Annotated in this window: 48 protein-coding genes and 3 rRNA genes; 30 read left to right on the top strand and 21 right to left on the bottom strand. The window is 69.9% G+C overall.

Annotation, left to right across the window (positions count from 1 at the left end):
• Nucleotides 1-101: 101 nt before the first annotated feature.
• A complete protein-coding gene (locus ACUYMY_RS17945; protein WP_481704871.1) occupies nt 102-1,538 on the top strand; it encodes an amino acid permease in 1,437 nt (478 codons plus the stop codon).
• 82 nt (nt 1,539-1,620) lie between these two features.
• Here ACUYMY_RS17945 and ACUYMY_RS17940 read toward each other — a convergent pair whose 3' ends face one another.
• The 3 genes from ACUYMY_RS17940 to hisC form a co-directional block, all read right to left on the bottom strand.
• Nucleotides 1,621-2,931 (bottom strand): HNH endonuclease signature motif containing protein, encoded by a 1,311-nt coding sequence (locus tag ACUYMY_RS17940; RefSeq protein WP_481704870.1) that lies wholly within the window; start codon nt 2,929-2,931, stop codon nt 1,621-1,623.
• 427 nt (nt 2,932-3,358) lie between these two features.
• Entirely contained in the window at nt 3,359-5,035 is a 1,677-nt protein-coding gene (locus ACUYMY_RS17935) for a thiamine pyrophosphate-binding protein (protein ID WP_481704869.1), read from the bottom strand.
• 17 nt (nt 5,036-5,052) lie between these two features.
• Nucleotides 5,053-6,138, bottom strand: coding sequence for a histidinol-phosphate transaminase (gene hisC / locus ACUYMY_RS17930; RefSeq protein ID WP_481704868.1), 1,086 nt, complete (start codon nt 6,136-6,138; stop codon nt 5,053-5,055).
• Nucleotides 6,139-6,400: 262 nt separating this feature from the next.
• Between hisC and ACUYMY_RS17925 the strand changes: the two genes are divergently transcribed.
• Nucleotides 6,401-6,757: a cupin domain-containing protein gene (locus ACUYMY_RS17925; protein ID WP_481704867.1), complete on the top strand. Its 357-nt coding sequence runs from the start codon at nt 6,401-6,403 to the stop codon at nt 6,755-6,757.
• A gap of 85 nt (nt 6,758-6,842) precedes the next feature.
• Here the strand turns inward: ACUYMY_RS17925 and ACUYMY_RS17920 are convergent, their stop codons facing one another.
• The 6 genes from ACUYMY_RS17920 to ACUYMY_RS17895 all read right to left on the bottom strand — a co-directional run bounded on the left by ACUYMY_RS17920 (nt 6,843) and on the right by ACUYMY_RS17895 (nt 13,454).
• Nucleotides 6,843-8,297, bottom strand: a complete 1,455-nt coding sequence (locus ACUYMY_RS17920) for an NAD-dependent succinate-semialdehyde dehydrogenase (protein WP_481704866.1) — start codon at nt 8,295-8,297, stop codon at nt 6,843-6,845.
• Nucleotides 8,298-8,346: 49 nt separating this feature from the next.
• Complete coding sequence (locus tag ACUYMY_RS17915) at nt 8,347-9,600, bottom strand: aspartate aminotransferase family protein (RefSeq protein WP_481704865.1); 1,254 nt, start codon at nt 9,598-9,600, stop codon at nt 8,347-8,349.
• A gap of 73 nt (nt 9,601-9,673) precedes the next feature.
• Nucleotides 9,674-10,804, bottom strand: coding sequence for an N-methyl-L-tryptophan oxidase (solA, locus tag ACUYMY_RS17910; RefSeq protein ID WP_481704864.1), 1,131 nt, complete (start codon nt 10,802-10,804; stop codon nt 9,674-9,676).
• Entirely contained in the window at nt 10,805-11,590 is a 786-nt protein-coding gene (locus ACUYMY_RS17905) for an amino acid ABC transporter ATP-binding protein (protein WP_481704863.1), read from the bottom strand. It lies immediately after the preceding gene.
• Nucleotides 11,587-12,519: an amino acid ABC transporter permease gene (locus ACUYMY_RS17900; protein ID WP_481704862.1), complete on the bottom strand. Its 933-nt coding sequence runs from the start codon at nt 12,517-12,519 to the stop codon at nt 11,587-11,589. The genes ACUYMY_RS17905 and ACUYMY_RS17900 overlap by 4 nt, the downstream gene beginning before the upstream one ends.
• A 14-nt stretch (nt 12,520-12,533) precedes the next feature.
• Nucleotides 12,534-13,454 carry an ABC transporter substrate-binding protein gene (locus tag ACUYMY_RS17895; RefSeq protein WP_481704861.1) on the bottom strand — a complete coding sequence of 307 codons (921 nt, stop codon included), beginning with the start codon at nt 13,452-13,454 and terminating at the stop codon, nt 12,534-12,536.
• A gap of 438 nt (nt 13,455-13,892) precedes the next feature.
• On the opposite strand from ACUYMY_RS17895, the gene ACUYMY_RS17890 reads away from it, so the two are divergent.
• The 6 genes from ACUYMY_RS17890 (at nt 13,893) to ACUYMY_RS17865 (ending at nt 19,995) form a co-directional block, all read left to right on the top strand.
• Nucleotides 13,893-14,561, top strand: coding sequence for an HAD-IA family hydrolase (locus tag ACUYMY_RS17890; protein WP_481704860.1), 669 nt, complete (start codon nt 13,893-13,895; stop codon nt 14,559-14,561).
• A gap of 29 nt (nt 14,562-14,590) precedes the next feature.
• On the top strand, nt 14,591-15,868 hold the full coding sequence (locus ACUYMY_RS17885; RefSeq protein WP_481704859.1) for an NAD(P)/FAD-dependent oxidoreductase: 1,278 nt from the start codon (nt 14,591-14,593) through the stop codon (nt 15,866-15,868).
• Between the two features lie 17 nt (nt 15,869-15,885).
• Nucleotides 15,886-17,388 carry an aldehyde dehydrogenase family protein gene (locus tag ACUYMY_RS17880; protein WP_481704858.1) on the top strand — a complete coding sequence of 501 codons (1,503 nt, stop codon included), beginning with the start codon at nt 15,886-15,888 and terminating at the stop codon, nt 17,386-17,388.
• Nucleotides 17,385-18,482 (top strand): tartrate dehydrogenase, encoded by a 1,098-nt coding sequence (locus tag ACUYMY_RS17875; RefSeq protein WP_481704857.1) that lies wholly within the window; start codon nt 17,385-17,387, stop codon nt 18,480-18,482. The genes ACUYMY_RS17880 and ACUYMY_RS17875 overlap by 4 nt, the downstream gene beginning before the upstream one ends.
• Nucleotides 18,479-19,498 carry a D-2-hydroxyacid dehydrogenase gene (locus ACUYMY_RS17870; RefSeq protein WP_481704856.1) on the top strand — a complete coding sequence of 340 codons (1,020 nt, stop codon included), beginning with the start codon at nt 18,479-18,481 and terminating at the stop codon, nt 19,496-19,498. Before ACUYMY_RS17875 ends, ACUYMY_RS17870 begins: the two co-directional genes overlap by 4 nt.
• 101 nt (nt 19,499-19,599) lie before the next feature.
• Nucleotides 19,600-19,995: a hypothetical protein gene (locus ACUYMY_RS17865; protein WP_481704855.1), complete on the top strand. Its 396-nt coding sequence runs from the start codon at nt 19,600-19,602 to the stop codon at nt 19,993-19,995.
• Nucleotides 19,996-20,099: 104 nt separating this feature from the next.
• Here ACUYMY_RS17865 and ACUYMY_RS17860 read toward each other — a convergent pair whose 3' ends face one another.
• Genes ACUYMY_RS17860 through ACUYMY_RS17845 form a run of 4 tightly spaced genes read right to left on the bottom strand, consistent with a single transcriptional unit; the run spans nt 20,100 to nt 25,136 of the window.
• Complete coding sequence (locus ACUYMY_RS17860; protein ID WP_481704854.1) at nt 20,100-21,749, bottom strand: ATP-binding cassette domain-containing protein; 1,650 nt, start codon at nt 21,747-21,749, stop codon at nt 20,100-20,102.
• Entirely contained in the window at nt 21,742-22,620 is an 879-nt protein-coding gene (locus ACUYMY_RS17855; RefSeq protein WP_481704853.1) for an ABC transporter permease, read from the bottom strand. Before ACUYMY_RS17855 ends, ACUYMY_RS17860 begins: the two co-directional genes overlap by 8 nt.
• Entirely contained in the window at nt 22,613-23,554 is a 942-nt protein-coding gene (locus ACUYMY_RS17850; protein WP_481704852.1) for an ABC transporter permease, read from the bottom strand. Before ACUYMY_RS17850 ends, ACUYMY_RS17855 begins: the two co-directional genes overlap by 8 nt.
• 40 nt (nt 23,555-23,594) lie before the next feature.
• Nucleotides 23,595-25,136 (bottom strand): ABC transporter substrate-binding protein, encoded by a 1,542-nt coding sequence (locus ACUYMY_RS17845; protein WP_481704851.1) that lies wholly within the window; start codon nt 25,134-25,136, stop codon nt 23,595-23,597.
• Nucleotides 25,137-25,325: 189 nt separating this feature from the next.
• Between ACUYMY_RS17845 and ACUYMY_RS17840 the strand changes: the two genes are divergently transcribed.
• From ACUYMY_RS17840 to ACUYMY_RS17825, 4 genes are all read left to right on the top strand, one after another.
• Nucleotides 25,326-26,672 (top strand): MATE family efflux transporter, encoded by a 1,347-nt coding sequence (locus ACUYMY_RS17840; protein WP_481704850.1) that lies wholly within the window; start codon nt 25,326-25,328, stop codon nt 26,670-26,672.
• Nucleotides 26,673-27,050: 378 nt separating this feature from the next.
• A complete protein-coding gene (locus ACUYMY_RS17835; RefSeq protein WP_481704849.1) occupies nt 27,051-28,841 on the top strand; it encodes an HNH endonuclease signature motif containing protein in 1,791 nt (596 codons plus the stop codon).
• Nucleotides 28,842-28,862: 21 nt separating this feature from the next.
• Nucleotides 28,863-29,504, top strand: a complete 642-nt coding sequence (locus ACUYMY_RS17830; RefSeq protein ID WP_481704848.1) for a hypothetical protein — start codon at nt 28,863-28,865, stop codon at nt 29,502-29,504.
• A 65-nt stretch (nt 29,505-29,569) separates the two neighbouring features.
• On the top strand, nt 29,570-29,902 hold the full coding sequence (locus tag ACUYMY_RS17825; RefSeq protein ID WP_481704847.1) for a hypothetical protein: 333 nt from the start codon (nt 29,570-29,572) through the stop codon (nt 29,900-29,902).
• 33 nt (nt 29,903-29,935) lie between these two features.
• Here the strand turns inward: ACUYMY_RS17825 and ACUYMY_RS17820 are convergent, their stop codons facing one another.
• On the bottom strand, nt 29,936-30,490 hold the full coding sequence (locus ACUYMY_RS17820; protein ID WP_481704846.1) for a CGNR zinc finger domain-containing protein: 555 nt from the start codon (nt 30,488-30,490) through the stop codon (nt 29,936-29,938).
• Nucleotides 30,491-30,584: 94 nt separating this feature from the next.
• Here ACUYMY_RS17820 and ACUYMY_RS17815 point away from each other — a divergent pair, with 94 nt between their 5' ends.
• Entirely contained in the window at nt 30,585-31,589 is a 1,005-nt protein-coding gene (locus ACUYMY_RS17815; RefSeq protein WP_481704845.1) for an EamA family transporter, read from the top strand.
• A gap of 9 nt (nt 31,590-31,598) precedes the next feature.
• Nucleotides 31,599-31,871 (top strand): DUF2277 domain-containing protein, encoded by a 273-nt coding sequence (locus tag ACUYMY_RS17810; RefSeq protein WP_481704844.1) that lies wholly within the window; start codon nt 31,599-31,601, stop codon nt 31,869-31,871.
• Nucleotides 31,872-31,895: 24 nt separating this feature from the next.
• On the opposite strand, the gene ACUYMY_RS17805 is transcribed toward ACUYMY_RS17810, so the two are convergent.
• The 3 genes from ACUYMY_RS17805 to ACUYMY_RS17795 form a co-directional block, all read right to left on the bottom strand.
• Nucleotides 31,896-34,310, bottom strand: coding sequence for a heavy metal translocating P-type ATPase (locus ACUYMY_RS17805; RefSeq protein ID WP_481704843.1), 2,415 nt, complete (start codon nt 34,308-34,310; stop codon nt 31,896-31,898).
• Between the two features lie 2 nt (nt 34,311-34,312).
• Nucleotides 34,313-34,543 (bottom strand): heavy-metal-associated domain-containing protein, encoded by a 231-nt coding sequence (locus tag ACUYMY_RS17800; protein WP_481704842.1) that lies wholly within the window; start codon nt 34,541-34,543, stop codon nt 34,313-34,315.
• Nucleotides 34,544-34,631: 88 nt separating this feature from the next.
• A complete protein-coding gene (locus tag ACUYMY_RS17795; RefSeq protein WP_481704841.1) occupies nt 34,632-34,958 on the bottom strand; it encodes a metal-sensitive transcriptional regulator in 327 nt (108 codons plus the stop codon).
• 528 nt (nt 34,959-35,486) lie between these two features.
• On the opposite strand from ACUYMY_RS17795, the gene ACUYMY_RS17790 reads away from it, so the two are divergent.
• From ACUYMY_RS17790 to rrf, 3 genes are all read left to right on the top strand, one after another.
• Nucleotides 35,487-37,009, top strand: a 16S ribosomal RNA gene (locus ACUYMY_RS17790).
• 481 nt (nt 37,010-37,490) lie between these two features.
• Nucleotides 37,491-40,619 (top strand): 23S ribosomal RNA (locus ACUYMY_RS17785).
• Nucleotides 40,620-40,795: 176 nt separating this feature from the next.
• A 5S ribosomal RNA gene (gene rrf, locus ACUYMY_RS17780) occupies nt 40,796-40,912 on the top strand.
• Together the 16S, 23S and 5S rRNA genes form the textbook arrangement of a ribosomal RNA operon.
• Before the next feature lie 55 nt (nt 40,913-40,967).
• Here the strand turns inward: rrf and ACUYMY_RS17775 are convergent.
• The gene (locus ACUYMY_RS17775) at nt 40,968-41,855 is read right to left on the bottom strand and encodes an aminoglycoside phosphotransferase family protein (RefSeq protein ID WP_481704840.1); all 888 of its coding nucleotides are present in this window, start codon (nt 41,853-41,855) and stop codon (nt 40,968-40,970) included.
• A 112-nt stretch (nt 41,856-41,967) separates the two neighbouring features.
• Here ACUYMY_RS17775 and ACUYMY_RS17770 point away from each other — a divergent pair, with 112 nt between their 5' ends.
• The 3 genes from ACUYMY_RS17770 to ACUYMY_RS17760 all read left to right on the top strand — a co-directional run bounded on the left by ACUYMY_RS17770 (nt 41,968) and on the right by ACUYMY_RS17760 (nt 44,881).
• Complete coding sequence (locus ACUYMY_RS17770; RefSeq protein WP_481704839.1) at nt 41,968-43,101, top strand: WD40/YVTN/BNR-like repeat-containing protein; 1,134 nt, start codon at nt 41,968-41,970, stop codon at nt 43,099-43,101.
• A 2-nt stretch (nt 43,102-43,103) separates the two neighbouring features.
• Nucleotides 43,104-43,385 carry a MoaD/ThiS family protein gene (locus tag ACUYMY_RS17765; protein WP_481704838.1) on the top strand — a complete coding sequence of 94 codons (282 nt, stop codon included), beginning with the start codon at nt 43,104-43,106 and terminating at the stop codon, nt 43,383-43,385.
• Between the two features lie 140 nt (nt 43,386-43,525).
• Complete coding sequence (locus ACUYMY_RS17760) at nt 43,526-44,881, top strand: haloacid dehalogenase-like hydrolase (protein ID WP_481704837.1); 1,356 nt, start codon at nt 43,526-43,528, stop codon at nt 44,879-44,881.
• Here the strand turns inward: ACUYMY_RS17760 and ACUYMY_RS17755 are convergent, their stop codons facing one another.
• Entirely contained in the window at nt 44,882-45,103 is a 222-nt protein-coding gene (locus ACUYMY_RS17755; RefSeq protein WP_481704836.1) for a hypothetical protein, read from the bottom strand.
• Nucleotides 45,104-45,373: 270 nt separating this feature from the next.
• On the opposite strand from ACUYMY_RS17755, the gene ACUYMY_RS17750 reads away from it, so the two are divergent.
• The 7 genes from ACUYMY_RS17750 to ACUYMY_RS17720 all read left to right on the top strand — a co-directional run bounded on the left by ACUYMY_RS17750 (nt 45,374) and on the right by ACUYMY_RS17720 (nt 51,593).
• A complete protein-coding gene (locus ACUYMY_RS17750) occupies nt 45,374-45,568 on the top strand; it encodes a YegP family protein (protein WP_481704835.1) in 195 nt (64 codons plus the stop codon).
• A 165-nt stretch (nt 45,569-45,733) separates the two neighbouring features.
• Nucleotides 45,734-46,945 (top strand): helix-turn-helix domain-containing protein, encoded by a 1,212-nt coding sequence (locus ACUYMY_RS17745; RefSeq protein ID WP_481704834.1) that lies wholly within the window; start codon nt 45,734-45,736, stop codon nt 46,943-46,945.
• Between the two features lie 77 nt (nt 46,946-47,022).
• Nucleotides 47,023-47,457: a VOC family protein gene (locus ACUYMY_RS17740; RefSeq protein WP_481704833.1), complete on the top strand. Its 435-nt coding sequence runs from the start codon at nt 47,023-47,025 to the stop codon at nt 47,455-47,457.
• Nucleotides 47,458-47,585: 128 nt separating this feature from the next.
• Nucleotides 47,586-48,521 carry an endonuclease/exonuclease/phosphatase family protein gene (locus ACUYMY_RS17735; RefSeq protein ID WP_481704832.1) on the top strand — a complete coding sequence of 312 codons (936 nt, stop codon included), beginning with the start codon at nt 47,586-47,588 and terminating at the stop codon, nt 48,519-48,521.
• A gap of 119 nt (nt 48,522-48,640) precedes the next feature.
• Complete coding sequence (locus tag ACUYMY_RS17730) at nt 48,641-49,882, top strand: Re/Si-specific NAD(P)(+) transhydrogenase subunit alpha (RefSeq protein ID WP_481704831.1); 1,242 nt, start codon at nt 48,641-48,643, stop codon at nt 49,880-49,882.
• Nucleotides 49,882-50,214: an NAD(P) transhydrogenase subunit alpha part 2 gene (locus ACUYMY_RS17725; protein ID WP_481704830.1), complete on the top strand. Its 333-nt coding sequence runs from the start codon at nt 49,882-49,884 to the stop codon at nt 50,212-50,214. The genes ACUYMY_RS17730 and ACUYMY_RS17725 overlap by 1 nt, the downstream gene beginning before the upstream one ends.
• Entirely contained in the window at nt 50,211-51,593 is a 1,383-nt protein-coding gene (locus ACUYMY_RS17720) for an NAD(P)(+) transhydrogenase (Re/Si-specific) subunit beta (protein WP_481704829.1), read from the top strand. The genes ACUYMY_RS17725 and ACUYMY_RS17720 overlap by 4 nt, the downstream gene beginning before the upstream one ends.
• Here the strand turns inward: ACUYMY_RS17720 and ACUYMY_RS17715 are convergent, their stop codons facing one another.
• Entirely contained in the window at nt 51,594-52,301 is a 708-nt protein-coding gene (locus tag ACUYMY_RS17715; RefSeq protein ID WP_481704828.1) for a GntR family transcriptional regulator, read from the bottom strand.
• A 199-nt stretch (nt 52,302-52,500) separates the two neighbouring features.
• On the opposite strand from ACUYMY_RS17715, the gene ACUYMY_RS17710 reads away from it, so the two are divergent.
• The 3 genes from ACUYMY_RS17710 to ACUYMY_RS17700 all read left to right on the top strand — a co-directional run bounded on the left by ACUYMY_RS17710 (nt 52,501) and on the right by ACUYMY_RS17700 (nt 56,257).
• Entirely contained in the window at nt 52,501-53,487 is a 987-nt protein-coding gene (locus ACUYMY_RS17710) for an ornithine cyclodeaminase family protein (protein WP_481704827.1), read from the top strand.
• Between the two features lie 113 nt (nt 53,488-53,600).
• Nucleotides 53,601-55,058, top strand: coding sequence for an MFS transporter (locus ACUYMY_RS17705; RefSeq protein WP_481704826.1), 1,458 nt, complete (start codon nt 53,601-53,603; stop codon nt 55,056-55,058).
• Nucleotides 55,058-56,257: a metal-dependent hydrolase family protein gene (locus ACUYMY_RS17700; protein WP_481704825.1), complete on the top strand. Its 1,200-nt coding sequence runs from the start codon at nt 55,058-55,060 to the stop codon at nt 56,255-56,257. Before ACUYMY_RS17705 ends, ACUYMY_RS17700 begins: the two co-directional genes overlap by 1 nt.
• 66 nt (nt 56,258-56,323) lie before the next feature.
• Here ACUYMY_RS17700 and ACUYMY_RS17695 read toward each other — a convergent pair whose 3' ends face one another.
• On the bottom strand, nt 56,324-56,557 hold the full coding sequence (locus ACUYMY_RS17695; protein WP_481704824.1) for a hypothetical protein: 234 nt from the start codon (nt 56,555-56,557) through the stop codon (nt 56,324-56,326).

Genomic DNA, 56,557 nt, shown 5'->3' with positions numbered 1-56,557 from the left:
AAGACTGGGCAATCCTCCCTGCAGAGCTTCCCGCCGGGGGTCCACCATTGATCCGGTAATCCGGCCCATTCAGCACGACCCCCTCGATGGAAGTGAGCCCGATGGCTTCCCAGCCAGAACTCCAGAAGACCCTCAAACCGCGGCACCTCTCGATGATCGCCATCGCCGGCGTCATCGGCGCCGGCCTGTTCGTCGGCTCCGGCGCGGCGATCCAGCAGGCCGGCCCCGGCATCCTGCTCGCCTACGCGGCGGCCGGCGTCGTCGTCATCCTCGTCATGCGGATGCTCGGCGAGATGGCTGCGGCGAACCCCGAGACCGGCTCGTTCTCGGCCTACGCCGACAAGGCCCTCGGCCGCTGGGCCGGGTTCAGCATCGGCTGGCTCTACGCGTGGTTCTGGATCATCGTGCTCGGCATCGAGGCCACCGCCGGGGCGGCGATCATGCACCGCTGGATCCCGGGCGTCGACCAGTGGATCTGGGCCCTGGTCCTCATGATCGCGCTGACGCTGACCAACGTGTGGAGCGTCAAGTCCTACGGCGAGTTCGAGTTCTGGTTCGCCTCGGTCAAGGTCACCGCGATCGTGCTCTTCCTCATCGCGGGGGTCGCCGCGATCGCCGGGCTCATCCCCGGCGTCCCTGCCCCGGGCCTGACCAACGTCCTCGACCACGGCGGCTTCATGCCCAACGGTGCGGGCGCCGTCGTCGCGGGCATCCTCGTCGTCGTCTTCTCCTTCTTCGGCGCCGAGATCGCCACGATCGCCGCGGGCGAGTCCGCCGATCCGGTCCGGGCCGTGCGCAAGGCAGTGAGCTCGACCGTGTGGCGCATCCTCGTCTTCTACATCGGCTCGATGGCGATCGTCGTGACGCTCCTGCCCTGGGACGATGCCTCCGTGGCCAAGAGCCCGTACGTCGCCGTGATCGAGCGTTTCGGCATCCCGGGCGCCGGCACGATCATGGACATCGTCGTGCTCACCTCGGTGCTCTCGTGCCTCAACTCGGGCCTGTATACCGCGAGCCGCATGATCTTCTCGCTCTCGACGCGCGGCGATGCGCCCGCGGCCTGGAGCCGCGTCTCGCGCCGCGGCGTCCCGGTCTCGGCGGTGCTCGCCTCGACCGTGGTCGGCTTCATCACCGTCGGGCTCAACTACCTGTGGCCGGACACGGTGTTCCTCTTCCTCGTCAACACCTCGGGCGCGATCGCGCTGTTCGTGTGGCTCGTCATCGCGTGCTCGCAGCTCGTGCTGCGGCGGCGCGCCGACGCGGCCGGCCACCACCTCGAGATCCGCATGTGGCTCTTCCCGTACCTCACCTGGGTCTCGATCATCGCGATCGCGGCCCTCACCGTGGGCATGTTCTTCGTGGACAGCACGCGCGACTCGCTTATCCTCTCGGTGGCGCTCGCCGCCGTCGTGGTCGCGATCGGCGTGGTCCGTTACCGGAAGCAGCGCGGGCCCGTCGGCCCGCACGAGCACACGCCGGCCGAGGACAAGGCCGAGGCCTTCGAGGTCGACGCCGAGGCGCACGGCCACGGCGCCTGAGCCCACGCTCTCAAGGGGCCTCTCGCCATGTCAGTGGACATGGAGAGAGGCCCCTTGTGATGTCAGGTGGATGGCCGGCTCGTCAGAAGGGTGGGGGTGGGTCGGTGTGGGGGTAGGTCCTGTGCTTCCGGCCTGAGGGTCCGGTCCATTCGAGGGTGCCGGGTGGCGGCGGTGGGCTCTCCTGGTCGGTCTCCTTCTCGGCCGTTGGCTTGGTGGCGCCGATGTGGCGGACTTTCCAGTAGCCGAGGGTCTTCTGGCGGTGGTGTTCTCGGCAGAGGAGGGCGAGGTTCCCGACGTCTGTCTCCCCGCCCTGGGACCAGGCGTGGGTGTGGTCGGCCTCGCAGGCGGGGCCGGGCTTGTCGCAGGCGGGGAAGGTGCAGGTCGCGTCGCGGATTGTGAGGAAGCGCCGCATCGCGGCGGTGGGGGCATACTTCACACGGCCGATGGCCAGCGGGGCGCCGGTGTCCGGGGCGACGACGAGCTTCGTCCAGGTCTTGATCTCCGCGGCGAGGCGGCGGGCGGCCTCGGGGTCGATGGGCCCGTAGCCGAGGATCTCCCCGGGGGTCTCTGAGGTGCCGGCCAGGGTGGCTGCGGGGACGGTGACCACGAGCTCGGTCCGCACGCCCCCGGCCGGGCCGCTGGCCGAGCCGGTCCCGGTGGTGAGGAGGAGGTCGGTGAGGGCGTCGGCGCGCAGCTGGTTGACGGTGCGGGCCTCGTCGGGGGCCTGGAGGGAGCGGGCGATCGCCGTCAGGCGGGTGTCGATCAGGGCCCCGGTCTCGAGCGGGATCAGGGCGGTGAGGTGGGCCATGCCGTCCCCGCACGGGGTGATGTCCACGCGCCGGCCGGCCATGGCCTTGGCCTTGCGCTGGGCGAGGGGCGTGTCGGCGTAGTCCTCGGCGAGGCGGTGCAGCCGTCTCCCGAGGGCGCCGGGGGTGGGGACCAGGTCGGCGTCCTCGGGGACGGCGATGGCCGCGGCCGCGGCCGCGAACTTGGCCAGCTTCGATCTGGGGATGGGGATGGCGGCGTCGAGGATGACCGCGGCCCGGCGCCGTGTCATTCTGCCGGCGCGCATGGCGGTCAGGACGGGGGCGATGCTCGGGTGGGTGAGGGCGAGGGCCTCCTCGACCATGGCGCGGGTGGTGCGCTGGGCGAGCTTGAGGACCGCGGCGGCCTCGGAGGCGGCCACGGCGGGGGCGTCGAGCCGGTCCACGGGGACCTCGCTGGAGGAGCCCTCGGCGCGGGTGAGCGCGGCGAGGAGGAGGGCCCTGTCGGCGTCGAGGCGGGCCTGGTCGGCCTCGTTCGCCTCGAGCGCGTCCAGGACCTCCGCGGCGCGCTCGAGCCGGATCTGCGCCATCGCCGCCCCCGGCGAGGGCAGCTCGCCGGATGGGTCCATCCCATCCCGGGAGCGGCAGCCGGTTCAGGTGTCTCGCGTGCCTGCCCGCAGGTGCAGCCGCAGCGGCAGCCGCCGTCCGTCGTCGTGCCCGCGGTGCCGGGAAGGGGATCGAACAGGTCCGGGTCGAACCGCGGGGCCTCGACCCACCTCACCTTCCCGGAGCAGATCGCGGCGAAATCCTCCGGGCTCATCGGGTCCACGACCCCGAGCTCCTCCGGGCTCAGGTCATCCCAGTCCTCGGGCTCAACCACGTCCAGGTCCGGGTCCCAGTCGGGCACAGGCGACCCAGGAAGGGGCGAGCCAATGCTAGCCCCGTCCTCGAATCCCTGTTCCCCTGCCATCGACCAACCATCGCATGCACTTCCGACAATTCTCGGCGGAGGCCAGAGAGCGGGGTGACGCCGCCGCCCAGCCGCGTGACCCGCGGTTAGAGGCGCTTGCCCGCGTCGAGGGACGCGGCCATGAACTCGGCGACGACCTTCTGCGAGATGGCGACGTCGAGGACGAACACCCCCTCGTCATGCGTTGCGAGCCACTCCTCGAGGGCCCCGAGGTCGGCGAGGGTGCGCACCTTGGCCCCGTCCGCCCCGAGGGCGCGGCCGACGGCGGCGAAGTCGACCTCGTCGATGAGCATCGCGGTGGGGTCGAGACCCTTCGACGCGTACTGGTGCAGCTCGGCGCCATAGGCAGAGTCGTTGAGCACGACGACGACGCCTCGCCGGGTCGTGCGGAGGAACGTCTCGAAGTCTGCCAGGCCCATGAGCCCTCCACCGTCGCCGGTGACGAACACCGTGGTGCGGTCGGGGCGGGCGGCGGAGACGCCGGCGGCGGAGCCGAAGCCGAGCCCGATGGACTGGAACGCGGTGCCCACGAGGACCATCGCGCGGGGGTCGGGCACCGAGAGGTACATCGGGGCCCAGCCGATGAAGTGCCCGCCGTCCATGACGACCGAGCGCTCCTTTGGCAGGATCCGCTCGAGGCGGGCGACGACGGCGCGCGGGTTGAGCCGGCCGTCCGGGCCGAACTCGGCCGGGTCCTCGACTGGCTCCGCGGAGCGGAACTCCACGCCGGCCACCTCGGGCACGCGGGCCCGCCACGAGTGGCCCTCGTCCCGGGCGGGGACACGGGCGGCCAGGGCCTCGAGGGCCGGGCCGAGGTCGGCGCGCAGGTAGTCGGTGACCTGCGGGTGGGCCAGGTCGGCCTCGGGCTCGTTGTCGATCCGGATCACCCTGGCCCCCTCGGGGATGAGGGTGCCGTAGCGGGACTGGAACGCGTTGAGCGAGGCCCCGGCGACGAGGATGACGTCGGCCTGCCGGGCGAGCTCGAGGCGGTGGGCCCGCGTGAAGCCGCCCGCCACGCCGAGGTCCCACAGGCTGTCGACGACGTTGGCCGCCATGACCGAGGTCATGAACAGGGCACCGAGCCGGTCGCCGAGCTCCCGCAGGGGCGCGGCGGCGTCGGCCAGGACGACCCCGCGGCCGGCGAGCACGAGCGGCCGCTGCGCGTCGCGCAGGACGGCGGCGACCCGGTCGATCTCGGCCGGGTCCAGGTGCCAGGCGGGCTTGGCCGGCAGCGGCTCCACGGCGACGTGCCCGGCGAGCGGCGAGTTGCCGACGTCGTACGGGATGGCCAGCACGACAGGCTGGACGGTCTGGGCGGCGAGGTCGAAGGCCCGGTGCGCCATCGCGACGGCGTTCTCGGATGTGGCAACAAGGGTGGCGACGCCGACGGCGGCGGCCGCCGCGGTCTGGTCGATGTCGAACGGCCGCGGCCCGCTCGTGGGGGCGTCGCCGACGACGAGCACGAGCGGGATGCGGGCCAGCCTCGCCTCGGCCAGGGCCGTGTACGTGTTCGTGAACCCGGCGCCGTACGTCGTCGTCGCGGCCCCGACCTTCCCGGTGGCCCGGTGCCACGCGTCGGCCATCGCCACCGTCGCAGCCTCATGCCGGGCGGAGGTGAAGGGGAAGCCGGCGTAGGTCAGGTGGCTGATCAGGTGGGCGTTGCCGTTGCCCATGAGCCCGAACAGGTGCTCGGCGCGCTGGGCGATGACGTCCGCGACGGCGGTGGAAACAGTGACAGCGGTGGAGACGGTCGTGGCGGTCATAAGGAGCTCTTTCCGGTTCAGTGCTGGGCGGCGAGGAGCGAGGCGGCGGAGCGGGCGGTGCTGAGGACGCGGTCGTTGGCCTCCGGCATGCCGATGGAGATGCGGAGGCCCTCGCCGGGGAAGGCGCGGACGGAGAGGGCGGCATCCTCGAAGAGCTGGGCGAAGGCCTCCGTGCCCGCGCCCGCGGCCAGCCACAGGAAGTTGGCCCCGGACGGCAGGACCGGCAGGCCGGCGTCGACCATCCCCGCGTAGACGCGCTCGCGCTCGGCGATGAGCAGGTCGATGCGCTCGCGCAGCTCGTCCTCGGCCTCGAGGGAGGCGAGGCCCGCCTCCTGCGCGAGCGCCGTGACGGCGAAGGGGACCGCGACCTTCCCGAGCGTCTCGACGAGCCCGCGGGGGCCGATGACGTAGCCGAGGCGCAGGCCCGCGAGCCCATACGCCTTGGAGAAGGTGTGCAGGACGGCGACGTTGGGATGCCTGCGGAAGAGCTCGATGCCCACGGCGGTCTCGGAATGCCGGTTGAAGTGCAGGTAGGCCTCGTCGATGACGACCAGGACGTCCCGGGGCACCACCCGGAGGAAGTCCTCGACGGCGGAGGCCGTGAGCACCGTCCCCGTCGGATTGTTGGGGTTGCAGAGGAAGACGATCCGGGTCCGCGGCGTGATCGCCGCGGCCATGGCGGCCAGGTCGTGGCCGCCGTCGGCCGTGTTGGGGATGGGCTGGGGGATCGCCCCTGCCACGGTGGCCAGGATCGGGTACGCCTCGAACGAGCGCCAGGCGAACATGACGCCGTCGCCCGGATCCGTCGTGGCGTGGATGAGCTGCGAGGCCACCTCGACCGAGCCCGCGCCGAGCCCGATGCTCTCGACGCCGACGCCCCACCGGTGCGCGAGGGCCGCCTTGAGCCGCTCCGCGGCGATCGTGGGGTAGCGGTGGACGTCCGCTGCCGCTGCCGCAATGGCGGCCACGACGGACGGGAGCGGCGGGTAGGGGCTCTCGTTCGAGGAAAGCTTGTGCGGCTCGAACCCGCCCGCAGCCTGGGGCGGAGAACCCTGCTTGTACGGGGGAATGGCATCGAGCCCTGCGCGCTGGTAGATCGTCATGCAGCGACGGTAGGTGTGAGGGGCGTCACTGGACAAGTTACTTAGGAAGTGGCAAGCATACTGTCTTCTATGTGAGGCGATATCGCCAATTGACATGGCAGATTGTCTACTTCTTGCTTGTGGTCCCGTCCGTGCGGGCGTGGCGCCGACGCGCTGGGAGAGCCCGACGTCGCTCAAAATAGTCAACTGTTGACAATCGTCTTATGATGAACTGGGTCATTCAGCCCCACTGCAAAGGCGCAGTTCCGGAATGGAGTGATTTTTGGGCAAGGCAACTGTCATCAGCGATGCAGCAAAGGTGAACCTGGGAGAGCGCGTCCTCAAGACGACGACGGTGACCACGGGCCAGACGGAGGCTTCCCTGCGCGCCTGGGAGGGCCAGGGGATCCGCGCGGGGATCTGGGAGGTCACCCCCGGGACCTTCTCGAGCAGCCGGGACGGATACACCGAGATCTGCCAGATCATCAGCGGACGGGCCACGATTTCGGAGGCCGACGGCACGACCTTCGAGATCGGACCCGGGTCCTTTGTCGTAACCACCGCCGGCTGGGAAGGGACGTGGACGGTCCACGAGACGCTGCGGAAGATGTGGGTCGTCGCGGAGGGCGACACGGAGTAATTTCAACCAGACCTTCCTGTCGAAAGCGAAGAGAAGGAGGCCAGGCCCTTCCGGGCCTGGCCTCCTTCTCTTATATCCCTGCTCGTCAGCCGGCGATCGCGGTGTACTTGTACTCGAGGAACTCCTCGATGCCGATCTTGCCGCCCTCTCGCCCGAGGCCCGACTGCTTGATGCCACCGAACGGCGCCGCCGGGTTCGACACGATGCCGGTGTTCAGGCCCACCATGCCCACCTCGAGGTCCTTCGAGAAGCGGAGCGCCTTGTCCAGGCTCTCGGTGAAGACGTATCCGACGAGCCCCCATTCCGTGTCGTTCGCGAGGCGGATGACCTCGTCCTCGCTGTCGAACGCGGTGATGGCGGCGACGGGGCCGAAGATCTCCGTGCTCATGAGGTCCGCGTCCAGGGGAACGTCCGTCAGGACAGTCGGCTGGTAGAAGTAGCCCGGGCCCTCGGGGCGGCTCCCGCCCGTGAGCACCCGCGCGCCCCTGCCCACCGCGTCCTTCACGAGGCTCTCGACCTTGTCCAGCCCCTTCTGCTCGACCAGAGGGCCGACGTCGATGCCCGCCTCTGCGCCGTTGCCGACCCTGAGCTCCGACATGCTCTTGGCGAGCTTCTCGGCGAACTGGTCCACGAGCGTGCGGTGCACGAAGAAGCGGTTGGCGGCAGTGCAGGCCTCGCCCATGTTCCGCATCTTGGCCTTCATGGCGCCGTCGACCGCACGCTCGACATCGGCATCCGCGAGGACAATGAAGGGCGCGTTGCCGCCCAGCTCCATGGAGGAGCGCATGACGTTGTCCGCGGCCTGGCGGAGCAGGATCTTGCCGACCTGGGTCGAGCCGGTGAAGCTGATCTTGCGTGCGATGCCGCTGGACATCCACTTCCCGACGACCGTGGAGGGGCTCGAGGTCGTGACGACGTTGAGGACGCCGTCGGGCAGGCCGGCCTCCTTGAAGATCTCCACGAGGGCCAGGGAGGTCAGCGGCGTGAGCTCGGCAGGCTTGAACACCATCGTGCAGCCCGCCGCCACAGCGGGCCCGATCTTGCGGGTGCCCATGGCGAGGGGGAAGTTCCACGGGGTCACGAGCACGCACGGACCCACGGGCTCCTGCGTGACCATGATCCGGGTGGCTCCGTCCACGGAGGTGGTCTGGTCACCGCCGATGCGGACGGCCTCCTCCGAGAACCAGCGAAGCATCTCGGCACCGTAGGCCACCTCGCCGCGTGCCTCGGCCAGCGGCTTGCCCATCTCGGCGGTCATGATCGCGGCCAGACGGTCGGTGTTGGCGAGCACGAGGTCGTAGGCCCGGCGCAGGATGTCGGCACGCTCGCGCGGGGTCGACTTGCCCCACGCCGCCTGGGCGCGTCCCGCCGCCTCGATGGCCTGGACGGCGTCCTCAAGTCCGCCGTCGGCCACGTGGGCCAGGATCTCGTTGGTCGCGGGGTTCTCCACGGGGAACGTCGCGCCGCTGGTCGCGCTGCGCCACGCGCCGTCGATGTACAGCTCCGTGCGGAGCGTGGTGGGATCGATGGAAGAGCTCATGTCAGTCTTTCGGTAATGAGGGGTAGGGGGATGAGCACGTCGGCGCGGCTCAGGAGGTAGCGGCCTTCAGCGCCTGGGTCAGCCGCGACAGGCCGGTCTGGACTTCGTCGCTCGTCACGTTCAGGGCAGGGATGATGCGGATGACGTTGCCGTTCGGTCCGCAGGTCAGGAGCAGGAGCTCCTCCTTGACCGCGGCCTGCTGGACGGCCAGGGCCTTCTCCGGATCGGGGGTGCCGGCCGCCGTCGTGAACTCGAGGGCCTGCATGAGGCCACGGCCGCGCACGTTCCCGATCACGGGGAACTGGGCGACGAGGTCCTCCAGCCCGGCCCGGAGCTCGTCACCCCGGACGAGGGCGTTGGAGACCAGGTTCTCCTGCCGGATGACACGCAAGGTGGCCACGCCGGCCGCGGCGGCCACGGCGTTCCCGCCGTAGGTCCCGCCCTGGGAACCCGGCCAGGCCTTGCCCATGAGGGACGCTGATGCCGCGATCGCGGAGATCGGGTATCCGCTCGCGAGGCCCTTGGCCGTGATCACGACGTCCGGCCGGATCCCGGACCAGTCGTGGCCCCAGAATGAGCCGGTGCGGCCCACGCCCGCCTGGACCTCGTCGATGATGAGCACGATCCCGTGCCGGTCCGCCCGCTCCCGCAGGCCCTGGAGGAAGCCGGACGGCGTCGGGATGTAGCCGCCGTCGCCGAGAACAGGCTCGATGATGAAGGCCGCGGTGTCCTCCGGGCTGCTCATCGTGACGAGCAGGTGGTCCAGCTCCTTGAGGGCGAAGTCGACGGCGGTCGCCTCGTCCCAGCCGTAGCGGTACGCGTGCGGGAAGGGCGCCACGTGCACGCCGCCCATGAGCGGGGCGAATCCCGAGCGGAACTTCGTGCCCGCCGTCGTGATCGAGGCTGCCCCCACCGTCCGCCCATGGAAGCCGCCCTGGAAGGAGATGATGTTGGGCCGCCCAGTGGCCATGCGCGCGAGTCGCAGGGAGGCCTCCACGGCCTCGGCGCCCGTGGTGGCGTAGAAGACACTGTCCAGGCCCTCAGGCAGGAACCCGCCCAGCCTCTCGGTGAGCTCGAGGAGCGGCTGGTGCATGACCGTTGTGTACTGCGCATGGACGATCTTGCCGACCTGCTCTCGGGCGGCCGCGACGACCTCCGGGTGGCAGTGGCCGGTGCTCGTGACGCCGATCCCGGTGGTGAAGTCGAGATACTTCTTGCCGTCGGTGGCGTGGATCCAGCTGCCGGACGCATAGTCGACGACGACCGGCGTCGCCTGCTTGAGAATGGGGCTGAGAGTTGCCATGGTTCCGTGCCTTCTTGCTGATTGAGGGCTGGGACCGGTCAGCGGCGGCCCCGAGGGCCGCCGCTGACCGGAGTCAGGTGGTGAACCTGGTGGGGCGCAGGAAGTCGAGGTTCTCGACGGTCTCCTTGCCCAGGGCCTCGAGGGCGGCGATCTCGCCGTAACCGGTGGCCATCTTGAAGCCGGCGCCGGAGAACCCGGTGGCGGCGTAGATCCGGCTGCCGTCCTTGATCCGGCCGAGGAGCGGGTTGCCGTCGCTCGTGAAGAGGTCCGGGAACGCGTCGGTGCGGACGATGCTCGGGTAGAGGCCGGGGAAGAACTCGCCCACGGTCTCGGTGGTCTCGGCGGTCTCCTCGGGGGTGAGGTCCCGCGAGATGGCCTCGAACCCGGGCACGGGCTTGCCGCGGCCGTCGAGCGTTGCCTTGACGGTGGCCCCGTCCACGGTCGGCGCGCCGTACATCGAGCGCTCCCCGGAGATGCGGATGAAGATGGGGAACTTCTCCGGGGAGAAGAGCGCCGGGTCCTTCGCGACGAACCACGAGAGGAAGACCCGCTTCATCTGGACGTGCCCCCGCAGCAGCTCCGGCAGGAGCTTCTGGGACCAGCCGCCGGAGGCGACGATGACGCTCTCGAAGGTCCACGACCGCTCCCCGGAACTCACGACGACGCCGTCGGCGGTCTCGCGGATCCCGTCCACCGGGGTGTCGGTGAGCACGGTCGCGCCGTTGGCCTGCGCCGCGGCGACCGCGGCGGTGACGGCCTGGTCGGTCCGCAGCGCGCCGGCGTGGGGGTCGTAGACGGCGACGTCGTCCGGGCGCAGGTTGTGCTGCGGGTACCGCTCGGCCATCTCCTCCCGGGAGAGGAACTCGTGCTCAGCCCCGGTCGCCCGAGTCGTCTCGAGCAGAGGCGCCATGTACGGGCCGTTCTCGGTGCCGATGAAGAGCCCGCCGCAGCGAAGGAGAACGTCCTGGCCCGCCTCCTCCCCGAGCTCGGCCCACAGGCGCTGGGAGCGTTCGAGGATGGGGTAGTAGGCGGGGTTCCCGCGGTAGATCTTGCGGAAGAGGCGGGTGTCCCCGCCCACGGCGCTGCGGCCGTGCGCGGGGACCTTCGCTTCGAAGCCGACCACCGAGTCGGACAGGCGGGAGGCCTGCCACAGGGCCATGCTGCCGATGCTGCCGAGGCCGATGACGGCCAGCTTGCCGTCCATTCAGAGCACCTTCTCGAGGAAGGACTGGGTGCGGGCCTCCTGCGGGTTGCCCAGGACCTCGCGGGCGTCGCCGCGCTCGATGATGTAGCCCTCGTCCATGAACACGACCGTGTCGCTGACCTCGCGGGCGAAGCCCATCTCGTGGGTGACCACGACCATGGTCATGCCCGCCTTGGCGAGGTTCTTCATGACGGCCAGGACCTCGCCGACCTTCTCCGGGTCCAGCGCGGAGGTGGGCTCGTCGAAGAGGATGATCTCCGGGTCCATGGCCAGGGCCCGGGCGATCGCGACGCGCTGCTGCTGCCCGCCGGAGAGCTGGGCCGGGTAGTGGTCGCCGAAGGCGCCCAGCCCGACGTCGGTGAGCAGCTCCTGGGCGCGCTTGGCAGCGGCCTTCTTGTCCCCGCGCTTGACCAGCACGGGCCCGGCCATGACGTTCTCCCGGGCGGTCATGTTCGGGAACAGGTTGAACGACTGGAACACCATCCCGATCCGGGTCCGCTGCTGGGCGACCTGCTTGCGGCTCAGCGCGTGGTAGGCGTGCTCGGTCTCGTGGTAGCCGAAGTCCTCGCCGTTGACCCTCAGCACCCCCGAGTCGACCGTCTCGAGGCCGTTGAGGCAGCGCAGCAGGGTGGACTTGCCCGAGCCCGAGGGGCCGATGATGCAGGTGACCTCGCCGCTGGCGATGTCGAGGTTGATGTCCTTCAGGACCGTCTTGTGCCCGAACGACTTCTTCAGGTTCCGGACGTGGATCGTGCCGTCGGGGATGGTGCCGGTGGGGGTGGTCATCGTGCCGCGCCTTCCGGGTCGGTGAGCTGGACGGCCTTGGCCTTGCGGGGGAGGTTGGAGGTCGCCCGGTTGTACTTCTGCTCGAGCTTGGACTGGGGGTAGCTCAGCAGCAGGGTCATGACCAGGTACCAGAGGCTGGCCACGATCAGCAGCGGGATGGTCTCGTAGGTGCGGGCGTAGATCAGCTGCGCGCTCTGCAGCAGCTCCGCCACGCCCAGGACGGACACGAGCGAGGTGCCCTTGAACATGCCGATGACCTGGTTGCCCGTGGCCGGGATGATCGAGGGCATCGCCTGCGGGATGATGACCTTCCGCATCCGCATCCCGGCGCTCATGCCCAGGGAGTCCGCGGCCTCGAGCTGGCCCTTGCCCACCGCGGAGAACCCGCCGCGGATGATCTCGGCCATGTAGGCGGCCTCGTTCAGGGTCAGGCCCACCAGGGCCGCCGTGATCGGGCCCATGATCGCGTTCGTGTCCACGGCCACGCCGAGGTCGGTGAACGGGATCCCGATCCGCAGGTCCGGGTACAGGGCGGAGATGTTGAACCAGAAGATCAGCTGCACCAGCACCGGGGTGCCCCGGAACAGCGTGATGTACAGGCTCGCGGCGATCGAGACCGGCTTCACGTGCGAGGAGCGCATGACCGCCAGGGCCAGGCCCAGCAGCGTGCCCAGGGCCATGCTCGCCACGGTGAGGAAGATCGTGAGCATCAGGCCGCGCAGGATGGACTCGGCGAAGAAGTACTTCCCGACCACGCCCCACCTGAAGTTGGGGTTCGTCAGGACCGAGGCCAGGATCCCCAGGCCGAGCAGGATGCTGAAGGCCCAGCCGGCGTACTCGGACGGCGTCCGCAGCCGGATCCGCGGCTTCAGGGCCGCATCCGTGCTGGCCATCGTTGCTTTTCGTCCCTTGTTGGTAGCTGTAACCATGGAGGCGCCTTACGCTAGTTCAGTTTGGCGTCGGTGATGGCGCCGGACTCGAGGCCCCAGGTCTCGAGCGCCTCCTTGTACTCCGGGCTGTCGAGGACCGACTGGGTTGCCGCCTGCAGGGCGGGGGTCAGCGGGGAGTCCTTCTTGATGCCGATCGCCGTCACGTCGCTCGAGCCGACGTTGACCCGGCCGATCACGGTGAAGCTGTCCGGCTGCTGCTTGGCGGCCCACCCGAGGGCGGTCGTGTCGTAGAGGATGCCGTCGATGCGCTTGGAGTGCAGCTGGGTCAGCGCCTCCTGGATGTTGGGCAGCGTCACGGCGTTGATCTCCGGCTGGCCCTTGGAGGTGCAGGTCTGCTCCGAGAGGGCGGGAAGGCGCTTGAGCTGGCCGGTCGAGCCCTGGGTGACGGCGATGTTCTTCCCGCACAGGTTCTCGACGGTGAGGTTCTGCGGGTTGCCCGCGGCAGCGGCCACGGAGTTGCCGGCCTTGAAGTAGTCGATCATGTCCAGGACCTTGAGCCGCTCCTCGGTCTTGGACATGGTCGTGGCGGTGAAGTCGAAGCGCCCGCCGTCCAGGCCCGGGACGATCGTGTCGAACTTGGTGTCCACGAACTTGAGCTTGAGGTCGAGCTTCTTGGCGATGAGCCGGGCAATATCCGGGTTGAGCCCGATCGCGGTCTGGTTGTCCTCAGCGAGGAAGGTCGTCGGCGGGTAGTGCAGGTCCATCGCGACCGTGAGCTCTCCCTTGTCCTTGAAGGACTGCGGGACCAGGCTCACTGCCTTCGGATCCGGCTGGACACCCTCCGAGATGTCCCGCGTGAGGTTCGTGAGGCTCTCCGTTGCCGGGGCGCTGGCGGCCTCGCTGCCGCAGGCGCTCAGAGCCAGGATCGCGGTCAGCGCCGCAGCAGCGGCTTGGACCTTGGTGAGGGTCTTCATGGTGCTTCCCTTCGAATGTTTGCTGCTCAGGTGTGGTGCGGGGCGGGGTGCTATGGAAGCCCTGCTCCGCTGGTGCGCAGCCACCTGACACTGCGTTCCGGAGCGGAAGGCCTTTCCTGGTCCGGTCGTGTGACCGGGAGCGCTCCCCCTCGAACGCCTCTCATGCCATGGAACCATTCCGATTGCAGATTGTCGACACTTGTACAGATGTTTCCAGCCGCCGCCGGTAACTTTCTCGTATCGCCCAGCTCACAGTGAAGCAGATCACTCGAACTGTTGACAATCTACAATTGCGGGTCCTAGAGTCGAGCCAGCGGCAGCTCTCTGCAGCAGCGGCCCCAGGGGGAGTCCCCGAATCTCTGTGCAGGCGTGAGTAAGAAGCAAGCGGCCTGCGGCACGGGCAGACTGCACATCACTTCACAAAGGAACGGACAGACCATGGCAGACACCACCCAGCCGAAGTACATCTCTTTCGACATCTACGGCACCCTGATCAACTGGAACACTGATGCCGTTACCCGCCGGCTGCTGGACGGCCGCCTGCCTGAAGAGCAGTGGCCTGCGTTCAAGAAGGTGTTCCGCGGTTACCGCTTCGACGCGGTCCTTGACTACGCGCCGTACGAGCAGATCCTCCAGAGCTCGTTCGACCGCGTGTGCGAGTACTTTGGCATCGGGCCGACCCCGGGCGCGGGCGCAGAGCTCGCAGACGCTGTCCGCGGCTTCGGTGCGCACGACGACGTGCCGGCTCCGCTGAAGCTCATGGGCGAGAACTTCAAGCTGGTTGCCCTGTCCAACGCCGACGACAGCTTCCTGGAGATCAGCATTCCGAAGCTCGGCGCCGACTTCCACGCCGTGCTGACCGCTGAGCAGGCCCGGGCCTACAAGCCGCGCTACCAGGCCTTCGAGTACATGCTCAAGACCCTGAACGCCAAGCCGGAGGACTTCCTCCACATCTCGTCGCACACCCGTTACGACATGCACCCGATGCACGACATGGGCTTCAGGAACCTCTGGCTGCTCGACCGTGGCTACGACCCCATCGGCCCGGGCTACGACCTCAACGTGGTCAAGTCCCTGGACGAGATCAACAAGCACCTCGGTCTCTGAACCGACGTCGAGGCGAAAGGTCACACACCATGAAACTCGTACCCTACTGGCTGGACACAGCCGAGCCCTCCGGTGACTACCGGCGCACCCCCGTGCCGGAGAACGTCGACGTCGCGATCATCGGCGCCGGCTTCACCGGCCTCTCCGCCGCGCTCGAGTTCGCGAAGCAGGGCGCGAGCGTTGCGGTCTTCGAACGCCACACCGTCGGCTGGGGCGCGTCCGGCCGCAACGGCGGCATGGCCACCACCGGCCTGGCCATCGGCTTCAGCACCGCGGTCAAGCGCTACGGCGAGGCTCGCGCGGTCGAGTACTTCCGCGAGTACAACGACGCGATCGAGAGCATCGAGAAGATCGTCCACGACTACGCGATCGACTGCGACTTCCAGCGCTTCGGCAAGCTCTCCCTGGCCTTCCACGAGTCCCACAACGACGGCTTCCGGAAGTCCCAGGAGCTCCTGGCCAAGCTCGTCGACCACCACGTCGAGGTGATCCCGAAGTCCGAGATCCACTCCGAGATCGGCACGGACTTCTACAAGGGCGCGATGATGGACCCGCTCGGCGCGGGCCTGCACGTGGGCAAGTTCTCCCACGGTCTGGCCGGGGCGGCCGTCAGTGCCGGCGCGGTGGTCTGTGAGGACGCCGGCGTGACCGAGCTCAAGCGCATCAACGGCACGGTGCACGACGTGCACACGACCCGCGGCATCACGCGGGCCAAGCAGGTCCTGGTCGCCACGAGCGGCTACACCGGCAGCGTCACCCCGTGGATGCAGCGCCGGGTCATCCCGGTGGGCAGCTTCATCATCGTCACCGAGCCGCTGCCCGAGGACGTGGTGAACCGCATCCTGCCGAACCGGCGGATGGCCTCGGACAGCAAGATGCTCACCTACTACTTCCGGATCACCCCGGACAACCGGCTCCTCTTCGGCGGCCGGGCCCGGTTCGCGCTCTCGAGCCCGGACTCCGACGTCAAGAGCGCCGAGATCCTGCGCAAGGCCATGCTCGAGCTGTTCCCCTACCTCGACAAGACCCGGGTGGACTACATCTGGGGCGGTCTCGTGGACCTCTCGATGGACCAGATGGTCCACGCCGGGGAGCACGATGGGCTCTTCTACTCGCTCAACTACAGCGGCCACGGGGTCCAGATGGCCGCGCACATGGGCAAGCGGATGGCGCACTACATGGGCGGAGACAAGTCCGCCAACGTGTGGGGCGACCTGAAGAACCCGCCCGTGCCGGGCCACTTCGGCCCGCCGTGGTTCCTGCCCTTCATCGGCGCAGCAGCCAAGATCATCGACCGCATCAAGTAGTCCAGACAAGGCAGCGCATGATTCCCACCACTTCCCTGGCTGGAGTGCGCCCTGAGACGGCCGGCAACGGGGCCTCCCCCGTTGCCGGCCTCCCCGGGGGCGCGTTCTTCGAAGGCCGCTGGCAGACCCACGCCCTTGACCTCCCGGTTCGCAACCCGGAGAACGGGCAGATCCTGGCGATGGTCTGCGAGTCCACTCCGGACGAGGTCAGCCGCGCCATCGGCCACATCCACGAGCACCTCGAGGCCGAGGACTGGCCGCTGCGCTCCCGGCGGGAGACGCTCGAGCGCACCGCGCGGCTGCTCGCCGAACGGTCCGAGCTCTTCGCGCGCGTCATCGCCTCCGAGGCCAGCAAGACCATCAGGGAGGCCGAGCGCGAGGTCCAGCGCTGCACCGAGACCCTGCGCCTCTCGGCGGCCGCCGCGAGCGAGCTCGCCGGTGAGACCCTCGGCTTCGAGGACAGCCTCGCCGCGCCCTCCACGGTCGGCTGGTACCAGCGGAAGCCGGTGGGAATCGTCGCTGCCATCACCCCGTTCAACGACCCGCTGAACCTCGTCGCGCACAAGCTGGGCCCGGCCCTCATCGGCGGCAACGGCGTCGTCCTCAAGCCGTCGACGCGGACGCCGCTCTCCGGCCTCCTGCTCGTCCAGCTGCTGCTCGAGGCCGGCGTCCCCTCGGGACGCATCGCGGCGTTCGTCAGCGGCCCGGGCGTGTCCGAGGCGCTGACCACGGACCCGCGCATCGACCTGATCTCCTTCACCGGCGGTCCCCGGACGGCGGACCGCATCGCGGCGGCCGCAGGCGCCAAGAAGATCGTCTCCGAGCTCGGCGGCAACAACGCCACGATCGTGTGCGCCGACGCCGACCCGAGCCGGGCGGCCGAGGCCATCGTGGCCGGAGCCTTCGGCGTCGCCGGCCAGAACTGCCTCTCGGTCCAGCGGGTCTACGTCCACGCCTCGCTCTTCCAGCCCGTCCTGGACGAGGTCGTCCGCGGCGCGAAGGCGCTGGTCGTCGGGCCGAAGCTCGACCGCGGCACGGACATCGGCCCGCTCATCTCCGAGGACGAGGCCAAGCGGATCGAGGAGTGGGTCGAAGAGGCCCGGGCCGCCGGAGCGTCCGTCCACTCGGGCGGGCAGCGTCGGGGCCCGTTCTACGACCCGACCGTGCTCACCGACGTCCCGGCGGATGCCCGGGTCCTGCGTGAGGAGGTCTTCGGGCCCGTAGTGAACCTCGTGCCCTTCACCGACGTCAAGGACGCCATCCGCCTCGCCAACGACTCCGAGTACGGCCTCCAGGCCGGCATCTTCACCCAGTCGGTCGACCAGGCGCTCGCCATCGCCGACAAGCTCAAGGTGGGCGCCGTCGTCGTCAACGAGACCAGCGATGTCCGGATCGACTCCATGCCCTTCGGCGGCTTCAAGAAGTCCGGCGTGGGACGGGAGGGCGTCGCGTTCGCCGTCCGCGAGATGACCGAGCCCAAGAACGTCATCATCACCGTCAAGGATCGGGCCATCTCATGACGACGGAGCGGATCGCCGTCATCCCTGGCGACGGGATCGGCCATGAGGTCGTCCCCGCGGCGGTCTCTTGCCTCGAGCGGGTCGCCGCGCTGCACTCGATCAACCTCGAGTTCGAGTACCTCGACTGGGGGTCCGAGCGCTTCCTCCGGCGCGGGCGCATGATGCCCGTCGACGGCCTCGAGCAGCTGGCGCGGCACGACGCGATCTTCCTCGGCGCCGTCGGCTCTCCCCAGGTTCCGGACACGGAATCCCTGTGGGGCCTGCTCATCCCGATCCGGCGCGAGTTCCAGCAGTACATCAACCTCCGCCCGGTGAAGACGCTCGACGGCGTGGCCTCGCCGCTCGCGGCGAAGCACCCGATCGATCTCCTCATCGTGCGGGAGAACAACGAGGGCGAGTACTCCGAGGTCGGAGGCCGGATCTACCGCGGCCTGCCGCACGAGAGCGCCGTCCAGGAGACGATCTTCACCCGGCAGGGGGTCGCGCGCGTGGCCCGCTACGCCGCGACCCTCGCCGCGACCCGCAAGGGCCAGCTCACCTCGGCCACGAAGAGCAACGGCATCATCCACACGATGCCCTTCTGGGACGAGATCGTCGAGGAGACCCTGCGGGACTACCCGCAGGTGACCCTCACGAGCGAGCTCATCGACGCCATGGCGGCGCACCTCGTGCTGAGGCCTTGGACCTACGACGTGATCGTCGCCTCCAACCTCTTCGGCGACATCATCTCCGACCTCGCGAGCTCGGTGACCGGCTCGATCGGCCTGGCCGCGAGCGGGAACCTGAATCCTGAGGGCCGCTACCCGTCGATGTTCGAGCCGGTCCACGGCTCCGCGCCGGACATCGCGGGCCAGGGCATCGCGAACCCCGTGGGCCAGATCTGGGCGGGCGCGATGATGCTCCAGCACCTCGGGCATGCGGAAGCCGCCACGCACCTGCAGTCCGCGTTCGAGGCCGCGCTGCGGAACGGTGCCGGCACCCGCGATGTCGGCGGAACCTCGACGACGTCCGAGTTCACCGCCGCGGTGCTGTCCGCGATCGACTCGGTTGCCCCCTACCGCAACGCGACCGTGACGGCGGAGCCCTGCTCATGAGCACGGCCGAGCACGTGGGCACCGCTGGGCAGGTGAGCACGCCTGCGCAGCGGCGCCGGCCCGTCGTCGCCGTCCTCTACCGTGAGGCGCTGCCGCCCGGCCTGTCCGAGGTCGAGGACCTCGCCGAGGTGCGCCTCACAAAGGCCGACGGCCTCGCCGAGGCGCTGGACGGCGCGGACGTGCTCTACCAGTGGCACTCGTTCTCGCCGGCGCTCCGGGAGAACTGGGCCGCCGCGACGGCCCTGAAGTGGGTGCACGTCTCGGCGGCAGGGGTCAGCCAGCTGCTCTTCGATGAGCTGATCAACAGCGACGTCGTGTACACGAATTCGCGCGGGGTGCTGAGCCGGTACATGGCCGAGACGGTTCTGGGCTACGTCCTGGCCATGGCCAAGAACGCCCCGGGCTTCCTGAGGCAGCAGCAGCAGCACCGCTGGCAGCACCGGATGACGGAGTCGATCCTCGGCGCGTCCGTCCTCGTGGTCGGCACGGGCTCCATCGGTCGGGAGATCGCCCGTCTTCTGGGTGCCGTCGGCATGAAGGTCGACGGCGCTGGCCGCTCGGCCCGTCCGGGCGATGCGGATTTCGGCCGGATCCACGCCTCCGGCTCGCTCGCCGACATCGTCCACTCCTACGACTTCGTCGTCTTGGCGGCGCCCCTCACCGAGAGCACGAGGGGCGTGGTCGACGCCGACGTTCTCGCCGCGATGAAGCCCTCCGCCCGCCTCATCAACGTTGGGCGAGGCGAACTCGTCCGCACCGAGGACCTCACCGCGGCCCTGGTCTCCGGCACCCTGGCCGGGGCCGCGCTCGACGTCGTGCATCCGGAGCCGCTGCCCGAGGGCCACCCCCTCTGGGATCTGGAGAACGTCATCATCACCCCGCACATGTGCGGTGACGTCCACGGCTACCTCGACGACCTCGGCAGGCTGTTCGTGGACAACCTGACGCGCTATTCCCAGGGGGAACCCCTGAGGAACGTCGTCGACAAGGCGCTCGGATTCGTCCCCAGCTCCTGAGCGGGCGTCACCACACGGCCAGAGCAGCGCCGGCATCGGGGGGATGCAGCGGCGTCGGCCGACTCCCTTTCCCCATCCCCCAACCCCCGAGAGGCACTCCGATGCCCAAGCCAGCAGAGATCGCGACGACCACGTCGCATGCCCCCGCCGCTTCCGAGGACCAGGACGGTGTCCTGTCACCCCCGCCCTTCGATGTCGGCGACCGCGTGCGGTACGAATCGAGCGATTGGAAGGGAACCGGCATCGTCGACGCCGCCATGCCCGACGGCTCCGTGATCTGGGTGTGGCCAGACGACGCTATGGGCCGGAAGATGCTCCACGTCGACGGGGACACCTCCGTCCTGCTCGAGCGGCGGCGCTCCGAGCAGCGTCTGCCCAGGGCGCACGCTGCCAAGGCCCGCCGGCAGCGGACGCGGCCTGCCGCGCCGCAGGCCGCCGAGAACGCCTGCCCCGACGGCTCGTGGTGCCCCTACTGCGGGGAGCCCCAGACTCGCTGAGCCCTCCCTAGCCCGCCCCCGCAGCAAGCACCCTGCACTCGACCTGCAGGGTGCTTGCTGCATTTACGTCAAATTCACTGGGGCCCACGTCATCGGGGCCCCCGTCACGGGCTCGGCTGAAGGAAGCGCTGGTCCTCCAGAATCGCGCACGCCGGGGGCAGCGCCGCCGCGACGAGCTGCCGGCTGTGCTCGTGCCGGGGCCGGGCGAAGAAGTCCGCGGTGTCCGCCAGCTCGACGAGCTCGCCCCGGTGGAGCACGGCCACGCGGTGGCTCATGTACCGGATCACGCTCAGGTCGTGGGAGATCAGGACGAGCGTCAGCCGGCGGCTCTCGTGCAGGCGCCGCAGGAGGTCCAGAACCGTCCGCTGGGTCACGGCGTCGAGGGCCGAGGTGGCCTCGTCGCAGATGAGCACCGCCGGCTCGAGCAGGAGCGCCCGCGCGATCGCGAGCCGCTGGAGCTGACCCCCCGAGCACTGCCCGGGATACCTGTCGAGGATGGCCGGATCGAGGTCCACCTCCCGCACGGCCTGATCGATGCGCTCGCGCCGGGCGGCCGGCGTCTCGCCCTTACCCCAGCGCTGCGCCCTGCGCCGCGCCTTCCACCCCGCCAGCAGGGGGGCCTCGAGGCTCGTGCGCAGCCGCATGCGGGGATCGAAAGAGTCGTGCGGCTCCTGGAACACGAGCTGCACGTCCCGGCCCACCGCAGGAGAGCGGACGGCGGCGTCGCCCGCCGTGGCGACCCGGCCGGCGTCGGCCGCCTCGAGTCCGACGACGAGCCGCGCGAGCGTGCTCTTGCCCGAGCCGGACTGCCCCAGGACCCCCAGGATCTCTCCGTCCCGCACCTCGAGGGAGACGTCCTCCAGCGCCGCGCAGGCCTGGCGGCCGTTCCCGGGGAAGCGCTTCGTGACTCCCTCGAGCACGACGGCGTGCTCCGCGGCTGCCGCGGCCCCGGCGCCGGTGCCGGGGCGCGGGCTCGGGTCCGGAGTGAGCGCCGCGGCATCCCGGAGGGCGCGCGTGCAGTCCGTCCGCGGCGCGTTGAGGACGGCGGTCGCCGGCCCGGACTCCTCGATCCGGCCCGCATGCATGACGGCGACCCGGTCGGCGTACGCGGAGACGGTGGCGAGGTTGTGCGTGATGTACAGGATCCCGAGGCCGTGCTCGCGGCGCTGCCGGTCGATGAGGTCCAGGACCTGCCGCTCGAGCACGGGGTCGAGGGCCGACGTCGGCTCGTCCGCGAGCAGGAGCTCCGGCTGGCCTGCCAGGGCTACGGCGACCATTGCGCGCTGCGCCATGCCCCCCGAGAGCTCGTGGGGGTAGGCGTCCGCGCACGACGCCGGGTCGGCGAACCCTGTATCGGCGAGCAGCTCGAGCGCGCGCTCGTCCGCCGCCTTCCCCCGGAGCCCCCGGTGGAGCGCGAGCGGCTCGAGCAGGTGGCTGCGGATGCTGCGGCGCGGGTTGAGCACGCGCTTGGGCTGCTGGTAGAGCATGCCGATCCGCCCGCCGCGCACCCGGTTCAGCTCGGCCTCTCTGGCCCGCGTCAGGTCCGTGCCGCCCAGGCGGATCGACCCGCCCTCGATGCGCACGTGCCGGGGCAGCAGCCCCAGGACGGACAGGGCGATCAGGGTCTTGCCGCTCCCGGAGGCACCGACCAGGGCCACGAACTCGCCCGGGGCCACGGTGAGGTCGACGCCGGACAGCAGCGGTGACTGCCGGTGGCCGACCCGCAGCCCCTCGATGACGAGGCCCTCAGACACGGGAGTCCTTCCCCGACAGGCCCGGCGAGCTCGACAGGGTCGGCCAGCCCGACAGGGCCGGCGAGACGAGCGTCCTCGAGCCGGCCAGGGCCGCGACGTGCTGGCCGATGAGGGTCACGCACAGGGCCACGGTGAAGATGACGAGGCCCGGGGCCAGGACCCCGAGCGGCGACCGCGCCGCATACGGCTGGGCCGAGGCGAGCATGGAGCCCCAGTCGGACTGCGGCGGCTGCACCCCGAGGCCGAGGTAGGAGAGGGCGCCGACGGCGATGAGGAACTGCCCGAACCGCAGCGCGGCCTGACCCAGGAGCGGCCCTGAGAGGTGGGGCAGGAGGTGCCGGAAGACGATGAACGACGGCGAGCAGCCCAGCACGCGCGCGGCCTCGACGAAGCCGCGCGAGGAGACATCGTAGGCGAGCGCCCGGGCGAGCCGCGCGAACGGCGTCCAGCCCGTCACGGCCAGGGCCAGCAGGAGGGACACGGGGCCTGCGCCGAGCACGGCCACGAGGAACAGGGCGACGACCATCTCGGGCAGGGCGAGCAGGACGTCGCTCGTGCGGGTCAGGACCTCGTCGAGCCAGCCCCGGCGTCGGGCGCTGACCACGCCGATGGCCGTGCCGACCGCCGCGGTGAGCACGGTGGCCGCGCACGCGACGGCGAGCGAGAAGCTCCCGCCCTCGAGCAGCCGGGACAGCGTGTCCCTGCCGAGGTGGTCGGTGCCGAGCCAGTGGGCTGGGCTGGCAGGCGCGAGGCGATGGGCGAGGTCCTGCTGGGCTGGGGGATAGGGGCTGATCCAGGGCGCGAGGGCCACGGCCAGCACGACCAGGACAAGGACCGACGCCGCGACGATCAGGGCGGGGCGGCTACGCATGGCTGCCTCTCATCCGGGGGTTCAGGACGGCGTGGAGCAGGTCCCCTGCGGTGGTCAGGACGACGGCGAGGCCGACGACGAAGACGACACCGCCCTGCGCGAGGGGGATGTCGCTGTTGAGCACGGCGTCGTACAGCAGACGGCCCATCCCCGGGACCGAGAAGATGACCTCCACGATGACGGACCCGCCCAGCAGGCCGGCGAACCAGACACCCGTCAGGGTCGTGAGCGGCAGGAGGCCGTTGGGGATCACGTGCTTCCACACGGTCTGGGGGTAGCTGAGCCCCCGCGCGCGGGCGGCGAGGACGTGCTCACCGCCCAGGGCGTCGAGCATCCCCTCGCGGACCGCGGACGTGAAGTGGCTCAGCGGGCGGATCGCGAGGACGGCCACGGGCAGGACCATCGAGGACGGGCCGGTCCAGCCGGCGGAGGGGAGCACAGAGAGGTTGAGGGCGAAGACCAGCACGAGCATCGGGGCGAGCCAGTACTCGGGCATCGCGATGAGCGCCTGCGTGAACGCGGTGACGATCCTGTCGGCCAGGCGCCCCTCCCGGAGGGCGGCGAGGGTCCCCAGGGCGGTGGCGGCGAGGGCGGCGACCGCCAGCGTCACAACCGTCAGGCTGAGCGTGATCCACAGCGCGGGCAGCACATGCTCGACGACGGGCGTGCGGCTCGTGTACGAGAGGCCCATGTCCCCGGTCACGAAGTGCCCCAGCCACCTCACGTACTGCGCCGGGAGGGAGTCGTTGAGCCCCAGCTCTGCCGCGAGCCCCTGGACGGCGGAATCGTCGACCAGCTCGCCCGCCACCCGGGAGCGGATGATCTTGCGCACCGGGTCCCCCGGTGTCACGTAGGGGATGAGGAAGACCACGAAGGACGCCAGCAGGACGGTGACCCCCAGGGCCGCCGTCCTCCTGGCCAGGAACACCCTCACTGGCCGCCGCCCCGTGCCGGGGCCGCCGGGTGGAACGCGCTCACGTTCCGGGCTTGGCCGTCACCGAACGCACCACGTACCGGGACAGTGGGTCCTGCGAGTAGTTCTGCAGGTCGGCGCCGATCGCGTCGATGGCCTGCTCGTTGACGAGCCAGACGTTCACGGCCTGGTCCTGCAGGATCTGCCCGGCCTGGGCGTAGAGCTTGTACCGCTGCTCGGCGTCGGCCGTGGTGGCAGCCTGGCCGATGAGCCTGTCGTAGTCCGCGTTGCAGAAGTGGCTGAGGTTGTAGGTGCCCTTGCACGTGTAGTCGGCGGTGAGGAAGCCGATCGGGTCCGCGATGTCGATCAGTCGATTGCGCTGGCTCAGCACCATGTCGTAGTTGCCGGCGAAGAGGTCGCGCTCGATCGCGGCGTACTCGGCGGTCTTGATCGAGACCGGGACGCCCACCTTCTTGAGGTTCTCCTGGACGACCGTGGCGACGTCGGCGAACTCGGCCCGCTCGACGATCGCGATGATCTCGAGCGGCCGCTCCGCGGTGTACCCGGCCGAGGCGAGGAGCTTCTTCGCCTCGTCCAGGTCCTGCCGCGGCGCCTGGGCGCCCTCGATGGCCCACGGCTCCGAGGGGGCGAAGGGCCCGGTGGCGGGCAGGGCGGCGCCCTCATAGACGCTCGCGGCCAGGGCATCCAGGTCCAGCGCGGAGCGGACGGCCTTGCGGAAGTCGACGCTGTCGAACGGGGCCCTGCCGTTGTTCATGTACAGGGTCGCCGTCCGGGGCGAATTGGCCTTGAGGACCTCGACGCGGGAATCCGCCTGCAGGGCGGCGAGGCTCGAGACCGGGATGGACAGGGAGACGTCGGCCTCCCCGGTCTGGACCTGGGTCGCGCGGGTCGCGCCATCCGTGATGAAGCGGATCTCGGCGCCGGCGAGCTGCACCTGCCCGCCCCAGTAGTTCTCGTTGCGGTCGAGGGTCAGCGACTGCTTGGGCACCTCGGACACGGCCTTGAACGGGCCCGTGCAGTGGCCGAACGGGTCCACCGTCGCGCCCGCGAAGGCGGCCGGGGACAGCACCCCGGTGTTGACGCTTGCGAGGCGGTAGGGCACGAGCGGGCTCTCGGCCGGCGTCGTGATCCGCACCGTGTGCTCGTCGACTGCGGCGACCGAGCTGACCGTCGAGGGGCCGAAGGCGCGGGCCGGGACGGGAGCCTTGAGGACGGACTGCAGCGACGTCACGACGGCGTCCGCCGTCAGCGGGGTCCCGTCCTGGAACTGCACGCCCTCGCGCAGGGTGAAGTCCCACTCGAGCGGCGAGACCTGCTTCCAGCCGGTCGCGAGGGACGGGACGATCTCGCCCTTGGCCTCGTCGTAGCGGGTCAGGGTCTCGAGGCAGCCCGAGAGCGAGAGGATGTACGCAGCGTCGCTCGCGAGGGACCAGTCGGCGACCGGTGCGCGGAAGTTGTCCACAACGATCCGCTGGTTCGGGTCCGGGGCCTGGGACTCCCCCTGCACCCCGTTGAAGCCACACCCGGAGAGGGCGAGCAGAGCCGTCAGTCCGATCGCCGACGATCGAAGCCAAGCACGCATAGAACCACCTAGGAAAGCGCTGCGCCCCTGAGTGGGGCATTGAAGACATTGGGACAATCCGGAGCTAGGTTAGGCAAACCTTGCCCGTTGGTCCAATTAAGTCAAAAAAGGCTGTTCTAATGTGAGCGCAGTTCGTGCTCTCCGCCGCCACCGGCCTCGCCTGTCGGGGTCCCTGCGTAGGGTTGTCCCGTGATCCGATCCCGCCTCGCTGCCGGTCGCCGGGCGTCGACCGCCCGGGAGATCCTCCGGCTCGCCGTCCCCGCCTTCTTCGCCCTCATCGCCGAGCCGCTGTTCCTGCTCGCGGACTCGGCGATCGTGGGCCACCTCGGTGTCGATCAGCTCGCCGGGCTCGGGCTCGCCACGACGGTGCTGCAGACCGCCGTCGGGCTCATGGTCTTCCTCGCGTACGGGACCGGCCCCGCCGTCGCGCGCTTCCTCGGGGCGGGGAAGATGGGCCACGCGATGTCCGCCGCGCGCGACGGCGTGTGGCTGGCCCTGCTGCTCGGCCTCCTCCTCGCGGTGCTCGGGTGGGCGACGGCGCCCGGCGTCGTCGGCCTCTTCGGTGCAGCGCCCGCCGTCGCGCGCCACGCCGTCGACTACCTCGTCTGGTCCATGCCCGGCCTCGTCGGCATGCTGCTCGTCTTCGCGGGCACGGGCGTGCTGCGCGGGCTCCAGGACACGCGGACGCCGCTCGTCGTGGCCGCGGCTGGTTTCACGGGGAACATCGCCCTCAACCTGCTCTTCGTCTACGGCTTCGGCTGGGGTGTGGCGGGATCGGCGGTGGGCACGAGCGTTGCGCAGCTCGCCATGGCGGGGGTCTACGTCGGGATCGTCCTGCGGCGGATGCGCCACGAGGGCGTCGGACTCGCCCCGACCAGGCACGGCCTCCTCGCGGCGGCCCGGGTGGGCTCGTGGCTCATGCTCCGCACGCTGAGCCTGCGCGCGGCGATCCTCGTGACCGTCGTCGTCGCGACCGCGCAGGGCTCGGCCAACCTCGCGGCCCACCAGCTCGCGATGACCATCTTCAGCTTCCTCGCCTTCGCCCTCGACGCCCTCGCGATCGCGGCGCAGGCCCTCATCGGCAAGGAGCTCGGCGCCTCGCATCCGGAGCGGGCCCGCGAGCTCACCGCGACCATGGTCCGTTGGTCCCTCGGCTTCGGTGCCATCACCGGCGCCCTGCTCGCCGTGGCCGCCCCCTGGACGGGCTGGATCTTCACGACCGACGCGAGCGTCCACGCCGCCCTGACACCCGCCCTCCTCGTTCTGGCCCTGAGCCAGCCCGTGTGCGGCGTCGTCTTCGTGCTCGACGGCGTGCTCATCGGCGCCGGGGATGCCCGCTACCTCGCCGTTGCCGGCGTGCTCAACCTCGTGATCTACGGGCCGCTCCTGGCCTGGGTCGCGGCCTCGGGCGTGGACGGGCCGGAGGGCCTGGGCTGGCTGTGGGCTGCCTTCGCAGGCGGCTACATGCTCGCCCGCGCCGCGACCCTCGGCTGGCGCGCCCGCGGGGATGTGTGGATGGTCCTCGGGGCGCACTGATTCGACGGTGATTCGGCGGGCCTTGACGACGAGCTGAATGGCCTCTTCGCGGCGCTCTGGCGAGCGAAAAATGTCGGACCCCTCTGAGACGCTGTGACGGTGGCCGGACGGCGGCCACGGAACGCCAAGTCGGCCCATCACCTCGGGCCGGGCAGCAGGCGAGGGGGCGCGGTGGAGCAGCAGAGCCAGGACGAGTCTGACGGTCTCGAAGGTCCGGACGATGGCATGGGGGACGAGCGTGGCTTGGGCGGGGGACATAGGGGAGACCAGCCCCTGGGGGACGGGATCCCAGAGGTCAACCCGACGCCTGAGCGCCCGCCAGACGATGAGCCGCCGTCGCCTGAGGACTCCGAGGGCACAGCACCAGACGACGATCCCTTGCCCAGCGCGAGCGACCTCCGGGAGCTGCTGGAGAAGCACTCGCTCCGGGCCCCGGGCATCCACATGGAGTTCACGCCGGGCCGGGACTCGCCCCTCAAGGGAAGGCTCGTGCTGCCCGAGGGCGAGCTGACTCCCGCGCAGCGCTCGGCGCTCCTCCAGGACTTCGCGCGGCTCATCGGATGGTCGGACGCCGGCCAGGTCCGCGCCGTCGCCGACGCATATGGCGATTTCACGATGCAGCGGGAGCCCCAAGGCGGGCATACGGTCCGCATCGGGGCGTCCGAGGCGCGGTCCATGACGGTGGTCGAGACCTCCGCGGCCCTGTCCCTCACGGACGGACAGGCCCAGCGGGTCGTCGCCCGCTCCCTCCGCCTGGCGGGCCCGTTCGCCGCCGTGCTGGATGCGCAGGAGGAGGGGCACATCGGCCCCCGGCACGCCGACGTCATCATGGATCAGGCAGAGGGCGTGCCCCCGGACTCGGTCGAGGACTACGCCCGCCGGTGCCTCGCCTCGGCGAGGGACAGGGCCGGCCGGCTGCGGACGAGCATCGAGGTCCGCCGATCCGCCAAGGGCTTCCGGGAGCGTGCCCATCCCGAGTCCGCGAGCGTGCGCAAGCAGCGCGCAGCGCTCGAGAGGCGTGTCGAACTCCGTCCGGAGGAGGACGGCATGTCGACGCTGGCAATCCTCCTGCCCGAGGAGGTCGGCCACGCGGCCTACACCCGGATCGATCGGGAGGCGCGGGCCCTCTCCAAGGAGCCGGGAGAGACTCGCACGCTCGCCCAGCTTCGCGCCGACGTCTGTGCGGCGGCCATCCTTGGAGGAGAGCTCGATGGCGCCCCCCGCGGTACGCGGGCGAATCGCCGCCGCCGTCGAACGCGCTCACGCGGAGGGGTTCGGGCCGATGTCACCATCACGGTCCCTGTCGCGACGCTCCTCGGGGCCGCGGACGACGGCGCGGTGCTGGGCGGGATGGGCCCGCTCGACGCCGCTACGGCGCGGGACCTCGCCGCCTCCGCCCCGGGTTGGTGGATCGCGTTCACGGACGCCGAAGGAACCGTTGTCGGCATGGGACGCCGGCGCTATCGGCCACCGGCGGCGCTCGCCGCCTTCATTAGGGCGCGTGACGTGACGTGCCGGTGGCCGGGTTGCAGCGTCCCGGCGCTCTCGTGCGAGATCGACCACCTCCACGAGTGGGCGAACGGCGGTTCGACGGACCCCGACAATCTCGTCTGCCTCTGCGCCCGGCACCACAGGCTCAAGACCCTCGGCCTGATCGACGCTGCGGCCGACACCCTGGGCGGCCTCGCCCCCGGGCGGATCGCGCTCTCGACACCCTCAGACCAGAGGCTGACCGGCTTCCCCGAGCAGTATGAGACTCCTCGAGGGGAGGCGGTCTGCGACTCCGGGGGAGAGGCGGGCGAGCTCGTCGGGGATGGATGCCCCGACGGGTGGACGGCATCGAGTTTCGCTGGAGCCGACGAGGCCTACGTGACGGATGCCCTCCCCGGCGATCCACCTGACTGGCCCGGCCGGACCGGGTGGGGCCGCCCCATGGACGCCGAGCCGTGGTTGACTCTGGCCACCGCCCTCAAGGTCCGCCAGCAGCAGGGGCATGTCACTCCGAGTGACATGTCGGAGGCGTCGCCGGAGGGCCCGTCCCGAAGCGCCGTCGACACTGAAGAACGCGCCGTCCCTCAGAGAGATGTCACTCCGAGTGACATACCGCCGTCGTCCGTCCCGCGAAAGCCCGAGGAGCCGCCGTTCCACGAGGCGCAGCCGCCGTTCTGACAGGCTCGCTAGACTTGCTGCGTGCCGAACATCCCCACAAGCCCCGCGTCCGGCGTGCCCTCCGCTTCCTCCGGGAGCCCGAGCACGCCGTCGCCCGCGGTCTCGCCCACCCTGTGGCGCCCGGTTCTGCTGCGCGCGGCCGCCGCGCTCGTCTTCGGCGCAGTGACGGTGTTCTGGGGCCAGCCGACGACGGCGGGCGCGGCCTGGGCGCTCGGCGCCTACTTCGTGGGGCTCGCCGCCGCCCAGGCGTGGCAGCTGCGCGAGGAGGGCCGTCTGGTGGATCCCGCGGCCCGGCCCTCGAAGGCGCAGCGCACGATCGCTTCTGCCGCCTACGGCTTCGCGGCCGCCCTCGGGATCGCCCTCGGTGCGGCACCGCAGCCCGTCGTCCTCGCCGCAGGCGGGGCCATCGCGCTCGGCTTCACGGGCGCCTCGGACCTGTTCCGCGGCCTTGCCGGCCGACGCCGGAGCCCGCTCGCGCGCGATGCGGTGATCGCCGGCGTCGTGCATATGGGGGCCGCCATCCTGCTGCCGTTCTTCACCGAGCTCGGAGCCCACGCGCTGCTCGGCGTCTCGGGCGGCGCCGCCATCATCACGGGCGTCCTCTTCGCCGTCGCGGGCCTGACCCTGAGGCACGATTCCCGGCCGCGTCCCGACGTGGCATAGAATCAAGAGGGTTCTACTGCGCGTAGAACTCTCGCACCACCCCCGGCCAGCACAGGAGGGCCCCCATGTCCGACTCACCGCGCGGTCCCCGCGTCGGGATCAAGGGCCCGCTCATGTTCTCTGCCTTCTTCGGAGTGCTCGCGTTCTTCGCCGTGCTCTTCTTCGGCTCCGGCGGCACCAATAAGGGCCTGCGCTTCGACCTCGCGTTCAGCGGCGCGGGCATCGCCTTCATCGTGTGCCTCGTCATCGCCGCCATGCTTTCCATGAGCTACAAGGAGAACGCCGAGCACCTCGGCCAGGGCTCGGGCGTGAACCTCCGCTCGTCGGACCGGAAGCCGGACGATGCGCCGGACCCGGACGCCGGTGACGACCGGGGCGACGACACCCCGCAGAAGTAGCCAGACCTCGCAGCCCCCGAGGCCCGCGCAGGCCTACCCCGCCGCCCGGCGCTCCCGGTAGGCGCGTACGTGCGCCCGGTTGGCGCAGTTCCCGGTGTCGCAGTAGCGCTTCGAGCGGTTCTTGGACAGGTCGATCAGCACGGCCTCGCAGTCCTCCGCCGCGCACACCCGCAGCCGGTCGAGCTCCTTGGCGCGGATCACGTCGACGAAGGCCATCGCGGCCTCTGTGCCCATCCGGTCGGAGAGCGGCGCCTCGGGCGTCGTCGCGTGCAGGTGCCAGTCCCACCCGTCGTGCTTGACGAGCTGGGGGAGGGCCTGCGCCTCGCGCATCAGGGCGTTGACGAGCTCGACCGCCTCGTCCTCGGTCGCCTCCCACAGCGTCCGCAGGCGCGACCGCAGCGCGCGCACCGCGGCCAGCTCATCGCCGTCGTGCGTCCGCGAGCCGCTGAAGCGCTCGCGCTCGAGGAACGCGTCGAGGTCGGCGCCCGTCACTAGCTCCTCGCCCGCCTCGGGGTCAAGGGGATCGAGCGTGTTCACGAGGTTCACGACGCTCCTGAGGGCCACCTCGGTGTCATGGGTGAAGATCACATTGACTCCTGACGGGTCGCGGGACTACTGTCACTACCATCTGCTGTCACTACCATACCCCTCTTTTACTCATGACATCCCGGGAGGTGCCCCCATGCGCGCTGCGGCCGCGCTCTCCGCGAACCGTTCGGCGTCCGGACTCGTGTTCGCCCTGCTGTCGGCCGCGACGTTCGGCGTCTCGGGGCCTCTCGGCAAGTCCCTGCTCGAGGCCGGCTGGACCTCGGGCGCGATCGTCGGCGTGCGCATCGGCCTCGCCGCGCTCATCATGATCGGCCCTGCCCTGTGGATGATGCGCGGCCAGTGGAACCGGCTCCGCGGCGCCCTCGGGCTCATGGCGGGCTACGGCGCCGTCGCCGTCGCGCTGTGCCAGTTCTTCTACTTCAACGCCGTCAACCGCATGAGCCCGCCCGTCGCGCTCATGCTCGAGTACCTCGGCCCCATCCTCATCGTGGGCTGGATCTGGCTCCGCACGCGCCGGCGCCCGGGCAGCCTCACGATCATTGGCTCGCTCATCGCCATGGGCGGACTGGTCCTCGTGCTCGACCTCATGAGCGCCCGCAGCGTCGACGTCGTCGGCGTCCTGTGGGGCGTCGCCGCGGCGGGCTGCCTCGCCGTGTACTTCGTGCTCTCGGCGAAGTCCGACGGCGTGCTGCCGCCCTTCGTCGTCGTCGCCGGCGGCATGGTCTTCGGGACCCTGACCATCGGGGCCCTGGCCCTCGTGGGGCTCCTGCCCGTGGCCGCGACCTTCGGCTCTGTCGAGCTCCTGGGCGGCGAGGTCGCCTGGTTCGTGCCGATCCTGGGGATCACCATCGTGGCGGCAGTGATCGCGTACGTCCTCGGGATCGTCGGCGCCCAGCGCCTCGGCTCGAAGGTCGCGAGCTTCGTCTCGCTCACCGAGGTGCTCTTCGCGGTCATCGCCTCGTGGCTCATGCTCGGCGAAGTGCCGGGGCCCGTGCAGGCGCTCGGCGGGGCGCTCATCGTGGCCGGCGTGGTCCTGGTCCGCATGGACGAGCTCCGCGCCCCTGCAGCTGCGCCGGTGTCGGAGAGCCTCCTCGAGGCCACGACAGGGCCCCTGCCCGTCGCGCAGCCTCGCGCCTAGCATGGAGGCATGTGCCGCAACATCAAGGTCCTGCACAACTTCGAGCCGCACGCGACGAGCGAAGAGGTCCACGCCGCGGCGCTCCAGTATGTGCGCAAGGTGAGCGGGAGCACGCACCCGTCCAAGGCCAATGAGGCAGCGTTCACGCGCGCCGTCGAGGAGATCGCCCACATCACGGCGCACCTCCTCGAGGAGCTCGTGACCTCCGCCCCGCCGCGCGACCGCGAGGTCGAGGCGGCGAAGGCGAAGGCCCGGGCGGCCGTGCGTTTTGGAACTGCGTAGCGTTTCGGAACGGCCTGACCCGGGTTAACGCCCGAACCGCGTGAGCCGCAGCGAGTTCGCGACGACGAGCACCGAGCTCGCCGCCATCGCCGCGCCCGCGACCATGGGGTTCAGGAGCCCCAGCGCCGCGACGGGAATGCCCACGGCGTTGTAGAAGAACGCCCAGAACAGGTTCGCCTTGATGGTCTTCAGCGTCCGGCGGGACAGTTCGATCGCGGTCGCGACCTGCCCGAGGTCGTCGCCCATGACCGTGAGCTCGGCCGCCTCGCGCGCGACGTCGGTCCCCGAGCCCATCGCGATGCCGAGGTCCGCCTGTGCGAGGGCGGGGGCGTCGTTGACGCCGTCGCCGGCCATCGCGACCCGGGCCCCGGAGGCCTGGAGCCGCCGCACGGCCTCGACCTTGCCCTCCGGCCGGACGCCCGCGTGGACGTCCTCGGGCGCGATCCCCACCTCCGCGGCGACCCGCGCCGCGACGGCGGCGTTGTCCCCGGTGAGCAGGACGGGCCGCAGGCCGAGCGCCTTGAGCCGCGCGATACCGGCCGCCGAGCCCGGCTTGACCGTGTCCCGCAGCGAGAGGATGCCGGCCGGAGCGCCGTCGACGGCAGCCCACACCGCGGTCGCGCCCTCCGCCTCGCGCCGCTCGAACAGGGCGCGCTGGGCCTCGGCGGGCCCCTCCGCGGGCCCGTCCCAGACCCACGCCGAGCGCCCGACGCGCACCTCGTGCCCCTCGACAGTCCCCACGACACCGCCGCCCGGCGCCGAGCGGAAACCGACGACGGCGGGCGGCCCGCCGCCGTCGTGCGCGCCGCTGTGCGCCGCCGGGTGCGCTGAGGCGCTGGCCAGGACGGCAGAGCGGGCCGAATGAGCGACGGCGCGGGCTAGCGGGTGCTCGCTGGCCGCCTCGACCGCGCCCGCGAGCCGCAGGAGCGTCGCCTCGTCCCAGGGGGCGAAGGCGTCGACGGCGTCGAGCGCGAGCCGGCCCGTGGTCACGGTCCCGGTCTTGTCGAGCACGACCGTGTCCACGGTGCGGGTGTCCTCGAGGACCTGTGGGCCGCGGATGAGGATGCCGAGCTGCGAGCCGCGCCCGCTGCCGGCCAGGAGTCCCACGGGCGTTGCGAGGCCGAGCGCGCACGGGCACGCGATGACGAGGACCGCGACGGCGGCCGTGAACGCGGCGGCGAGCGAGCCGCCGAGCGCGAGCCAGGCCGCGAACGTCACCGCCGCGATGCCCAGGACGATCGGCACGAACACCGCGCTGATCCGGTCCGCGAGCCGCGCGATCGGCGCCTTGCCCGACTGCGCGTCCGCGACCAGGCGGGCCATCGCGGCGAGGGTCGTCTCGGAGCCCACGCGCGTCGCCTCGACGACGAGCCGCCCCGACGTGTTGGTCGTCGCGCCCGTCACGGAGTCGCCGGGCCCGACCTCGACGGGCACGGACTCGCCCGTGATGATCGAGGCGTCGACGGCGGATTCGCCCTCGCAGACGGTCCCGTCGGTCGCGATCGTCTCGCCCGGGCGCACGACGAACAGGTCGCCGGGTGCGAGCTCGCCGGCCGGGACCTCAACCTCGACGCCGCCGCGCAGCACCGTGGCGCGCTTGGCACCGCGGTCGAGGAGCGCCCGGAGGGCGTCCCCGGCGCGCGCCTTCGCGCGGGCCTCGAGCCAGCGGCCCAGGAGGAGGAAGGTAGTCACGACCGCGGCGACCTCGAAGTAGAGCCCCCCAGTGGACATCTCCATGCCCGGGTGCTCGGTGAGCCGTGGGTCGAGGACGAGCTGGACGAGCGAGTAGAGGTACGCCGCCGCGACGCCGAGGGACACGAGCGTGTCCATCGTCGAGGCCAGATGCCGCGCGTTGACGGCCGCCGCCCGGTGGAACGGCCACGCGCCCCACGTCACGACCGGCAGGGCCAGCGCCGCGGCCAACCACCCCCAGTGCGCGAACTGCACGGCCGGGACCATCGAGAGCAGGACCACCGGCACGGCGAACGCCGCCGAGACGGCGAGGCGGGGCAGGAGCGCGCCCCCCGGCGCGGGATGGGATGCGTGGGGCTGCGCGTGAGGCTCGGGCGGCTGCACCCGGGATTCGGGTGGCTCAACCGGGGGTGCGGTGGATGCGGTCGCGGACGACGGCGGGGTGGTCGCCTGGACGGGCGACGCCCCGTCGTGCCTGATCGCGGCTCGGCTCTCCTTGAGCCGCGCGGTGTAGCCCGCGGAGGCCACGGTGGTGAGGAGCTGCTCGTCGCTCACGCCCGCGGGCACCTCGACCCGCGCGGACTCGAGCGGGAGGTTGACGCTCGCGCGCACGCCCTCGATCTTGCCGAGCTTGCGCTCGACCCGATTGACGCAGGAAGCGCAGGTCATGCCCTCGATGTCGAGCTCGACGACTCTCTCTCCGACGGAGCCCGCGGCGCCGGGTCCGCCGATGGTGTCGGCCCCCATGGTCACGCGTCGTTGGCCACCACGAGGTAGCCCGCCTCGGCGACGGCCTCGCTGATGGCCTCGTGCTTGATCTTGCGCGTCGCGCTGATCGTCACCTCAGAGATGCCGCCCGCCTTGAGGTCGACCGACACGTCCTCGACGCCGTCGATCGCCTCGATCTCCTCGGTCACCGAGTTGATGCAGTGGCCGCAGGTCATCCCGTCGACGTGAACGGTGGTGGTGAAGTGGCTCATGGGGGTGTTCCTCTCGGATCGTTCGTGCAGTTCTGTTCTCAGCGTGTTGCAGTCGCAGGGTGTTTCCGCCGCAGCGTGTTGCAGGGGCCTAGCGCAGGAGCCTGCCGATCGCGTCGGCCGCCTCCTTGACCTTCGCGTCGAGCTGGTCCGCGCGCAGGTCCGGGTCCGGCTCATTCGCAGCGCCGACGACGCAGTGGCCGATGTGCTCCTCCACGAGGCCCAGGCTCACGGCATGGAGGGCCTTGGTCACCGCCGACACCTGCGTGAGGATGTCGATGCAGTACTTGTCCTCCTCGACCATGCGCGCGATGCCGCGCACCTGGCCCTCGATCCGCTTGAGGCGGCGCAGGTAGGCGTCCTTCTGGGCGCTGTAGCCGTAGGGAGGGCCCCCGTGGGTGTCGATCGCGTGCTCCATGCATTCGAAGCTATACCGGGAGGGGGTATGGGTCAAGTACCCCCTAGGGGTATCAGGGCCCGAGGCGCCGTGTGGGCGAGGGCACATGCTGCCGATTTGCGGCAGCCCGCTGCTGCCGGTATTGTTTTCTGAGTCGCCGGGGCGGCCACGAGAAATCGGGAGGCCAGCCGGGCGGAAGATCCCCCTCGAACAGCCGGAACGGCAGCGATGTGCTGCGCGCTCGGGCTGGGCCGGGAAAGGAATTCCAAAGCATTTTCTGAGAAATCAGAATTTGCACGGAAGGACGGACTCCGGTAAAGTAGGTGGACGTGCCTCGGGGAGGCGAGCGGATGAAACCGCAGGCAATACCCGAAGACGACTGTTGTTTGAGAACTCAATAGTGTGCCAAGTTCGTTGATGCCATTTTTTTGGTTGATACATTGGGCGGCCTGCCCACCCCCGTGGGTGTGGCTGTCTTGTTTTTGCCAGTTTTGGATTTGCTGGCTGGTGTGGGCGTTTTCCCGTCCTGCCGGCTGGTTTTCTCGTTTTTTGACGGAGAGTTTGATCCTGGCTCAGGATGAACGCTGGCGGCGTGCTTAACACATGCAAGTCGAACGATGAAGCCCTTTCGGGGGTGGATTAGTGGCGAACGGGTGAGTAACACGTGAGCAACCTGCCCTTGACTCTGGGATAAGCCTGGGAAACTGGGTCTAATACCGGATAGGACTCCTCATCGCATGGTGGGGGGTGGAAAGCCTTGTGCGGTCTTGGATGGGCTCGCGGCCTATCAGCTTGTTGGTGGGGTGATGGCCTACCAAGGCGACGACGGGTAGCCGGCCTGAGAGGGTGACCGGCCACACTGGGACTGAGACACGGCCCAGACTCCTACGGGAGGCAGCAGTGGGGAATATTGCACAATGGGCGGAAGCCTGATGCAGCGACGCCGCGTGGGGGATGACGGCCTTCGGGTTGTAAACCCCTTTCAGCAGGGAAGAAGCGGAAGTGACGGTACCTGCAGAAGAAGCGCCGGCTAACTACGTGCCAGCAGCCGCGGTAATACGTAGGGCGCGAGCGTTATCCGGAATTATTGGGCGTAAAGAGCTCGTAGGCGGCTTGTCGCGTCTGCTGTGAAAGCCCGGGGCTCAACCCCGGGTCTGCAGTGGGTACGGGCAGGCTGGAGTGCAGTAGGGGAGACTGGAATTCCTGGTGTAGCGGTGAAATGCGCAGATATCAGGAGGAACACCGATGGCGAAGGCAGGTCTCTGGGCTGTAACTGACGCTGAGGAGCGAAAGCATGGGGAGCGAACAGGATTAGATACCCTGGTAGTCCATGCCGTAAACGTTGGGCACTAGGTGTGGGGGCCATTCCACGGTTTCCGCGCCGCAGCTAACGCATTAAGTGCCCCGCCTGGGGAGTACGGCCGCAAGGCTAAAACTCAAAGGAATTGACGGGGGCCCGCACAAGCGGCGGAGCATGCGGATTAATTCGATGCAACGCGAAGAACCTTACCAAGGCTTGACATGTGCCGGACCGTCCCAGAGATGGGGCTTCCCTTCGGGGCCGGTTCACAGGTGGTGCATGGTTGTCGTCAGCTCGTGTCGTGAGATGTTGGGTTAAGTCCCGCAACGAGCGCAACCCTCGTTCCATGTTGCCAGCACTTGAAGGTGGGGACTCATGGGAGACTGCCGGGGTCAACTCGGAGGAAGGTGGGGACGACGTCAAATCATCATGCCCCTTATGTCTTGGGCTTCACGCATGCTACAATGGCCGGTACAAAGGGTTGCGATACTGTGAGGTGGAGCCAATCCCAGAAAGCCGGTCTCAGTTCGGATTGGGGTCTGCAACTCGACCCCATGAAGTCGGAGTCGCTAGTAATCGCAGATCAGCAACGCTGCGGTGAATACGTTCCCGGGCCTTGTACACACCGCCCGTCAAGTCACGAAAGTCGGTAACACCCGAAGCCGGTGGCCCAACCCCCTGTGGGAGGGAGCCGTCGAAGGTGGGACTGGCGATTGGGACTAAGTCGTAACAAGGTAGCCGTACCGGAAGGTGCGGCTGGATCACCTCCTTTCTAAGGAGCAGCACCGGAAGACGCCCCGCGGCCCCTGGCCGTGGTGGTGGTTGCCGGGATTGATGCAGCCCATTGCGGACCCGTTCGTGGTCCGGTGGGTGCTCGTGGGTGGAACATGAACGGATTCGTGGCCCGTGCCCTGTGGGGCCGGCCCCGGCGAGTACGCCGCAACCTGGTGCTCTCTTTGCAGAGTGTGGGGGTGCGGTGGGAAAGCGTGGGGTCGGTTGCTGTGGGGGTGGGGTCCTTGGCACGCTGTTGGGTCCTGGGGCAACAGTCCCTGGATTGGTGCCCTCCTTCCCGGCGCCCGCGCACGCCGTTGTGTGTGCGTGTGGTGTGGGTTGAGGGGGTTGTTGTTTGAGAACTGTATAGTGGACGCGAGCATCTAGCAATTTTGTCTCTGGCGATGTCTTCGAATGTCGCCGTGATTCGATAGCTGTGTTTTGTAGGACATGCATTGTGTGCGTGTCCTTGGTTTCTTCTGTGTGAAGTTTCCAAGGGCGCACGGTGGATGCCTTGGCATCGGGAGCCGATGAAGGACGTGGGAATCTGCGATAAGCCTGGGGGAGTCGATAACCGGACTGTGATCCCAGGGTGTCCGAATGGGGAAACCCCGCCATGCGCCGCGAGGTGATGTGGTGACCCGCCGTTGAACGCATAGACGGTGTGGGGGGAACGCGGGGAAGTGAAACATCTCAGTACCCGCAGGAAGAGAAAACAAGAGTGATTCCGTCAGTAGTGGCGAGCGAACGCGGATGGGGCCAAACCCGGCGTGTGTGATACCCGGCAGGGGTTGCGCGTCGGGGGTTGTGGGGCTCTGCTTCGGTCATCTGCCGGTGGCCGGGGGTGAGTGCAGGAGTGTAGGCGAACGGTCTTGAAGGGCCGGCCGGAGAGGGTGTGAGTCCCGTAGCCGGAACGCTTGTCTGCCGCCCTTGCGGATGTCCCCAAGTAGCACGGGGCCCGAGGAATCCCGTGCGAATCTGTCAGGACCACCTGATAAGCCTGAATACTACCCGATGACCGATAGCGGACCAGTACCGTGAGGGAAAGGTGAAAAGTACCCCGGGAGGGGAGTGAAACAGTACCTGAAACCGTGCGCCTACAAGCCGTCAGAGCCTCCAGGTGGGGTGATGGCGTGCCTTTTGAAGAATGAGCCTGCGAGTTAGTGCCATGTCGCGAGGTTAACCCGTGTGGGGGAGCCGTAGCGAAAGCGAGTCTGAACAGGGCGTTCAGTGGCGTGGTCTAGACCCGAAGCGGGGTGATCTACCCATGGCCAGGTTGAAGCGACGGTAAGACGTCGTGGAGGACCGAACCCACTTCAGTTGAAAATGGAGGGGATGAGCTGTGGGTAGGGGTGAAAGGCCAATCAAACTCCGTGATAGCTGGTTCTCCCCGAAATGCATTTAGGTGCAGCGTTGCGTGTTTCTTGCCGGAGGTAGAGCTACTGGATGGCCGATGGGCCCCACCAGGTTACTGACGTCAGCCAAACTCCGAATGCCGGCAAGTGAGAGCGCAGCAGTGAGACTGCGGGGGATAAGCTTCGCAGTCGAGAGGGAAACAGCCCAGACCACCGGCTAAGGCCCCCAAGCGTGTGCTAAGTGGGAAAGGATGTGGAGTTGCCCAGACAACCAGGAGGTTGGCTTAGAAGCAGCCACCCTTGAAAGAGTGCGTAATAGCTCACTGGTCAAGTGATTCCGCGCCGACAATGTAGCGGGGCTCAAGCACACCGCCGAAGCCGTGGCAGTGACACACGAACCCAGGACCTTGCGGTTCCAGGGGTGTTGCTGGGTAGGGGAGCGTCGTGCGGGCAGTGAAGCTCCAGGGTGACCTAGGGGTGGAGGCCGCACGAGTGAGAATGCAGGCATGAGTAGCGAAAGACGGGTGGGAAACCCGTCCGCCGGATGATCAAGGGTTCCAGGGTCAAGCTCATCTGCCCTGGGTAAGTCGGGACCTAAGGCGAGGCCGACAGGCGTAGTCGATGGACAACGGGTCGATATTCCCGTACCGGCGAAGGACCGCCCATGCCGGACAGCCGATGCTGACCGCCCAACCCCCGCACCGCCAGTCCTTCGGGACCGGCACCGTGGGGCGCGCGCGGGACCCAGAGCTGCGAGGCAAGCGTATTAACAGGTGTGACGCAGGAAGGCAGCCCGGCCAGGCGATGGTTGACCTGGTCCAAGGACGTAGGGCGCGCGGCAGGCAAATCCGCCGCGCACGAAGCCTGAGATCCGACGGGACCCCCTCACGGGGGGATCGGGTGATCCTATGCTGCCGAGAAAAGCATCGACGCGAGGTCCCAGCCGCCCGTACCCCAAACCGACACAGGTGATCAGGTAGAGAATACCAAGGCGATCGAGAGAATCACGGTCAAGGAACTCGGCAAAATGCCCCCGTAACTTCGGGAGAAGGGGGACCCCGACCGTGGAGGCCGCATGCCGGCCCGAGCGGGCAAGGGTCGCAGAGACCAGGGGGAAGCGACTGTTTACTAAAAACACAGGTCCGTGCGAAGTCGCAAGACGATGTATACGGACTGACTCCTGCCCGGTGCTGGAAGGTTAAGAGGACCCGTCAGCCAGCAATGGCGAAGCGGAGAATTCAAGCCCCAGTAAACGGCGGTGGTAACTATAACCATCCTAAGGTAGCGAAATTCCTTGTCGGGTAAGTTCCGACCTGCACGAATGGAGTAACGACTTCCCCGCTGTCTCGACCGTGAACTCGGCGAAATTGCACTACGAGTAAAGATGCTCGTTACGCGCAGCAGGACGGAAAGACCCCGAGACCTTCACTATAGTTTGGTATTGGTGTTCGGAGCGGCTTGTGTAGGATAGGTGGGAGACTGTGAAGCGGGCACGCCAGTGCCGGTGGAGTCATCGTTGAAATACCACTCTGGTCGCTTTGGACATCTAACCTCGGCCCGTGATCCGGGTCAGGGACAGTGCCTGATGGGTAGTTTAACTGGGGCGGTTGCCTCCCAAAGGGTAACGGAGGCGCCCAAAGGTCCCCTCAGCCTGGTCGGCAACCAGGTGTCGAGTGCAAGTGCACAAGGGGGCTTGACTGTGAGAGAGGCATCTCGAGCAGGGACGAAAGTCGGGACTAGTGATCCGGCGGCTCCTCGTGGAAGGGCCGTCGCTCAACGGATAAAAGGTACCTCGGGGATAACAGGCTGATCTTGCCCAAGAGTCCATATCGACGGCATGGTTTGGCACCTCGATGTCGGCTCGTCGCATCCTGGGGCTGGAGTAGGTCCCAAGGGTTGGGCTGTTCGCCCATTAAAGCGGTACGCGAGCTGGGTTTAGAACGTCGTGAGACAGTTCGGTCCCTATCCGCTGCGCGCGCAGGAAATCTGAGAAGGGCTGTCCTCAGTACGAGAGGACCGGGACGGACGAACCTCTGGTGTGCCAGTTGTACCGCCAGGTGCACGGCTGGTTGGCTACGTTCGGATGGGATAACCGCTGAAAGCATCTAAGCGGGAAGCCCGCTTCAAGATGAGATTTCCACGGACCTCGTGTCCGGGAGGCCCCCAGCAGACCACTGGGTTGATAGGCCGGACGTGGAAGCAAGGACTGAAGACTTGCGAAGCCGACCGGTACTAATAGGCCGACAACTTCACACACACCCACCCCACCCGGGGTGGCAGGAACACACTGCTCGCGTCCACTCTACGGTCCCCAGACAACAAACCCCCGCCACCAAAAAAGCGGCGGCAGGGCACCACCACACAACCGAACACACTCACGGAACACCGTGACCAGGCTTCCCACCCCCACCCCGGGGGCCGGGACAACGGGTTACGGCGGTCATAGCGTGGGGGAAACGCCCGGTCCCATCCCGAACCCGGAAGCTAAGACCCACAGCGCCGATGGTACTGCACCCGACAGGGTGTGGGAGAGTAGGACACCGCCGGACAACCACTCGGTCGAGCCCCCCAACCACCCGGTTGGGGGGCTCCCACATTTAAGGGCTAACCCCAGCATTCCACGACCCGGTCCAGCATCCGCCGGCCCTCCTCCTCGAAGGCCGCGTCGCCCACGTCGTGGGCCCAGACGATCGTCCCGAGCGACTGGAGGAGGTTGTCGAGGCGCCACGCGCCCGGCTCCTCGCGGGGGTCGCGGCCGTAGCCGGCGTAGAACGCCGCCCGCAGGGCCCCGCCGTCGTTCGCCACCCCCTCGTTCCCCGCGAACCAGGAGTGTTCGAGCCGCACGAGGTCGGTGACCCAGGGGCGGTAGCCGGCGCGGCCCCAGTCGATGACGTGCACGAGGCCGGTGCCGTCCTCCCAGTCGCCGTCTTCGAGCCAGTTCCGCGGCTGGTAGTCCCCGTGGGTCGCGACGAGGAGGCGCGGCTCCGGACGGTGGGTCCGGGCAAGCCCCGCCGCCGCGAGCAGCTGGTCAGCCGGCGCGAGGCCACGGGCCCGCTCGAGGAAGTCGTCGATCTTGTTCACCACGGCCGCGTCGTAGCCCCGGGCGTCCTCCCGCGGGACGTGGACGAGCGCGAGCAGCTCGCCGGCCTGACGGAACAGCTCGGGGCGCCGCTCGTGCGGGCCGCCCTCGACGAGCCGGCCCGGCAGCCATGTACACGCGAGGATCCCGGCGCGCACGTCGCCGTGCAGGAGCCGGGGCGTCCTGGCGGGAGTGCGGTCGAGCAGCGGCGCGGTCATCTGCCGGTGTGCGCGTGCCTCGCGCTGGATGTGGTGCGAGGTCTCGGACGCCTTGACGACGACGCGCCCCTCCGCAGTCGCGATCCGCAGCACCGTGATCCCCTGGACGCCCCAGGACATGTCCTCCTCGACCGCCCAGTCGCCGAACCACGCCTCGAGCAGCTCGCGCTGGCGAGGCGTCAGGGGGATGGTCACGTACCCACGCTACCGCCGCCCCCCGGCGTCCCTCAGGCTGGGCCCGCCCCAGCCGGCGATGCCGCGCCCAAGCCCTTGCCCCGCCGTCGTGCGCGGTGCTCGAATAGGCGCCATGGAATCTCCCCGGTACCTCCTGGCCATCGGCACGAAGAAGGGGCTCTGGCTCGCCACGAGCGACGACCGCCGCTCCTGGACCTTCAGTGAACCCCAGTTCCTCATGCAGGAGATCCCCTCGATCGGGATCGACACGCGCGGGGGCGCCACCCGCGTTCTTGTGGGCGTGAGGTCGGAGCACTTCGGCCCCACCGTGGTGCACTCCGACGACCTCGGCGCGAGCTGGTCCGAGCCTGAGGAGGGGTCGGTCGTGTTCCCCGAGGGCACGGACGCCGCCCTCGAGCGCATCTGGCAGATCCGCCCGGACACGGAGCAGCGCAGCGGCGTGGTCTGGGCCGGCGCCGAGCCGATCTCGGTGTGGAAGTCCACCGACGGCGGCCGCACGTTCGAGCTCAACCGCGCCCTGTGGGAGCACCCCGACAAGGAGCAGTGGGGCGCGGGCGCGGGCGGCGCCGCCGTCCACACGATCATCCCCGACGCGACGGACGACAGCCTCGTCCACGTCGCCATGAGCACCGGCGGCGTCTACCGCAGCACGGACGCGGGGGCGAGCTGGACGGCGCGCAACCACGGCATCTCGGCCTACTTCCTTCCCGACCCGAATCCCGAGGTCGGCCAGTGCGTGCACAAGATCGCCGCCGACACCGACGGGCGGCTCTATGCCCAGAACCACCGCGGCGTCTACCGGAGCGACGACTCGGGCGACACGTGGGTCTCCATCGCCGAGGGCCTCCCCGCGGACTTCGGGTTCGTCATGCTCACGCACCCGCGCCGCAGCGGGACGGCGTGGGTGGTCCCGCTCGTCTCGGACTGGGAGCGTGTCGCCCCGGGCGGGCACCTCGCCGTCCACCGCACGGACGACGCCGGCTCGACCTGGCGCGCGCTCGACGGCGGGCTGCCCGCCGTCGACTACAACACGGTGCTGCGCGACGCGGCCTTCGTCGACACGGCCGAGCCCGTCGGCGTGTACTTCGGCACCCGCGGCGGCTCGGTCTACGCGAGCGCCGACGAGGGCGAGACCTTCCAGGAGGTCGCGGCGCGGCTTCCCGACGTGCTGTGTGTGCGCGCCGCGGTGCTGGACGGGGCCCAGCCCGGGACGATCGGCGCGGACGACGGCGGGCGGGGAGCCTAGGCGTGCCTGTCACCGTCGTCATCCCCTCCATCCTCGCGCCGGCGGCGCGCGGGCAGACGGAGTTCGAGGTTCCGGACGGCTCGGGCAGCGTGCGCGGGGTCCTCGAGGCCCTCGCGGCCGAGTTCCCCATGCTCGGCCGGCGCCTGCGGGACGAGCGGGGGACGCTGCGGCGGCACGTGAACGTGTACGTGGGAGGCCAGGACGTGCGCCGGCTCGAGGGGCTCGACACGGCGGTCGCTCCGGGCGAGGAGGTCCTCGTCATCCAGTCGGTCGCCGGCGGCTAGCAACGCAGGGAGGTGACCCCGGATCGTTGGGAGGTGACCCCGCATATGGCCGTATGAGGCCTGTCTGGACACCCTAAGCCACGGTCGCGATTAATGGAGCTCCGCTCCGGTTTATTGCACAAGACGCGTCATGTTGCAGTATGTACAACACAAGATACCCACTGCTACGGTCCATTTCGTACCGGAACAGAAGGGAATATCGCATGACTCGTGGTACCCGCTTCGCAACAGCCGCCGCGGCATTGGCCGGCATCCTGACCATCACGTCCTGTGCGGCAACCGCCGCTGGGCCGGCGTCTCAGGCCAGCACGACGGCGTCGGCCTCCTGCCGCCAGCTTGACCCGCACCTCGAATGGCCGCAGGGCGTCCGGGAGAAGCTCCAGACCGCCATTGACGCGCACAGCACGTGCACCGGAACGTTCAAGGGCGGCGAGGCCCCGGTGGCCATCTTCGACTGGGACAACACCGTCATCAAGAACGACATCGGCTACGGCACCAACTTCTGGATGCTCCGGAACAACAAGATCCTGCAGCCGGAAAACAAGGACTGGAAGACCACGAGCCCCTACCTCACCGAGGCCGCGGCACAGGCACTGAGCACGGCCTGTGGCACCGCGACTCCGGCCGGAGAACCGCTCGACACCGCAAACAACGCCGCCTGCGCGGACGAAATCCTGGCCATCCTTGACGAGAAGACCCGAGCCGGAGAGGAAGCCTTCGAGGGCTTCAATGCCCGGCGCATCACCGGAGCCTACGCTTGGGGGACAGCGCTGTCCGCCGGCTACAGCGAAGAAGAGCTTGGCCAGTTCGCCACTGCAATGAAGCACGAGAACCTGGCAGCCCCCGTGGGCACCATGCAGAAGGTCGGCACGCAAGAGGTGGACGGGTACATCCGCATCTACCCGCAGATCAAGGACCTCATCGGCACCCTCCAGGCCCACGGCGTGGTGCCGTGGGTGGTGTCGGCATCGCCGGAACCCGTGGTCAGGGCCTGGTCCGGCGAGGTCGGCATCGACGCGGCGCACGTCGTCGGCGTCCGCAGCGTGTACCGCGACGGCGTGCAGACTACGCACCTCAAGGGATGCGGCGGTGTGCCCGACGGAGAGGACTCCGTCATGACCTACATGGACGGTAAGCGCTGCTGGGCCAACCATGAGATCTTCGGCGTTGACGGCCCCGCGGCATTCGAGCAGCTTCCCGCGGAGAGGCGGCAGATCCTGGCCGCCGGCGATTCCGGGACTGACGTGACCTTCGTCGGGGACGCTACGGAGGCGCGCCTCGTCGTCAACCGGAACAACACCGAACTGATGTGCCGCGCCTACGACAATGAGGGCGGCACGTGGCTCATCACGCCCATGTTCATCGACCCCAAGCCGCAGCGCACCGAGCCCTACCCGTGCTCCACCAAGGGATTCACCACCCCAGAGAACGGCAAGGAGCCGATCAAGCGCCCGGACGGCACCGTGATCGCGGACCAGAAGGACATTGCGCTCTAGCTACCCGGCGAGCCGCTCGGTCACCTGCCACAGGGCGAAGTCCTCGGCCTGGAGGGCCCGACGCTGGCTGCTGTCCTCGAGCCTGATCCACACGACCCCGACGCCCGGCGCCGTGTCGTACACCGTGCCGCGCAGGACTGTGCGGCCGCTGCGGGCCTCGATGAGCTGGCCCCGGTGGAGGTCGGTGAGGCGCCGGACGCGGTGGTGGGTTTCGCTCGTCATGGGTTGAGTGTGCCGGGACGCTGTTGCCGGAGGGTTTCGGGGCGGTGAGCGGGCGGTTAGCGGACCGCGGCGGCATCGTTTCCGCGTCCTGACGGGGCAGCAAAAGAAGCCTCTGCAAGGCGGCAATTATTACAATAACGGTCATCTACCAATGAGTAGTGAATATCCCGCGGCTTCCGGGGTAGCGTCAGCTCTTGGGTGTCACGCGGATCACACCGCCGAAGGGGGCTGGTGGACCGCGTGCCAGGGGATAGGCAAAGGGGGCCGCAGATGGCAGCGAAGTTCGAAGTCCGCCGTGAAGGCGAAGGCAACCGGCAGTTCAGGGTCCAGCTCCGGGGAGACGATGGCACGGTCCTCGCAGACCTGGGCCGCTTCCCGAGCATTGACGCCGTCAAGGCGGGGATCGCCCGCCTGCGTGACGGCGCAGCGATCGGGCTGGTCGTCGACCTCACGAGAACCGCCTAGCCGAAGGAGCGCCGCGCTGACAGTGTCAGCGCGGCGTTCCTTTTGGAAACGCCCGCTGCTTCCCAGAAGACAGGGATGCAACGCCAGTGCAACCCTCGACGGCGGCCCGGCGGGCGGGCGGCGCGTACACTGTGAGCCACGGCACACATGAAGGAGTGGGTGGGCGTGCGCGCAGAGGAGCTCGAGGCCGCGGGGACGCCCGCGCGTCCCGTCGTGGCCGACTCGTGGCGCCGCTCGCTCGCGACCCACGCCCGCCGCGAGGACGCCGCCGTGACGAGCATCCTCCCAGGCGACGAGCTCGCCTCCTACCGTGAGGAGCATCCGCTCGCGCGGGTCATGCCCGTCATCGACCAGCTCCTCGTCCAGCCCGCGCGGGAGAGCGGGATCCTCGTCGCCGTGGGCGACTCCGACAGCCGCCTCCTGTGGCTCGGCGGCGACGCCGGCACGCGCCGGCGGGCGGAGCGCATGGCCTTCCTCGAGGGCGCCGACTGGTCCGAGGAGAGCATCGGAACCTCCGCGCCGGGCACCGCGTTGGCGACCGGCGAGGCCGTCCAGATCCGCGGCCCCGAGCACTTCAGCCCCCTCGCCGAGGACTTCTCCTGCACGGCCGTACCGATCAGGGATCCGCGCACGGGCGAGCCGATCGGCGTCGTCGACATCACCGGTGGAGAGCAGGCCGCAACGGGCCACGCGCTCCCGTGGCTGCGCGCCGCCGTCGCCGCGGCCGAGGAGCGGCTGCGGGGGCTCGCGTCTCCAGTGCGCCGCGACGCTGTGCCCTCTCATGGGCCGTCCGACGCGCCCGCCGTCCTCTCGGTGACGGGCCGCGACCAGGGCGTCCTGAGGGCGGGAGAGCGGACGCTCAGCCTGAGCGTGCGGCACTCCGAGATTCTCGTGCTCCTGGCCGGGCACCCGCGCGGGCTCACGGCCGAGGAGCTCGCCGAGCGCCTCTACACCCAGTCCGTGCCGCCCGTGACGCTGCGGGCCGAGCTCGTGCGGCTGCGCAAGGTCCTCGACGGGTTCGGGGCGGGGGTCACGCTCCTGTCGCGGCCGTACAGGGTCGAGGGGCTCGAGGTGGACTCGATGCACGCGCTCGCGCTCCTCGAGCGCGGCTCGCACCGGCAGGCGCTCGGCGCGTACGGCGGGCAGCTCCTGCCGAGGTCCGAGGCCCCCGCCATCGCGGAGCTGCGCGACGAGCTCTCCGCGACGCTGCGCGAGGCGGTCGTCGGCAGCGCCGCCGTCGACGTCCTCCTGCACTACCTCCGCCTGCCGGAGGCGGCGGACGACGCCGAGGCCTGGCATACCGCTCTGCGCCTCCTCCCGCCGCGCTCGCCCAAGCGGGCCGCCGTCGTCGCGCACCTCGAGCGCCTCGCGGGGTAGGGGGTCTTCACACTGTCGCCACCCCCGCGTAGGCTCGCGATCGTCAGCGAGGCCACCACGAACGAGGAGCAACAGACGTGCCCACGATCCTGAACCCCTACCTGAACTTCAAAGACAACGCCCGCGAGGCCATGTCGTTCTACCAGTCGGTGCTCGGCGGCGAGCTCAACGTCAGCACCTTCGCCGAGTTCCAGGCGAGCGACGCGCCCGAGGACGCAGACAAGATCATGCACGCCCAGCTCACGACGCCGAACGGGCTCACCCTCATGGGCGCGGACACGCCGTCGTATATGCAGTACAACCCCGGCACGAACTTCGCGATCTCGCTCAGCGGCGAGGACGACGCGGAGCTGCGCGGCTACTGGGAGAAGCTCTCCGAGGGCGCCACGATCGCTGCCCCGCTCGAGAAGGCGCCGTGGGGGGACACGTTCGGGATGCTGACCGACAGGTTCGGCGTCGGCTGGCTCGTGAACATCGCGGGCGATCAGCAGGGGCAGGCCCCGCAGGTCTGAGCGGCCGACCGGCCGGTTCACGGGCACTTCACGCGGGGGCCCGAGGGATTTCACCCTCGGGCCCCCGCCGCGTCACCTGCCTGGCGCACGGTGGGACGGAATCCGCCCCCACCGCCAGGAGGAGCCCCGTGACCAGCACGCCCGTCTCCCGCCGCACGGCCCTCGGCGCCGCTGCAGCACTGTCCCTCGCCGGTGCCGCGGCCGCATCCGCCCCGGCCCAGGCCGCGACCCCCTCGGCGGGAGAGGCGCTCGTCGGCGCCGCCGGCCAGGCGGACCTGCACGTCATGACCTTCAACATCCGCTTCGACCGCCAGGGCACGCTGCCCGGCCAGGCCGACTACTGGCCCGAGCGCGTCCCGGCCCTCCAGGCCGTCCTCGGCCTCGAGAAGCCCACGATCCTCGGCGTCCAGGAGGCCCTCTACCACCAGCTCAGCGCGGTCGAGGAGGCCCTGCCGCAGCACTACCGCAGCGTGGGCTACGGCCGCGACGGCGGCAGCGCCGGCGAGTACTCGGCGATCTTCTACGACGCCCGCCGGCTCGCGGTGCTCGAGTGGGACCAGTTCTGGCTCTCCGACACGCCGGACACGATCGGCTCCGCGACGTGGGGCAACACCGTGACCCGCATCGCCGTGTGGGCCCGGTTCCGGGACCTCTCGACGGGCCGCGAGCTGCTCGCCGTCAACACGCACTTCGACCACCAGTCGGAGAACGCGCGCATCCTCAGCGCCCAGGCGATCGCGGACCTCATGGCCGGATTCACGCCCACGCTCCCGACCCTCGTGACCGGCGACTTCAACTCGCCCGCCGAGACCTCCGGCGCGTACGCGACGCTCGTGGGCAGCCAGATCTTCCGCGACACGTGGACCGCGGCCGAGGAGCGGCTCACCCCCGCGTGGGGGACATTCCCGAACTACAAGGACCCGGTCGAGGGCGAGACCCGCATCGACTGGGTCCTCGCATCGCCCGGCGTCACCGTGCGCAGGGCCGCGATCAACCCCTTCACCCTCGACGGCCGGTACCCGAGCGACCACGTTCCCGTGCAGGCGCTCGTCCGGATCCCCTAGGGCGCGGCTACTCTCGGCTCAGGCCCGAATCGCCCACCGGAGCCCCTGCCCACGGGATGGGGCGGGCACATAGACTCGGGCTCACGGGCGGCAGGGGCGCCGCCGGAGCGGAGGTGCACGTGAGGATCGGCATCGCGAGGGAACGGCGCGAGGGGGAGCGGCGCGTGGCGGCGACCCCCGATTCGGTGCGGCAGCTGGCCGGCCTCGGCCTCGACGTGATCATCGAGTCCGGCGCGGGGGACGCCTCGGGCCACCCCGACGCCGCGTACCGCGAGGCGGGCGCGCACGTCGTCGAGCGCCTCGACTACGCGACCCTCGCACTCCTCGGCCACGTCCGTCCCCTCGAGCCCGCCGTCGCCGCCGCCCTCCCGCGGGGAGCGGTCAGCGTCGGCCTCGCGTCGCCGTCGTCCGAGCTGCCCACCGTGCGCGCGCTCGCGGACGGTGGCGTCACCTCGTTCGCGCTCGAGCTCGTCCCGCGCATCTCCCGCGCGCAGTCGATGGACGCGCTCACCTCCCAGGCCCTCGTCGCCGGGTACCGCAGCGTGCTCGAGGCCGCGATGCGCCTCCCGCGCTTCTTCCCGCTGTTCATGACGGCGGCCGGGACGATCCCGCCGGCCCGCGTGCTCGTGCTCGGGGCCGGTGTCGCGGGGCTCCAGGCGATCGGCACCGCGAAGCGGCTCGGCGCGCGCGTCTCCGCGAACGACATCCGCCCGGCCTCGGCCGACGAGGTCGCCTCGATGGGCGGGACGTTCATCCGGCTCGACGTCGAAGGCCTCGAGGCCGCGACCGCCGCGGGCGGCTACGCGCGCGAGCTCACCGCAGACCGCGGCGCGCTCCAGCGGCAGCTCCTCGCGCCGCACGTCGCCGAGTCGGACGTGCTCATCACGACGGCGGCCGTCCCCGGGCGCCGGGCCCCGCTGCTCGTGACCCTCGACATGGTCGCGGCGATGCGGCCGGGCTCGGTCGTCGTCGACCTCGCCGCCGAGTCCGGCGGGAACGTCGAGGGCACCGTCGCGGGCGAGGACATCCAGGTGCCCACCGCAAACGGCCGCGGCCACGTGACCCTCGTGGGCCTCAAGGACGCTCCCTCGGCCATGCCCGCGGACGCGTCGCGGTTGTACGCGAAGAACGTCGCGAACCTCGTCGCGCTCCTCGTGCGCGAGGGGCAGCTCACGCTCGACTTCGGCGACGACGTGGTCGCCGGCGCGTGCCTCACGCACGACGGCGAGGTGCGGCACCCGCCGACGGCCGAGGCGATCGAGGCACTCGCCGCCGAGGAGCTGGCGCTCGAGGAGGCCGAGGGCGGGGCCGCGAGGGCCGGTGCGAGGCCGGACGAGCAGGTTGAGGAAGGGGCGGGCTGATGGGCGGCGTGGAGCTGCTGACGATCACGGTGCTGGCCGTGTTCGTCGGCTTCGAGGTGGTCTCGAAGGTGTCCAGCACCCTGCACACCCCGCTCATGTCGGGGGCCAACGCGATCCACGGGATCATCCTCGTCGGTGCCATCATCGTGGCGGGGCAGGCCGCGGACCCGATCGTGCTCGCGGTCGCGCTGCTCGCCGTCGTGCTCGCGACGGCCAACCTCGTGGGCGGGTTCGTGGTGACCGACCGGATGCTCGAGATGTTCCGCGGCCGGAGGCCCGGCGCCGTTGAAGGGGGCGCGCGGAAGGGCGTCGAGAAGGAGGTCGGCAGGTGACCCTCCTCGACCCCACGTGGACCGCGCTGCTCTACCTCGTCGCCGCCGTGTGCTTCATCCTGGCCCTGAAGGGGCTCTCCTCTCCGCGGCACGCGCGCCGGGGCAACCTCGTCGGCGCCGCCGGGGCGGCCGTCGCCGTCGTCGCGGTGTTCCTCTCGGCCCGGCTCGAGAACATCCCGTGGATCCTCGGGGCGATCGCGGTCGGCTCCGCCGTCGCGGCGCCCGTGGCCCGGCGCGTCCGGATGACCCAGATGCCCCAGCTCGTGGCGCTGTTCAACGGGGTCGGCGGCGGGGCGGCCGCGCTCGTCGCGCTGCTCGAGCTCCCGCACGCTGGCGGTTCTGAGGATCCCTGGATGCGCCTTGCCATCGTCTTCACCCTGCTCGTCGGGGCCGTCTCGTTCGCCGGCTCGGGCGTGACCTTCGCGAAGCTCCAGGAGCTCATGACGACGCGGCCCGTCGTGTTCCCCGGGCTGCCTGCGGTGATGGGCGCGGTGCTGCTGGCCGCGCTCGGGTGCGCGGCCGCCGTCGTGCTCCTGGGCTCCTACCCGCTCGCGCTCGCGCTGCTCGGACTGGGCCTCGTGGCCGGCGTCCTGCTCGTCCTGCCCGTCGGCGGGGCGGACGTGCCGATCGTCATCTCGCTGCTCAACGCGTTCACGGGCCTCGCCGTCGCCGCGAGCGGGCTCGTGCTCGGCAACGTCCTGCTCGTCGTCGCGGGCACGCTCGTCGGCGCGTCCGGCACGATCCTGACCCGCGCGATGGCCGCCGCGATGGGCCGCAGCGTGGGCGGCATCATGTTCGGCGCCTTCCGGGGAGGCTCGACGGCGGGGTCCACCGCGGTGAGCGAGCGCCCCGTCCGCTCGGGCAGCCCCGAGGACGTGGCCGTGCTCCTGGGGTACGCGCAGCGGGTCATCATCGTGCCCGGGTACGGGCTCGCCGTCGCCCAGGGCCAGCACACCGCGGCCGAGCTCGCGACCGCGCTCGAGGAGCGCGGCGTGTCCGTCGACTTCGCGATCCACCCCGTGGCCGGGCGCATGCCCGGACACATGAACGTCCTGCTCGCCGAGGCGGACGTGCCGTACGAGGCGCTCAAGGAGATGAGCGAGATCAACGGAGACTTCCGGCACACCGACGTCGCGCTCGTGGTGGGCGCGAACGACGTCGTGAATCCCGCCGCGAAGTCCACCCCCGGCTCGCCGATCTACGGCATGCCGATCCTCGAGGTCTCCGACGCGCGGCAGGTCGTGTTCCTCAAGCGGTCCATGCGGCCCGGGTTCGCGGGCATCGAGAACGAGCTGCTCTACGAGCCGCAGACCACGCTCCTGTTCGGCGACGCGAAGGATTCGCTGACGAAGGTGCTCGCGGCGGTCAAGGGGCTGTAGCTACCCGCGCGTGTGGGTACCCCTGGTGGGAGCGCCCATGTGCTCCTCGACGATGGGGAGGGACTCGATCCGACTCTCCTCGACGTGGGCGAAGGCCAGGGCGGCGGCCAGTTCGGGCTGGCCGCGCCTGATCGCCTGGACGATGGCGACGTGCTCGCGGAAGAGCTCCTGCTGATCGCGGTCCTTGGCGATGTGGAACAGCCGGCGGACGTGGCCGCTCACGGGGGTCATGAGCTTCTGCAGGAGGCGGTTGGCGCTCAGCGCCACGATCTCCTCGTGCAGGCGCGAATTCAGCTCCGCGATCCGATCCTCCTCGCCACGCTCCGTCGCCTCGTGCGCCATCTCGAGGAGGCGATCGAGGCCCTCGGCCGAGGCTCCGTCGGCGCAGGCCTGGGCCGCGAGCCGCGCGGCGAGGACCTCGAGGCTGGACCGGACCTCGAACAGCTCCCGTGCGGCCTCCACCGTCATGGGCACGACGACGGCGCCCCGGCGGGGGAGGGTCACGATGTAGCCCTCGCTCTCGAGCTGGGGGAGCGCCTCGCGCACGGGGATCCGCGACACGCGGAGCTCCTCGGCGATGTCCCTCTCGCGGATCCGCGCGCCCGAGGGGAGCGTGCCGTCGATGATCCGCTCCTTGAGCCATTCGTACACGCTGTTCGCGCGTGATCCGGGCGCAGCGCCTTCGTCGTTGAACGCCTCGGTTGTCATGGCATCCCCTCTTCTCACGGGCCTTGAGCCATCGTAGCGCCGCTGCCGGGCTGGCGATTCATGCATCCCATGGGGCCTTATGGCATGCCAAATAGGTAGCGGGACCGGATCTTCGTTCCTATTTTCCACCGTTCTATCTATTGTTTGGTATGCCAATGGGGTCTACTGTGAGGGAAGCAACAAGCGAAGGAGCGACGACATGACCCTGATCCTGACGGCCTCAGACCTTGCTGGGCTGGTCGATATGGAGGCGACCATCGCGGCTGTGGAGGCGAGCTTCGCCGACCTGGGGGCCGGGCGGGCATGCCAGCCCGGCCCTGTGTCCATGGAGCTTCCCGGCGCAGACGCGAAGTACCTCGTCATGGCGGCCGCCTCGGGGCCGCAGAACCTCGTCGCCTCCAAGCTCCTGAGCGACATCCCGGACAACGCGGAGCGCGGGCTCGCGACCCAGCGTTCGTCCATCGTGCTGGCCAACGGCGAGACCGGGGAGACGCTCGCGCTCCTCGACGGGCGCGTTCCGACCCGGATCCGGACGGCGGCCGCGAGTGCCGTGGCCACCCGGCGGCTCGCGCGGCCGGAGAGCCGCGTCCTTGGCCTCGTCGGCGCCGGCGCCCTCGCCGTTGCCCATGTCGAGGCGCTCGCCGAGGTCACCTCCATCGACACGGTCCGCGTCTGGTCCCGGAGCCGAGAGACCCTTGATGCCTTCAGGCAGGGCCTCGGATCCACAGGGCTCGACCTCGAGGCGACCGCGACCGTGCAGGACGTCGTGGAGAGCAGCGACATCGTGTGCACCCTGACCCCCTCCCAGACGCCGATCGTCCACGGCAGGTGGTTCGGGCCAGGCCTCCACGTCAACGCCGTCGGAGCCCGTCCGCGTCCCACCCACCGAGAGGTCGACGCCGAGGCCATGGGCCGCTCACGCGTCGTCGTCGACAGCCTGGAGACGGCACTGTCCAAGTCGGGAGACCTCCTCCTGGCCGTCGACGAGGGCGCCCTCACGGCCGCAGACCTCGCGGGCGACCTGGGACAGGTCCTGGTCGGCGCGGTCCCCGGACGGGAGTCCGCGGAGCAGGTCACGCTCTTCGACTCCGTGGGCATCGGCCTCCAGGACCTGGCGATCGGCCGGCTCCTCTACGACGCGGCCCTCAGCAGGGGCGTCGGCCTCGAGGTCGATCTGCCCCGATGAGTGGTGCCAACAGCAACGACAGCACCCTTGATCACCGTCCACCAGCCGAGTATCAACGACGATAGGAAGGCCTTGACATGACACCGGAAAGCTCCCGGTCACTCCTGACCCGCATGGATGACATGCCGGTCGGGCGCCCCCACCTCAAACTCGCCCTCATCGGAGGCCTGGGTCTCCTGTTCGACGGCATGGACGGCTCGCTCGTCTCCTACCTCCTGCCGATCATCAAGCCGCTCTGGCACCTCGAGAGCGCCCAAGTCGGGCTGATCGGGAGCTCGCTCCTCATCGGCATCCTCATCGGCTCCCTCTCCGCCGGGGTCCTCGGCGACCGCATCGGCCGCCGGCGGGTCATGATGTACGCGCTCGCCGTCTACGCCCTCGCGTCCGTGGCCGCGGCGGCCTCCCAGACCTGGGAGTTCTTCTTCTCCATGCGGGTGATCGCCGGGATCGGCATCGGAGCCGAGGCCGCCATCATCCCGACCTTCATCGCGGAATTCATCCCCAAGCGCCGCCGCGGGTTCTTCGTCGGCGCGGTGGCCGGCTTCTTCGCCTTCGGGTACATCTGTGCCGCCCTTCTCGGCACGACGCTCGTGGCGCACGTCGACGAGGGGTGGCGGCTCGCCCAGCTCGTGACGGCGCTGCCCATCCTCATGCTGCTCTGGTGGCGGCGCACCCTGCCCGAGTCCCCCCGCTGGCTCCTTACGCGGGGACGGGTCGCGGAGGCCGAGCTCATCGTGGAGGGCCTCGAGGAGGGACGCCTCGTGCGCACGCCCCGCGCGGCCGTCCAGCCCATCGGTGAGCAGTTCGAGCGGTCTGAGGGCGCTGCCGCGACACAGCCGAAGCAGCGCCTCTTCCGGCACGCCGACCTGTGGCGCCACGGCAACGCCAAGCGGACCGCGGTCCTGTGGCTCCTCTGGACCGCGGTCACCTTCTCCTTCTTCGGCTTCTTCACCTGGATCCCGTCGCTCCTGGTCGGCCGCGGCATGCCGATCGCGAGCAGCTTCACCCTGACCCTGATCATGACCGTGGCCCAGATCCCGGGCTACTACAGCGCCGCCTTCCTCAACGAGCGGCTGAGCCGCCGGGTCACGATCGCCGTCTACCTCGTGGGAGGGGCGAGCGCCGCCTTCCTGCTCTCGCAGGCGTCGTCCGAGGTCCAAGTCGTGCTCTTCGGCTCGCTCCTGTCCTTCTTCATGAACGGCTGCTACGCGGGCCTCTACGCCTACACGCCGGAGATCTACGGCACGGAGCTGCGCGCGACGGGCATGGGGACGGCGTCGGCCGTCGGACGGATCGGCGGGATCACCGCCCCGATCCTCATCGGCGTCGCCTTCCCGCTGCTCGGCTTCGGCGGGGTGTTCACGATGTTCATGGCCGTGCTCGGCACGGCAGCCCTCGTGGTCCTCGCCTTCGGCATCTCGACCCAGGGCAGGGCGCTCGAGGACATCGCCAGCACAGCAGACACAGCCAAAGCAGCAAACCCTGCAAACACAGCTCAGCAGACCAGGCGCGAGGGAAACGCGGTCAGGACCCCGAAGGCGATGGCCGACGCAGAAGGGAGCGGCAGCTGATGGGCGTCCGCAGGCAGCCGGGAGAATCCGCACCCAGCACCGTCACCGTCCTCCGGGACGCACGGATCCTCGACGTGCAGACAGGGAACCTGAGCGATCCACGCACGATCGTGTCGCGGGAGGGACGCATCGCCGAGATTTCACGGTCGACCCGCAGCGTGGCAGACGCCGTCGAGGTCTCGGCGGCCGGGCTCATCGTCCTCCCCGGCCTCATCGACGCCCACGTCCATGTCACGCAGGCCTCCGCGGACTTCTCGGAGATCCTGTCGTGGACGCCGAGCTACCACGCCGCCCGGACCGCGATGGTCCTGCACGAGATGCTCCTGCGCGGTTTCACGATGGTGCGGGACATGGGCGGGGCGGACACGGGCCTCGCCCGCGCGGTCGAGGAGCGGCTCGTCACCGGGCCGAGGCTCAAGGCGGGCGGGCCGATCTTCGCCCCCACCGGCGGCCACGCCCTGACGAAGGTCTGCGACGGCGAGGTCGAGCTCCGGCGGGCCCTGCGCGCCGAGTTCCGGGACGGTGCGGACCACGCGAAGCTCACGCTCTCGGGCGGCGTCGTCTCGAAGATGCGCATCGAGGCGCTCGGATTCTCCGACGCCGAGGTGCTCGCCGCGGTCGACGAGGCCCGGCTCGCCCACCGCTACATCGCGGCCCACGTCTACACGGCGGAGGCCGTCTCGCGGGCCCTGCGCCTCGGCGTGCGCACCATCGAGCACGGCAATCTCCTCGATGAGGAATGCATCGAGCTCTTCCTCGAGCGCGGCGCCTACTACGTGCCTACGCTCGCAACCTACTGGGCCATCCTCACGGGACGCACCGGACACGGCCTCGACCCCGCCAAGCGCGCGGCTGTCGAGGAGGTCTTCGAGCGCGGGCTCGAGTCCCTCGCCCTGGCCTCGAAGGCCGGTGTCAAGATCGGCTACGGGACGGACCTGCATGGTGAGGGGCTGGGCCTCCAGCTCGAGGAGTTCGCCCTGCGGGCGCGCGTCCAGGAGCCGCTCGAGGTGCTCCGGTCGGCGACCCTCGTCGGCGCCGAGATCCTCGGCGAGGAGGGCCGGGCGGGAGTGGTCAGCGAGGGAAGCCGGGCTGACTTGATCGCCGTCGACGGCAATCCGCTGGAGGACATCGAGGTCCTAGCGGGCGGGAAAGCGCTCCGTCTCATCCTGTCCGACGGCGACCTCGTGTCGCTGGGCTAGACGGAACCCCCTTCAGTGTCCGCTGTGAGGGGATCGAGGAGCTCGGCGAGGGCGCGCGGCTCGCGCCTAAGCCCGCCAGACCGCGGCGTCGTCCTCGACGTGGATCGCGACGCGTCCTCGGCCGTTGTCCAGGTGGACCCAGAAGATGGATCCGTCCGCGGCCACGATGTCGACCGTGCCGGTCGCTGCCGGGGCCTCGCCGCGGCGGACCGCGATCCTCTCGTTGCTCGTGAGGGAAGCCCACTCATTCGAGGGCAGCGGTTCGCCCGCGGGAAGAACGGTGTTCTGGCCGGGGCTCAT

The organism is Sinomonas sp. T428B, from assembly GCF_056780155.1.
The sequence above is the reverse complement of the archived record's forward strand: the minus strand, read 5'-3'. Positions and strand labels throughout refer to the sequence as shown.

Bases quoted from the DNA above. Each gene is read 5' to 3' on its own strand.
- ACUYMY_RS17905 (WP_481704863.1), bottom strand. From the start codon at position 11,590: ATGACCACCCCCACCGGCACCATCCCCGACGGCACGATCCACGTCCGG.
- ACUYMY_RS17725 (WP_481704830.1), top strand. From the start codon at position 49,882: ATGGGCGGCGTGGAGCTGCTGACGATCACGGTGCTGGCCGTGTTCGTC.
- ACUYMY_RS17945 (WP_481704871.1), top strand. From the start codon at position 102: ATGGCTTCCCAGCCAGAACTCCAGAAGACCCTCAAACCGCGGCACCTC.
- ACUYMY_RS17715 (WP_481704828.1), bottom strand. From the start codon at position 52,301: ATGACAACCGAGGCGTTCAACGACGAAGGCGCTGCGCCCGGATCACGC.
- ACUYMY_RS17810 (WP_481704844.1), top strand. From the start codon at position 31,599: ATGTGCCGCAACATCAAGGTCCTGCACAACTTCGAGCCGCACGCGACG.
- ACUYMY_RS17875 (WP_481704857.1), top strand. From the start codon at position 17,385: ATGACGACGGAGCGGATCGCCGTCATCCCTGGCGACGGGATCGGCCAT.
- ACUYMY_RS17870 (WP_481704856.1), top strand. From the start codon at position 18,479: ATGAGCACGGCCGAGCACGTGGGCACCGCTGGGCAGGTGAGCACGCCT.
- ACUYMY_RS17920 (WP_481704866.1), bottom strand. From the start codon at position 8,297: ATGAGCTCTTCCATCGATCCCACCACGCTCCGCACGGAGCTGTACATC.
- hisC (WP_481704868.1), bottom strand. From the start codon at position 6,138: ATGACGATCTACCAGCGCGCAGGGCTCGATGCCATTCCCCCGTACAAG.
- ACUYMY_RS17805 (WP_481704843.1), bottom strand. From the start codon at position 34,310: ATGGGGGCCGACACCATCGGCGGACCCGGCGCCGCGGGCTCCGTCGGA.
- ACUYMY_RS17695 (WP_481704824.1), bottom strand. From the start codon at position 56,557: ATGAGCCCCGGCCAGAACACCGTTCTTCCCGCGGGCGAACCGCTGCCC.
- ACUYMY_RS17750 (WP_481704835.1), top strand. From the start codon at position 45,374: ATGGCAGCGAAGTTCGAAGTCCGCCGTGAAGGCGAAGGCAACCGGCAG.
- ACUYMY_RS17710 (WP_481704827.1), top strand. From the start codon at position 52,501: ATGACCCTGATCCTGACGGCCTCAGACCTTGCTGGGCTGGTCGATATG.
- ACUYMY_RS17755 (WP_481704836.1), bottom strand. From the start codon at position 45,103: ATGACGAGCGAAACCCACCACCGCGTCCGGCGCCTCACCGACCTCCAC.
- ACUYMY_RS17770 (WP_481704839.1), top strand. From the start codon at position 41,968: ATGGAATCTCCCCGGTACCTCCTGGCCATCGGCACGAAGAAGGGGCTC.
- ACUYMY_RS17890 (WP_481704860.1), top strand. From the start codon at position 13,893: ATGGCAGACACCACCCAGCCGAAGTACATCTCTTTCGACATCTACGGC.
- ACUYMY_RS17845 (WP_481704851.1), bottom strand. From the start codon at position 25,136: ATGCGTGCTTGGCTTCGATCGTCGGCGATCGGACTGACGGCTCTGCTC.
- ACUYMY_RS17940 (WP_481704870.1), bottom strand. From the start codon at position 2,931: ATGGACCCATCCGGCGAGCTGCCCTCGCCGGGGGCGGCGATGGCGCAG.
- ACUYMY_RS17885 (WP_481704859.1), top strand. From the start codon at position 14,591: ATGAAACTCGTACCCTACTGGCTGGACACAGCCGAGCCCTCCGGTGAC.
- ACUYMY_RS17935 (WP_481704869.1), bottom strand. From the start codon at position 5,035: ATGACCGCCACGACCGTCTCCACCGCTGTCACTGTTTCCACCGCCGTC.
- ACUYMY_RS17815 (WP_481704845.1), top strand. From the start codon at position 30,585: ATGCGCGCTGCGGCCGCGCTCTCCGCGAACCGTTCGGCGTCCGGACTC.
- ACUYMY_RS17865 (WP_481704855.1), top strand. From the start codon at position 19,600: ATGCCCAAGCCAGCAGAGATCGCGACGACCACGTCGCATGCCCCCGCC.
- ACUYMY_RS17900 (WP_481704862.1), bottom strand. From the start codon at position 12,519: ATGGTTACAGCTACCAACAAGGGACGAAAAGCAACGATGGCCAGCACG.
- ACUYMY_RS17700 (WP_481704825.1), top strand. From the start codon at position 55,058: ATGGGCGTCCGCAGGCAGCCGGGAGAATCCGCACCCAGCACCGTCACC.
- ACUYMY_RS17895 (WP_481704861.1), bottom strand. From the start codon at position 13,454: ATGAAGACCCTCACCAAGGTCCAAGCCGCTGCTGCGGCGCTGACCGCG.
- ACUYMY_RS17800 (WP_481704842.1), bottom strand. From the start codon at position 34,543: ATGAGCCACTTCACCACCACCGTTCACGTCGACGGGATGACCTGCGGC.
- ACUYMY_RS17915 (WP_481704865.1), bottom strand. From the start codon at position 9,600: ATGGCAACTCTCAGCCCCATTCTCAAGCAGGCGACGCCGGTCGTCGTC.
- ACUYMY_RS17855 (WP_481704853.1), bottom strand. From the start codon at position 22,620: ATGCGTAGCCGCCCCGCCCTGATCGTCGCGGCGTCGGTCCTTGTCCTG.
- ACUYMY_RS17825 (WP_481704847.1), top strand. From the start codon at position 29,570: ATGTCCGACTCACCGCGCGGTCCCCGCGTCGGGATCAAGGGCCCGCTC.
- solA (WP_481704864.1), bottom strand. From the start codon at position 10,804: ATGGACGGCAAGCTGGCCGTCATCGGCCTCGGCAGCATCGGCAGCATG.
- ACUYMY_RS17760 (WP_481704837.1), top strand. From the start codon at position 43,526: ATGTACAACACAAGATACCCACTGCTACGGTCCATTTCGTACCGGAAC.
- ACUYMY_RS17880 (WP_481704858.1), top strand. From the start codon at position 15,886: ATGATTCCCACCACTTCCCTGGCTGGAGTGCGCCCTGAGACGGCCGGC.
- ACUYMY_RS17705 (WP_481704826.1), top strand. From the start codon at position 53,601: ATGGATGACATGCCGGTCGGGCGCCCCCACCTCAAACTCGCCCTCATC.
- ACUYMY_RS17795 (WP_481704841.1), bottom strand. From the start codon at position 34,958: ATGGAGCACGCGATCGACACCCACGGGGGCCCTCCCTACGGCTACAGC.